Annotated in this window: 55 protein-coding genes (2 of these 55 only partly in view); 29 read left to right on the top strand and 26 right to left on the bottom strand. The window is 63.4% G+C overall.

Annotation, left to right across the window (positions count from 1 at the left end; all coding sequences use genetic code 11):
- The 4 genes in view from AC2ETI_RS09905 to mrf are tightly spaced (at most 18 nt apart) and all read right to left on the bottom strand, a layout consistent with a single transcriptional unit that may run on beyond the window.
- Positions 1 to 158, bottom strand: the 5' portion of a protein-coding gene (locus AC2ETI_RS09905; protein WP_003946409.1) for a trimeric intracellular cation channel family protein. Its footprint begins 454 nt before the window's first position; 158 of the gene's 612 nt are visible here — the first part of the coding sequence; its start codon is at positions 156 to 158; its stop codon lies off the left edge, out of view.
- 18 nt (positions 159 to 176) lie between these two features.
- Positions 177 to 350: a 50S ribosomal protein L32 gene (gene rpmF / locus AC2ETI_RS09900; RefSeq protein WP_007727540.1), complete on the bottom strand. Its 174-nt coding sequence runs from the start codon at positions 348 to 350 to the stop codon at positions 177 to 179.
- Positions 350 to 604: a type B 50S ribosomal protein L31 gene (locus AC2ETI_RS09895; RefSeq protein WP_003946367.1), complete on the bottom strand. Its 255-nt coding sequence runs from the start codon at positions 602 to 604 to the stop codon at positions 350 to 352. Before AC2ETI_RS09895 ends, rpmF begins: the two co-directional genes overlap by 1 nt.
- The gene (gene mrf / locus AC2ETI_RS09890; RefSeq protein WP_483633838.1) at positions 601 to 1854 is read right to left on the bottom strand and encodes a ribosome hibernation factor-recruiting GTPase MRF; all 1254 of its coding nucleotides are present in this window, start codon (positions 1852 to 1854) and stop codon (positions 601 to 603) included. Before mrf ends, AC2ETI_RS09895 begins: the two co-directional genes overlap by 4 nt.
- A 104-nt stretch (positions 1855 to 1958) precedes the next feature.
- On the opposite strand from mrf, the gene rpmB reads away from it, so the two are divergent.
- The 7 genes from rpmB to AC2ETI_RS09855 all read left to right on the top strand — a co-directional run bounded on the left by rpmB (position 1959) and on the right by AC2ETI_RS09855 (position 5985).
- Positions 1959 to 2195 (top strand): 50S ribosomal protein L28, encoded by a 237-nt coding sequence (gene rpmB / locus AC2ETI_RS09885; protein ID WP_020908631.1) that lies wholly within the window; start codon positions 1959 to 1961, stop codon positions 2193 to 2195.
- Positions 2196 to 2199: 4 nt separating this feature from the next.
- Positions 2200 to 2364, top strand: a complete 165-nt coding sequence (rpmG, locus tag AC2ETI_RS09880; protein ID WP_483633837.1) for a 50S ribosomal protein L33 — start codon at positions 2200 to 2202, stop codon at positions 2362 to 2364.
- Between the two features lie 2 nt (positions 2365 to 2366).
- Positions 2367 to 2672 (top strand): 30S ribosomal protein S14, encoded by a 306-nt coding sequence (gene rpsN / locus AC2ETI_RS09875; RefSeq protein ID WP_019744735.1) that lies wholly within the window; start codon positions 2367 to 2369, stop codon positions 2670 to 2672.
- A gap of 9 nt (positions 2673 to 2681) precedes the next feature.
- Positions 2682 to 2939, top strand: a complete 258-nt coding sequence (gene rpsR, locus AC2ETI_RS09870) for a 30S ribosomal protein S18 (RefSeq protein WP_003946414.1) — start codon at positions 2682 to 2684, stop codon at positions 2937 to 2939.
- A 112-nt stretch (positions 2940 to 3051) separates the two neighbouring features.
- Complete coding sequence (locus AC2ETI_RS09865) at positions 3052 to 3987, top strand: AEC family transporter (RefSeq protein WP_019744736.1); 936 nt, start codon at positions 3052 to 3054, stop codon at positions 3985 to 3987.
- A gap of 19 nt (positions 3988 to 4006) precedes the next feature.
- Positions 4007 to 4471: a hypothetical protein gene (locus AC2ETI_RS09860; protein ID WP_007727550.1), complete on the top strand. Its 465-nt coding sequence runs from the start codon at positions 4007 to 4009 to the stop codon at positions 4469 to 4471.
- 152 nt (positions 4472 to 4623) lie between these two features.
- Positions 4624 to 5985 carry a flavin monoamine oxidase family protein gene (locus AC2ETI_RS09855; protein ID WP_007727552.1) on the top strand — a complete coding sequence of 454 codons (1362 nt, stop codon included), beginning with the start codon at positions 4624 to 4626 and terminating at the stop codon, positions 5983 to 5985.
- A 36-nt stretch (positions 5986 to 6021) separates the two neighbouring features.
- Here the strand turns inward: AC2ETI_RS09855 and AC2ETI_RS09850 are convergent, their stop codons facing one another.
- Positions 6022 to 7539 carry a PucR family transcriptional regulator gene (locus AC2ETI_RS09850; protein WP_021332308.1) on the bottom strand — a complete coding sequence of 506 codons (1518 nt, stop codon included), beginning with the start codon at positions 7537 to 7539 and terminating at the stop codon, positions 6022 to 6024.
- A gap of 169 nt (positions 7540 to 7708) precedes the next feature.
- On the opposite strand from AC2ETI_RS09850, the gene AC2ETI_RS09845 reads away from it, so the two are divergent.
- From AC2ETI_RS09845 to AC2ETI_RS09835, 3 genes are all read left to right on the top strand, one after another.
- Complete coding sequence (locus AC2ETI_RS09845; protein ID WP_020970345.1) at positions 7709 to 9139, top strand: gamma-aminobutyraldehyde dehydrogenase; 1431 nt, start codon at positions 7709 to 7711, stop codon at positions 9137 to 9139.
- 91 nt (positions 9140 to 9230) lie between these two features.
- Positions 9231 to 10130 (top strand): universal stress protein, encoded by a 900-nt coding sequence (locus tag AC2ETI_RS09840; protein ID WP_019744740.1) that lies wholly within the window; start codon positions 9231 to 9233, stop codon positions 10128 to 10130.
- Positions 10127 to 11653 carry an APC family permease gene (locus AC2ETI_RS09835; RefSeq protein ID WP_483633836.1) on the top strand — a complete coding sequence of 509 codons (1527 nt, stop codon included), beginning with the start codon at positions 10127 to 10129 and terminating at the stop codon, positions 11651 to 11653. The genes AC2ETI_RS09840 and AC2ETI_RS09835 overlap by 4 nt, the downstream gene beginning before the upstream one ends.
- Here the strand turns inward: AC2ETI_RS09835 and AC2ETI_RS09830 are convergent.
- A complete protein-coding gene (locus AC2ETI_RS09830; protein ID WP_019744741.1) occupies positions 11650 to 12267 on the bottom strand; it encodes a TetR/AcrR family transcriptional regulator C-terminal domain-containing protein in 618 nt (205 codons plus the stop codon). The two genes, AC2ETI_RS09835 and AC2ETI_RS09830, sit on opposite strands and share 4 nt — an antisense overlap.
- A 149-nt stretch (positions 12268 to 12416) precedes the next feature.
- On the opposite strand from AC2ETI_RS09830, the gene AC2ETI_RS09825 reads away from it, so the two are divergent.
- Positions 12417 to 13364: a nitrilase-related carbon-nitrogen hydrolase gene (locus AC2ETI_RS09825; protein WP_029536861.1), complete on the top strand. Its 948-nt coding sequence runs from the start codon at positions 12417 to 12419 to the stop codon at positions 13362 to 13364.
- Complete coding sequence (locus AC2ETI_RS09820) at positions 13361 to 14386, top strand: agmatine deiminase family protein (protein WP_019744743.1); 1026 nt, start codon at positions 13361 to 13363, stop codon at positions 14384 to 14386. Before AC2ETI_RS09825 ends, AC2ETI_RS09820 begins: the two co-directional genes overlap by 4 nt.
- An 11-nt stretch (positions 14387 to 14397) precedes the next feature.
- On the opposite strand, the gene AC2ETI_RS09815 is transcribed toward AC2ETI_RS09820, so the two are convergent.
- From AC2ETI_RS09815 to AC2ETI_RS09805, 3 genes are read right to left on the bottom strand one after another with little or no spacing between them, the layout of a single operon-like run.
- Complete coding sequence (locus AC2ETI_RS09815) at positions 14398 to 16335, bottom strand: vWA domain-containing protein (protein WP_483633835.1); 1938 nt, start codon at positions 16333 to 16335, stop codon at positions 14398 to 14400.
- Between the two features lie 9 nt (positions 16336 to 16344).
- Positions 16345 to 17721, bottom strand: coding sequence for an ATP-binding protein (locus AC2ETI_RS09810; RefSeq protein WP_020908640.1), 1377 nt, complete (start codon positions 17719 to 17721; stop codon positions 16345 to 16347).
- 54 nt (positions 17722 to 17775) lie between these two features.
- Positions 17776 to 18192 (bottom strand): VOC family protein, encoded by a 417-nt coding sequence (locus AC2ETI_RS09805; protein WP_007727590.1) that lies wholly within the window; start codon positions 18190 to 18192, stop codon positions 17776 to 17778.
- 85 nt (positions 18193 to 18277) lie between these two features.
- Here AC2ETI_RS09805 and AC2ETI_RS09800 point away from each other — a divergent pair, with 85 nt between their 5' ends.
- The 3 genes from AC2ETI_RS09800 (at position 18278) to AC2ETI_RS09790 (ending at position 20519) form a co-directional block, all read left to right on the top strand.
- The gene (locus AC2ETI_RS09800; RefSeq protein WP_007727593.1) at positions 18278 to 18850 is read left to right on the top strand and encodes a DUF4126 domain-containing protein; all 573 of its coding nucleotides are present in this window, start codon (positions 18278 to 18280) and stop codon (positions 18848 to 18850) included.
- A gap of 27 nt (positions 18851 to 18877) precedes the next feature.
- The gene (locus tag AC2ETI_RS09795; protein ID WP_080909167.1) at positions 18878 to 19846 is read left to right on the top strand and encodes an alpha/beta hydrolase family protein; all 969 of its coding nucleotides are present in this window, start codon (positions 18878 to 18880) and stop codon (positions 19844 to 19846) included.
- Positions 19847 to 20297: 451 nt separating this feature from the next.
- A complete protein-coding gene (locus tag AC2ETI_RS09790; protein ID WP_003946391.1) occupies positions 20298 to 20519 on the top strand; it encodes a hypothetical protein in 222 nt (73 codons plus the stop codon).
- A gap of 78 nt (positions 20520 to 20597) precedes the next feature.
- On the opposite strand, the gene purH is transcribed toward AC2ETI_RS09790, so the two are convergent.
- The 4 genes from purH to AC2ETI_RS09770 form a co-directional block, all read right to left on the bottom strand.
- Entirely contained in the window at positions 20598 to 22157 is a 1560-nt protein-coding gene (gene purH, locus AC2ETI_RS09785; RefSeq protein ID WP_483633834.1) for a bifunctional phosphoribosylaminoimidazolecarboxamide formyltransferase/IMP cyclohydrolase, read from the bottom strand.
- Positions 22150 to 22869: a phosphoribosylglycinamide formyltransferase gene (gene purN, locus AC2ETI_RS09780; RefSeq protein WP_019744749.1), complete on the bottom strand. Its 720-nt coding sequence runs from the start codon at positions 22867 to 22869 to the stop codon at positions 22150 to 22152. Before purN ends, purH begins: the two co-directional genes overlap by 8 nt.
- Positions 22870 to 22875: 6 nt before the next feature.
- Positions 22876 to 24420 carry a cell division protein PerM gene (locus AC2ETI_RS09775; protein ID WP_172933031.1) on the bottom strand — a complete coding sequence of 515 codons (1545 nt, stop codon included), beginning with the start codon at positions 24418 to 24420 and terminating at the stop codon, positions 22876 to 22878.
- Positions 24421 to 24541: 121 nt separating this feature from the next.
- Entirely contained in the window at positions 24542 to 25594 is a 1053-nt protein-coding gene (locus AC2ETI_RS09770) for a DUF5336 domain-containing protein (RefSeq protein ID WP_021332301.1), read from the bottom strand.
- Positions 25595 to 25680: 86 nt separating this feature from the next.
- On the opposite strand from AC2ETI_RS09770, the gene AC2ETI_RS09765 reads away from it, so the two are divergent.
- Positions 25681 to 26316: an IMPACT family protein gene (locus AC2ETI_RS09765; RefSeq protein WP_047888486.1), complete on the top strand. Its 636-nt coding sequence runs from the start codon at positions 25681 to 25683 to the stop codon at positions 26314 to 26316.
- Positions 26317 to 26358: 42 nt separating this feature from the next.
- Here AC2ETI_RS09765 and sucD read toward each other — a convergent pair whose 3' ends face one another.
- From sucD to AC2ETI_RS09750, 3 genes are all read right to left on the bottom strand, one after another.
- Complete coding sequence (gene sucD / locus AC2ETI_RS09760) at positions 26359 to 27261, bottom strand: succinate--CoA ligase subunit alpha (RefSeq protein WP_003946432.1); 903 nt, start codon at positions 27259 to 27261, stop codon at positions 26359 to 26361.
- 15 nt (positions 27262 to 27276) lie between these two features.
- A complete protein-coding gene (sucC, locus tag AC2ETI_RS09755; protein ID WP_019744753.1) occupies positions 27277 to 28446 on the bottom strand; it encodes an ADP-forming succinate--CoA ligase subunit beta in 1170 nt (389 codons plus the stop codon).
- Between the two features lie 179 nt (positions 28447 to 28625).
- On the bottom strand, positions 28626 to 30467 hold the full coding sequence (locus tag AC2ETI_RS09750; RefSeq protein ID WP_483633833.1) for a hypothetical protein: 1842 nt from the start codon (positions 30465 to 30467) through the stop codon (positions 28626 to 28628).
- A gap of 232 nt (positions 30468 to 30699) precedes the next feature.
- Here AC2ETI_RS09750 and AC2ETI_RS09745 point away from each other — a divergent pair, with 232 nt between their 5' ends.
- Entirely contained in the window at positions 30700 to 31722 is a 1023-nt protein-coding gene (locus AC2ETI_RS09745) for a M23 family metallopeptidase (RefSeq protein ID WP_020970357.1), read from the top strand.
- A 79-nt stretch (positions 31723 to 31801) separates the two neighbouring features.
- On the opposite strand, the gene pcrA is transcribed toward AC2ETI_RS09745, so the two are convergent.
- Positions 31802 to 34294, bottom strand: coding sequence for a DNA helicase PcrA (pcrA, locus tag AC2ETI_RS09740; protein ID WP_084325272.1), 2493 nt, complete (start codon positions 34292 to 34294; stop codon positions 31802 to 31804).
- A gap of 316 nt (positions 34295 to 34610) precedes the next feature.
- Between pcrA and AC2ETI_RS09735 the strand changes: the two genes are divergently transcribed.
- Positions 34611 to 34937, top strand: coding sequence for a chorismate mutase (locus AC2ETI_RS09735; RefSeq protein WP_019744757.1), 327 nt, complete (start codon positions 34611 to 34613; stop codon positions 34935 to 34937).
- A 74-nt stretch (positions 34938 to 35011) separates the two neighbouring features.
- On the opposite strand, the gene AC2ETI_RS09730 is transcribed toward AC2ETI_RS09735, so the two are convergent.
- Positions 35012 to 36466 carry an NAD-dependent succinate-semialdehyde dehydrogenase gene (locus AC2ETI_RS09730; protein ID WP_024487185.1) on the bottom strand — a complete coding sequence of 485 codons (1455 nt, stop codon included), beginning with the start codon at positions 36464 to 36466 and terminating at the stop codon, positions 35012 to 35014.
- 92 nt (positions 36467 to 36558) lie between these two features.
- Between AC2ETI_RS09730 and pgi the strand changes: the two genes are divergently transcribed.
- Complete coding sequence (pgi, locus tag AC2ETI_RS09725) at positions 36559 to 38214, top strand: glucose-6-phosphate isomerase (protein WP_445387123.1); 1656 nt, start codon at positions 36559 to 36561, stop codon at positions 38212 to 38214.
- A 1-nt stretch (position 38215) separates the two neighbouring features.
- On the opposite strand, the gene AC2ETI_RS09720 is transcribed toward pgi, so the two are convergent.
- Positions 38216 to 39028, bottom strand: coding sequence for an FAD:protein FMN transferase (locus tag AC2ETI_RS09720; protein WP_020970361.1), 813 nt, complete (start codon positions 39026 to 39028; stop codon positions 38216 to 38218).
- Positions 39029 to 39920: 892 nt separating this feature from the next.
- Between AC2ETI_RS09720 and AC2ETI_RS09715 the strand changes: the two genes are divergently transcribed.
- On the top strand, positions 39921 to 40364 hold the full coding sequence (locus AC2ETI_RS09715; protein ID WP_019744761.1) for a helix-turn-helix domain-containing protein: 444 nt from the start codon (positions 39921 to 39923) through the stop codon (positions 40362 to 40364).
- A gap of 13 nt (positions 40365 to 40377) precedes the next feature.
- Here AC2ETI_RS09715 and AC2ETI_RS09710 read toward each other — a convergent pair whose 3' ends face one another.
- Genes AC2ETI_RS09710 through AC2ETI_RS09700 form a run of 3 tightly spaced genes read right to left on the bottom strand, consistent with a single transcriptional unit; the run spans position 40378 to position 42485 of the window.
- A complete protein-coding gene (locus AC2ETI_RS09710) occupies positions 40378 to 41196 on the bottom strand; it encodes an ABC transporter permease (RefSeq protein WP_483633832.1) in 819 nt (272 codons plus the stop codon).
- On the bottom strand, positions 41156 to 42007 hold the full coding sequence (locus AC2ETI_RS09705; protein WP_020970362.1) for an ABC transporter ATP-binding protein: 852 nt from the start codon (positions 42005 to 42007) through the stop codon (positions 41156 to 41158). The genes AC2ETI_RS09710 and AC2ETI_RS09705 overlap by 41 nt, the downstream gene beginning before the upstream one ends.
- A 1-nt stretch (position 42008) precedes the next feature.
- Positions 42009 to 42485 (bottom strand): MarR family winged helix-turn-helix transcriptional regulator, encoded by a 477-nt coding sequence (locus AC2ETI_RS09700; RefSeq protein WP_020908655.1) that lies wholly within the window; start codon positions 42483 to 42485, stop codon positions 42009 to 42011.
- Positions 42486 to 42609: 124 nt separating this feature from the next.
- On the opposite strand from AC2ETI_RS09700, the gene AC2ETI_RS09695 reads away from it, so the two are divergent.
- Complete coding sequence (locus AC2ETI_RS09695; RefSeq protein WP_019744765.1) at positions 42610 to 43113, top strand: COG4315 family predicted lipoprotein; 504 nt, start codon at positions 42610 to 42612, stop codon at positions 43111 to 43113.
- 3 nt (positions 43114 to 43116) lie between these two features.
- On the opposite strand, the gene AC2ETI_RS09690 is transcribed toward AC2ETI_RS09695, so the two are convergent.
- Positions 43117 to 44439: an NAD(P)/FAD-dependent oxidoreductase gene (locus tag AC2ETI_RS09690; RefSeq protein WP_003946361.1), complete on the bottom strand. Its 1323-nt coding sequence runs from the start codon at positions 44437 to 44439 to the stop codon at positions 43117 to 43119.
- Positions 44439 to 45191 carry an SDR family oxidoreductase gene (locus AC2ETI_RS09685; RefSeq protein ID WP_046378995.1) on the bottom strand — a complete coding sequence of 251 codons (753 nt, stop codon included), beginning with the start codon at positions 45189 to 45191 and terminating at the stop codon, positions 44439 to 44441. The genes AC2ETI_RS09690 and AC2ETI_RS09685 overlap by 1 nt, the downstream gene beginning before the upstream one ends.
- A gap of 82 nt (positions 45192 to 45273) precedes the next feature.
- Between AC2ETI_RS09685 and AC2ETI_RS09680 the strand changes: the two genes are divergently transcribed.
- The 3 genes from AC2ETI_RS09680 to AC2ETI_RS09670 are packed head-to-tail and all read left to right on the top strand — an operon-like array spanning position 45274 to position 49711.
- On the top strand, positions 45274 to 46683 hold the full coding sequence (locus AC2ETI_RS09680; protein WP_047888516.1) for a dihydrolipoyl dehydrogenase family protein: 1410 nt from the start codon (positions 45274 to 45276) through the stop codon (positions 46681 to 46683).
- A 29-nt stretch (positions 46684 to 46712) separates the two neighbouring features.
- Positions 46713 to 48242, top strand: a complete 1530-nt coding sequence (locus AC2ETI_RS09675) for a carboxylesterase/lipase family protein (RefSeq protein WP_483633831.1) — start codon at positions 46713 to 46715, stop codon at positions 48240 to 48242.
- Positions 48239 to 49711, top strand: coding sequence for a carboxylesterase/lipase family protein (locus tag AC2ETI_RS09670; protein ID WP_020908661.1), 1473 nt, complete (start codon positions 48239 to 48241; stop codon positions 49709 to 49711). Before AC2ETI_RS09675 ends, AC2ETI_RS09670 begins: the two co-directional genes overlap by 4 nt.
- Positions 49712 to 49718: 7 nt before the next feature.
- Here AC2ETI_RS09670 and AC2ETI_RS09665 read toward each other — a convergent pair whose 3' ends face one another.
- Both AC2ETI_RS09665 and AC2ETI_RS09660 read right to left on the bottom strand, forming a co-directional pair.
- Positions 49719 to 50144: a hypothetical protein gene (locus AC2ETI_RS09665; protein WP_003946354.1), complete on the bottom strand. Its 426-nt coding sequence runs from the start codon at positions 50142 to 50144 to the stop codon at positions 49719 to 49721.
- The gene (locus AC2ETI_RS09660) at positions 50141 to 50731 is read right to left on the bottom strand and encodes a helix-turn-helix domain-containing protein (RefSeq protein WP_020908662.1); all 591 of its coding nucleotides are present in this window, start codon (positions 50729 to 50731) and stop codon (positions 50141 to 50143) included. Before AC2ETI_RS09660 ends, AC2ETI_RS09665 begins: the two co-directional genes overlap by 4 nt.
- Positions 50732 to 50896: 165 nt before the next feature.
- Here AC2ETI_RS09660 and AC2ETI_RS09655 point away from each other — a divergent pair, with 165 nt between their 5' ends.
- From AC2ETI_RS09655 to AC2ETI_RS09635, 5 genes are all read left to right on the top strand, one after another.
- Positions 50897 to 51682, top strand: a complete 786-nt coding sequence (locus AC2ETI_RS09655; protein WP_019744772.1) for an aldolase — start codon at positions 50897 to 50899, stop codon at positions 51680 to 51682.
- Positions 51683 to 51715: 33 nt separating this feature from the next.
- On the top strand, positions 51716 to 52618 hold the full coding sequence (locus tag AC2ETI_RS09650; RefSeq protein WP_483633830.1) for a dihydrodipicolinate synthase family protein: 903 nt from the start codon (positions 51716 to 51718) through the stop codon (positions 52616 to 52618).
- A gap of 59 nt (positions 52619 to 52677) precedes the next feature.
- On the top strand, positions 52678 to 53538 hold the full coding sequence (locus AC2ETI_RS09645) for an SDR family oxidoreductase (protein WP_483633829.1): 861 nt from the start codon (positions 52678 to 52680) through the stop codon (positions 53536 to 53538).
- The gene (locus AC2ETI_RS09640) at positions 53538 to 55331 is read left to right on the top strand and encodes a DEAD/DEAH box helicase family protein (protein ID WP_483633828.1); all 1794 of its coding nucleotides are present in this window, start codon (positions 53538 to 53540) and stop codon (positions 55329 to 55331) included. Before AC2ETI_RS09645 ends, AC2ETI_RS09640 begins: the two co-directional genes overlap by 1 nt.
- A gap of 255 nt (positions 55332 to 55586) precedes the next feature.
- Positions 55587 to 55849: the 5' portion of a nitroreductase/quinone reductase family protein gene (locus tag AC2ETI_RS09635; protein ID WP_019744776.1), read on the top strand. 214 nt of this gene lie beyond the right edge of the window; 263 of the gene's 477 nt are visible here — the first part of the coding sequence; its start codon is at positions 55587 to 55589; its stop codon lies beyond the right edge, outside the window.

Genomic DNA, 55849 nt, shown 5'->3' with positions numbered 1-55849 from the left:
ACGCCGAGAAGGACGTCGCGGACGATACCGCCGCCGATGCCGGTGAACACACCCACCGAGCACACCCCGAAGATGTCGAGTCGCTTGGTGACGCCCACCAGGGCACCCGAGGCCGCGAACGCCACGATGCCCACCAGTTCGAGGATCCTCAGCAGCACCGGCCAAGGATCGCACGGTCAGATGCGGCTCGGGTCGATCACCCCGAGTCGAACTGCTTTGACCAGTCGCCGAGGAACCCGGTGGGTCTGGCCGAAGGCCGTGACCTCGACCAGATCGGGCGCCGTCGCCTTCCACTGAGCACGGCGACTGCGGGTGTTGGAACGCGACATCTTCCGCTTGGGAACGGCCATCAGAGTGCCTTGCGCTTTCCGTAGCGACGCTCGAACTTCTCGACGCGTCCGGCGGTGTCCATCACTCGTTGTGCTCCGGTCCAGAACGGGTGCGAGTCGCTCGTGACGTCGACGACCAACAGCGGGTATGTGCCGCCGTCTTCCCATTCGACGGTGCGCTCACTCGTCACGGTCGACCGGGTCAGGAAGCTCTTGCCGGTGCTGGCGTCCTGGAACACCACGGGGTGGTAGTCGGGGTGCATCTGCTTCTTCATTCGTTTCCCTCTCGCGTTGATTCGGTTTCGGCATAGGGTGATTCGGATTCGTCGCACGGGTCTTCGTGGAACTCTCCGAACGGGTCTTCCCAGGTGGTCCACGACGCTTCGTCGGCCAACTCCTCGTCGGTGACCAGGGCGTGCTGCAGTGTTCGGTCGATCTCGAGCGGGTTCGCACCGCACGTCAGAACGACCATCGAGGTGTCACGGTCGCCGAAACGCTCGTCCCATTTCAGGGCCGCGAGCGCACGGCGCTCGGCTGGAACGCGCTCGCGTTGCTGCGCCGTCATCGCGGCCAGCCAGGTGTCCGCGCTGGCAACCCGCAGGCCACCGCCCGCCGATTCGAGCCAGAGCGCTTCGCCCGGTTGCGTCGCCACCCAGACGCGCCCGCGGGAGTACACGACACCTTCGAGCAGGACGTCGATCGCCTCGTGCAGACGCCCGGGGTGGAACGGCCGGTTCGCAGTGAACTCGACGAGCATCACTCCGCCGTCGTCGTCGAGCGGCGGCTGACGACGCAACAGCGGTGAGTGAGCGTCGGCCAGCTCACCGCGTCGCGCATCCGCAGGCACCTCGAGGAGCAGTGCCTCGATGTCGTCTCCCTCATCGAAGACGGGTACCCGCGGAGCAATGCGCGCGAGAACCGCGTTCAAGCGGGACCGCTGCCAGCCGTCGAGTCCATCGGACCCGCGCAGTACGAGAGCGTCGGCGAAGTCGACCTGCCCGACGACGACCTGAGCCAGGGTGCGGTCGTCGTCGAGAGCTTCGTCGCCGGTGGCGTCGGCAAGCCAGGTCTGGGCGTCGATGCATGTCACGACGGCGTCGACGCGGACGTCACGCTGTGCCGGTCCGTCCAATTGGCCGACGACGCCCGTCACGACGACATGCTCGATCGCCCAGCACAGCGCTTCGGGTTCGAGTTGGCGGTCAAGCAGCAAGACGATCCGCTGGACCGAACTGTGCGAGTGAAGGCGACGCAGCAGCGGCAGCAAATCTTCGCGCAGGGTGCAGGAGACGCAGCCGTGCGCGAGCTCGAGGATCGTCTCGCGTTCGGACACCGTGCCGGCAGACCCGGTGCCCCCGGTCATCGAGGTGACCGTCCGCCGGACCACCCCTTCACGGACGTGGCTCAGGTCGTGGTGAACCAGAACAGTTCCGGTTCGCAGCAACGCTCGTGCGGTGTGTGGAGTGGATTCGCTCATGCCGGCGACCAGGACCAGCGGAGTCCTGCCGTCCAAGATCGTGTTCACAGCGGGCCTTTCTGGGAATGATTGTCATTACCGAGGTTGAACGCTACATTGATCTCACCGCATTGTCGAAAACGATTGTCATCTGCAAGTTGAAAGGAACACCCATGTCGGCTCACTGCCAAGTGACCGGACGTGTGCCGGGGTTCGGAAAATCCGTCTCGCACTCCCACAAGCGTTCGAATCGTCGCTGGAACCCGAACATCCAGCGCAAGACATACGTATTGCCCAGCGAGGGTCGTCGAATCACGCTCACCCTCTCGACCAAGGGCATCAAGACGATCGACCGCGACGGCATCGAATCCGTCGTCGCCCGGATCCGCGCGCGCGGCGAGAAGGTCTGAGCAGATGGCACGAAACGAGATCCGCCCGATCGTGAAACTCAAGTCCACGGCAGGCACCGGGTACACGTACGTGACCCGCAAGAACCGTCGCAACGACCCCGATCGACTCGTACTGAAGAAGTACGACCCCGTGGTGCGCATGCACGTCGATTTCCGAGAAGAGAAGTAGGCATGGCCAAGAAGTCCAAGATCGCCAAGAACAACCAGCGACGGGTCATCGTCGAGCGATACGCGGAGCAGCGATCGGCGCTCAAGGAGGCAATCCGCTCTCCGAAAAGCTCACCCGAGGAGCGCGCGAAGGCCCAAGCGACCCTGCAACGTCTACCACGCGACGCCAGTCCGGTACGATTGCGCAATCGAGACGCTGCGGATGGACGTCCGCGTGGCCACCTGCGGAAGTTCGGGCTCTCCCGGATTCGCGTGCGAGAAATGGCGCACCGTGGGGAACTGCCTGGCGTACACAAGTCGAGCTGGTAAGGAAGTCGGATGGCAGTCAAGCGTTCACCGTCGAAGAAGCCACGCCCCGTAGAGGGTCGTAAGCCCAAGAAGAACCCGTTGTTCGCAGCGAAGATCACGCATGTCGATTACAAGGACATCAACTTGCTTCGCACGTTCATCTCGGACCGCGGCAAGATCCGCAGCCGTCGCGTCACGGGCCTGACCCCGCAGCAGCAGCGTCAGGTCGCCGTTGCAGTGAAGAACGCACGCGAAATGGCGTTGCTTCCCTTCACCGCCGCACGGTAGTCACACGTAGAAGTACCGAAGAGGTCGCGCAGTCAATCGGCTGCGCGGCCTTTTTGTTGCCCGGACTAAGATTTCCCGAAGTCGTTCATTCCAGTCGAGAGGTGCCCGCAGCGTGTCGGGAGTTGTTGCGGGTTTCACCGTCATTTTTGTCGTCATCGCGGTCGGGTATCTGCTCGGCCGTCTCGGCACCCTCGGTAGCCAAGGACAGTTCGTTCTCGGTCGACTCGTCTTCTTCGTCGCGACGCCTGCCCTGCTGTTCACCACCCTCGCGTCGTCCGATCTGTCGGTGATCTTCTCGCCGACGCTCGCGGTTGCGTCGGCTACTGCCTTTGCCGTCGGCGCTCTGTACGTCGTCGTTGCAAAGATCTGGCTCAACCGGCCGCTGCCCGAACTGACTATCGGCGCGCTGTCGGCGTCGTACGTGAATTCGGCCAACCTCGGGATCCCGATCGCGGTGTTCGTGCTCGGCGATGCCACGTTCGTCGCGCCGCTCCTGCTCTTCCAGATCGTCGTGTACTCCCCGATCGCCTTGACGATCCTCGATCTCACGGCATTGCGGGGCGAAGCCGAAAAACTGTCACTGATCGACACTGTCACCGCTCCGTTCAAGAATCCGATCGTGCTCGCGGGCGCTGCGGGGTTGATCGTGGCGTTGATCGGTTGGGTACCGCCGAGACCGCTGATGCAGCCTTTCGAATTGATCGGCGCCACGTCGGTCCCCGGCGCACTGCTGGCATTCGGGCTCTCGTTGTACGGCGTACGAGTGCTCGAGAAGGGCTCCAGTCCGCGCCGCGACGTCGCGCTTGCGTCGACCCTCAAGATCGTCGTCCAACCAGTGCTGGCTTACCTGATGGCGCACTTCCTACTCGGCATCGACGGCCATCAGTTGTTCGCCATCGTGGTCGTCTCGACGTTGCCGACGGCACAGAACGTCTTCATCTACGCAAGCCGATATCGGCGCGGGATGGTCCTCGCCCGAGACAGCGCCTTCGTCACCACTTTGGCGTCGATACCGGCGATTGCGCTGGTCACGGCGCTACTCGCTTGAGCAGGGTTACGGTGGATTCATGCGTGTACTAACCCTCGCCGTTCTGGCCTGCCTTGCTGTGGCCGGATGCTCCGTCGGGGCCCAGACAACGGGGCCGGTTGCTGCGCCGAATCCGATGGCGGCCAACGAAGCAAGTCCCGCCGACTGGTCGCTCGGAACCCCCGTTCCCGACGAGGTCGACGACAGCGAGATGGGCACGGAGTTCGACAGCCGCACCGACATCGTGGGTGCGACGGCCACCATGTTCGAATCGTGGTCCGAGGTCGACGATCACACGGTGGCAGTCCACTTCGTGACCGGCACTCCGGAGTGCTACGGCGCGTACGCAACCGTCGAAGAGACCGATACGACGGTGATCGTCACGCTCCGAACCGGAGCATTGCCGGAGGCCGCGGACAAGATGTGCATCTTAGTTGCCGTGTTCGGCAGCCTGGACGTTCCGCTGAGCCGACCGCTCGGCGATCGCCACGTCATCAACGGCTAGCCGCGCCTAAACGGCACAAGATCAACGATCGAACACTCCGTTTCGTCAGGTGTGGTGTGCGTCTCGTCGGGACAGACTGAAAACCGACACCCGTGCACTCGCTCGTCGGCAGCTTTCGACTCGAGCGGTGCTCAACATGAAGGAGCTCGCAAGTGCCTACTCTCCAGAGAGACGTTGCAATCGTCGGCGCCGGCCCCTCTGGCCTGGCAGCTGCAACCGCGCTGCGCAAGGCCGGTTTGACCGTCGCTGTGATCGAAGCGCGCGACCGCGTCGGCGGCCGCACGTGGACCGACACCATCGACGGAGCAGTTCTGGAAATCGGCGGCCAGTGGGTCTCCCCCGACCAGACCGCGCTGATCTCCTTGCTCGACGAACTCGGCCTGAAAACTTTCGAGCGCTACCGCGAGGGCGAGTCCGTCTACATCTCGTCGGCAGGTGAGCGGACGCAGTACACGGGTGATTCCTTCCCCACGAACGACACCACGAAGAAGGAGATGGACCGTCTCATCGACGAGATGGACGATCTCGCAGCACAGATCGGCGCCGAGGAACCGTGGGCACATCCCCTCGCCCGCGATCTCGACACAGTCTCCTTCAAGCAGTGGCTGATCAATCAGTCCGACGACGCCGAGGCACGTGACAACATCGGCCTCTTCATCGCCGGTGGCATGCTCACCAAGCCCGCCCACTCGTTCTCTGCCCTGCAGGCCGTACTCATGGCCGCTTCGGCAGGCTCGTTCTCCCACCTTGTCGACGAGGACTTCATCCTCGACAAGCGAGTGATCGGCGGAATGCAGCAGGTATCGATCCGCATGGCGGAGGCCCTCGGTGACGACGTCTTCCTCAACGCACCCGTGCGAACGGTGAAGTGGAACGAATCCGGTGCAACGGTGTTGGCGGACGGCGATGTTCGCGTCGAGGCAAGCCGAGTGATCCTGGCCGTACCGCCCAACCTCTACTCCCGGATCTCGTACGATCCCCCGCTGCCGCGTCGTCAGCACCAGATGCACCAGCACCAGTCCCTCGGCCTCGTCATCAAGGTGCACGCGGTGTACGAGACGCCTTTCTGGCGCGAAGACGGCCTCTCCGGCACCGGCTTCGGCGCGTCCGAGGTAGTGCAGGAGGTGTACGACAACACCAACCACGAGGACGATCGCGGCACCCTGGTCGCTTTCGTCTCCGACGAGAAGGCCGACGCGATGTTCGAGCTTTCCGTCGAGGAGCGTAAGGCCACGATTCTGGCCTCACTTGCCCGTTACCTGGGCCCGAAGGCCGAAGAACCGGTTGTGTACTACGAATCCGACTGGGGCTCGGAGGAATGGACCCGCGGTGCGTACGCGGCCAGCTTCGACCTCGGTGGCCTGCACCGATACGGCGCGGATTCCCGCACACCCGTCGGCCCGATCCACTTCTCGTGCTCCGACATCGCGGCCGAGGGGTACCAGCACGTCGACGGTGCTGTTCGGATGGGGCAGCGAACCGCCGCCGACATCATCGCCCGCAGCAAGGCCTGACGGCCACTTTGCCAAGTCTCGATCATTGCCCGGCAGTCACGACTGCCGGGCAATGATCGAGAGCAGCAGTTCCGCACGAACTCTCGCTACCTCGAGTCGACAGTCGATCAAGCTCTCCACCTTCGCCATTCGGCTTCGCAGCGTGTGCCGGTGGACGCCCATCGTGATGGCTGCCGCTTCCCAGTGCCCGTTGGCCTCGAGAAATGCCCGCAGCGACGCCAGCAGTTCGGTGCCGTTGTCACGGTCGTAGTCCTCGATCGGTGTGATCATCGTTTCCGCCAGCGTGTTGAGCACTTCACGCGTCGAATCGAAAGACAGCAGCACACTTCCGGTCAGCGCCGCGAATTCCAAAGGCTCGCCACCGATTTCCGCGGCAGACGCACACAGCTGCGACTGTTCGACGGCGACGGCCAGCGCAGCGACCACCCGCCGCGCGCTCAAGCCGACTCGAAGCGCGCGAAGATCCGACCTCGATACCCCGCCCAGTAGCTCTCGGGCAAACTCGACGTCGTCGGTTCCACGCAGCAGCACTGTGACGCGAGTGTCGTTGATCCGCGAGAACAACTGCCGCCCTGCCTTGTTCATGAACTCGGCAATCTCGACTCCGACGCGTCCCGCTACGTCGGACGTGTCGGCAAGAACTGTCAACCCTCGGATCATTCCCTCGCCGTCGGCGGCTTGCCGGATCTGTTGCCACGCCGGCGCCGGGTCACGGTCTTCGGTGAGCAGCAATCCGAGGGCATGCGAATTCAACTGATCCTGAGTGGCGCGCAGGCGCGCAGGTTTCTCGAAGTCCAACGCCAGCAACGAGTTCGCGTGACCGAGCAGTATCTGATCGACGTAACTCAGCGCCGAAGCGCTGATCACCGCCAGGTATCCGTACGGCGTTCGCCCGACGCTGATCTGCTGCACCGCGATCGACGCTCCAGACCTTGCAAGCGTCACGCTGCTGGATGCGCCGCCCCCGAGAGTTGCTCGCAGTTCGTCGATCACGTCGTCCGTCGGCAGTTGAGGTGAGCTCTCGAGAACTCGTCCGGCGACGTCGAGAAGAAGCACCGTCGCCGAGGTTGCGATCGCCAGTTCACGCACGGTTGCGGCAGTTCCGCCGGAAATGACGGCACGCGTCATCCGCGGTTGCGCCCGCGACGCCCGGAGGACAGCTTCATATTCCTGCTCTGCCAACCGGCTCATAACGCGCTTGACGACGGCAGCAAACGGCGTCGGCAGCGGCACCTCGATCAGCGGGAGTCCGATCTCGTCGGCGACGGCCACCAGATCGGCCGGGACCTCGGGGTACGAGAGCCCGGTTCCGAATCCCACCGCCGCTACACCCGCCGCATCGAGCATCCGGAGATAGCGGCCGCGCTTTTGCTGAGTGGACGGCAATCGGATGCCGGTGGTGAGGATGAATTCGCCGCCGGTCAACCATCGAAACGGGTCGAGCAGCTCCGTGGCGTGCGCAAATGTGATTTCGCGACCGACACCCTGCGCCCCACCTTTGAGTTCCAGCGCGAGATCCGGCTGCGCCAACATCCACCGCACAGCGATCGTCATGGGCAGGACTGTACAACTCGGCGCGTCGGGGATCAAAGATTTCACCTTTTTGGCAGCTGCCTTTACTTGTGAGTCAGCGCACACTTGCTCACACACGCCCCACAAAGTGCGAGTTCCGTGCTGATCACCTCGGCCGGAACTCGTTCGACCTCGAGAGGAACCGGTACCGATGTCGATCGTCGTACTCGAGAACTACATCAACGGTGAATTCGTCGCCTCGGCCGCGACGGAAACACTCGACCTGATCAACCCCGTGGACGAGAGTGTGGTCGGGCGTACGCCGGTCTCCACCAAGGAAGACGTCGACGCCGCCGTCGAAGCAGCACAGCGCGCATTCGAGACCTGGGGTAAGACGACACCAAGCGTGCGGCAGGCCGCACTCCTCAAACTCGCCGACGCCATCGAAGCGCACAGCGACGAAATCGTCGCAGCCGAAAGCGCCAACACCGGCCAGGCCCACCAGATGATCGCCGACGAAGAGGTCAAGGTCGGAGCCGATCAGATGCGGTTCTTCGCCGGAGCCGCACGACTTCTCGAGGGCAAGGCGGCCGGAGAGTACATGGAGGGTTTCACCTCCTACGTCCGTCGTGAGCCGATCGGCGTAGTCGGTCAGGTCACTCCCTGGAACTACCCGTTCATGATGGCGCTGTGGAAGATCGGGCCCGCCCTCGCGGCCGGCAACACGATCGTCCTCAAGCCCAGCGACACCACACCGGGCAGCACGCTGGTCCTGGCGAAGCTCTCGAAGGGCATCCTGCCGGACGGCGTGTTCAACGTCGTGCTCGGCAACGGCGGAACCGGCGCGACGTTGGTGGAGAACCCGGCCCTCGGTCTCGTCTCGATCACCGGTTCGGTGCGGGCGGGCATCGCTGTCGCCGTGTCCGCAGCGCAGCAACTCAAGCGCGCGCACCTCGAACTGGGCGGCAAAGCGCCGGCGATCGTCTTCGGCGACGTCGACATCGAGAAGACCGCCACCGGTATTGCCGAGGCAGCGTTCTTCAACGGTGGCCAGGATTGCACCGCGGCCACTCGCGTGATCGTTCACGAGTCCGTCCACGATCAGCTCGTCGAAGCCCTCGTCCGGAACGCCGAGAAACTGCGCCCCGGCGCGCCTTCCGATCCTGATGCTTTCTACGGCCCGCTCAACAACATCAACCACTTCAACGCCGTGAGCGACAAGATCGCGAACCTGCCGGCGTCGGCCAAGATCGTTACCGGCGGAAAGCGTTCGGGCGAAACCGGATTCTTCTTCGAGCCGACGGTCATCACCGGCGTCGCACAATCCGACGACATCGTGCAGGAAGAGACTTTCGGTCCTATCCTCACCGTCCAGAGCTTCTCCGACGAGAAGGAGGCGATCACGCTTGCCAACGACGTTCGCTTCGGCCTCGCCTCGAGCATCTGGACCAAGGATCACGGTGTCACACAACGCGTCTCCGCTGCTCTCGACTTCGGTGCGGTGTGGATCAACTGCCACATCCCGCTCGTTGCCGAGATGCCGCACGGCGGCTTCAAGTACTCCGGCTACGGCAAAGATCTCTCGGCATACGGAGTCGAGGACTACACCCGCCTCAAGCACGTCATGAGTTCGCACGACTGAGTTGCCGCCCCTCCTGCTGTGCGCCTTTATTAACCCCCCGCGGTTAATAAAGGCGCACAGCAAGATTCCTCCAATCCGGAAAAGAGCCACCATGCGCCTTATCGTCGGATACCTCGCCACACCCAGCGGTAAAGACGGGCTGGTCCTCGGGGCCCAGCTCGCGCGCAGTCTCGGCGCGCAACTCGACATCTGCATGGTCCTCCCGCCGGATCGGACACTGCCGGCCAAGGTTCCCTCGGAAGCCGGCTACGACGACATTCTCGCCGCACGTGCACACGACTGGCTCGCCGAGGCGAAAGCATCGGTGCCCGAGGACATCCAGGTGGAAGTACACCTGAGCTTCCACGAGTCGTTTGCTCAGGGCCTGCTCGACGAGGTTGACCGATTGAGCGCGCTGGCGATCGTGGTGGGAGCTTCCGGCGACGGTCTGCTCGGCCGTCACGCGATAGGTTCGGTCTCGACCGAACTGCTGCACTCCGCCCACGTCCCGGTAGCACTGGCTCCTCGCGGAACGCGGCACTCGTCGGCTACCGCAATACGAGAGGTCACCTGCGCGCTCGGCACCCGCGTCGGCGCCGACGTCGTCTTGAACACCGCCGTACGGACCAGCGAACTGATGCAGGTTCCGCTGCGACTGGTCTCGCTCGTGGCACTCGACCCCCAGAACGATCTGCGCGATCACCGCGACACCGCCGAGTCCGCCAGGGAACGTGCACGAAACCACGCTCAGGACACGCTTGACATCGCAAGAGCGGCGCTCCCCGCCGAGTTCCCCATCGAGGTCATCATCGCCGACGGTTCAACGGTGGAATCCGCAGTGCGTCAACTGGACTGGCAGGACGGCGACCTCGTGATGGTCGGTTCCAGCCGTCTCGCGCAGCCCCGCAAACTTTTCCTGGGCTCCACCGCCGCCAAGATGCTGCGCGTGCTGCCCGTTCCCATGGTCGTAGTGCCCAAGCACGAATTCACCCAGCCGGAGGCACTGTCATGACCAGCACCGAACTGAGTTCCAAAGGACTCGCTACCGGCAAGATCGGCATGATCTCAGGCGCCGTACTCGGAATCTCCTCCGTGGCACCGGGTTACACCCTGACTGCCAGTATCGGATTGATCGTCGCCGCGGTCGGCCTCAAGATGCCCGCCATCTTCATCGCCGGCTTCATCCCGATGTTCCTCACCGCGTACGCGTACCGCGAATTGAACTCCGACACACCTGACTGCGGCGCGTCATTCACGTGGTCCACCAAGGCATTCGGGCCGTACGTCGGTTGGATGTGCGGCTGGGGCATGGTCATCGCCACCATCATCGTGCTCTCGAACCTTGCTGCCATTGCCGTCGACTTCTTCTATCTGTTCATCGCGCGAGTGGTCGACAATCCGTCGATCGCCGATCTGCCGGGCAACAAAGTTGTCAATGTCGGCACCACACTCGTCTTCATCGCCCTGGCCACCTGGATAGCGAGTAGAGGAATCACTACCAGCGAGCGGGTACAGTTCGCGCTCGTCGGCTTCCAGATGGTGCTGCTGGTCGTCTTCGCCGTCGTTGCACTGGTTCACGTTGGCGCCGGCGATGCCCCGGCCGGATTGTCCTTCGACCTGAGTTGGTTCAACCCGTTCAGCGGACTCGCCATCGGTGCGTTTGTCATCGGACTCACCGGATCGATCTTCGCGTTCTGGGGCTGGGATACCTGTCTCACGCTGGGCGAGGAGTCGAAGAACCCCAAGAAGACCCCGGGCCGCGCCGGTTTGCTCTGTGTCGCAACCATTCTCCTGACCTACCTGCTGGTCGCCGTTGCCGCGATGATGTACGCCGGCGTCGGCGAGGAAGGCCTCGGTCTCGGCAATCCCGACAACTCCGAGAACGTCTTCGGCGCTCTGGCCGACCCGGTCCTGGGCAACTGGGGCGGAATGCTCCTCTTCCTCGCAGTCTTCGTCTCTTCCGTTGCGAGCCTGCAGACCACGTTCCTGCCCGCCGCACGAACGATGCTCGCCATGGGCGCATACGGAGCTTTCCCCAAGAAGCTCGCCGAGGTCTCGCCTCGATTCCTGGTGCCGTCGTACGCCACTGTCGTGGCCGGCGCGGTGACGGCAGTGTTCTACAGCGTCGTCACGTTCCTCTCCGAAAGTGCGCTGCTCGACACGATCGCCGCACTCGGCATCATGATCTGCTGGTACTACGGCATCACGGCATTCGCGTGCGTGTGGTACTTCCGCAAGACGCTCTTCGAAAGCGTACGAAACTTCGTCTTCCGGCTCGCGTTCCCACTCATCGGTGGTCTCATGCTGCTTGCGGTGTTCGTCATTTCGGTCCAGGAGAGTATGAATCCGGACAACGCCAGCGGAGCATCCATCGGCGGCATCGGCCTGGTCTTCTTCCTCGGCTTCGGAATCCTCATCCTCGGCGCGGTACTGATGATGGTCATGCGAGTGCGCAATCCCGAGTTCTTCGAGGGCAAAACCCTCAACCGCGACACAGAGGCTCTGCGCGACGAGAACGACCTCAGCGTGTCTTAGGAGACAGTAGGTTCGGGGGCCTGAGCGATCAGGCCCGCCATCAATACGCGCAAGCCGAATTCGAAGGCGGCGTCGGCACGTTCGGGATTTTTCCCGGATGTTGCCAACGCCGCCTTCATCGCGTCGTTGGCCTCGGGCCCCGATGCCCACTGGACATCCGGCGCCGCCAGATCCAACGCCGAACCGAGAACAAAACTGTCGACGGTTGTGATTGCGTGCAGCGTTTGAGCCGGGTCGAAGCCACCATCGGCGAATGCCTGCGCCAACGCGTTGTACAGGGTGAACGCCACACCGGCCTGCACCGTCTGGGCGGTGAAGAGCGGAATCAGGCGAGGATGTGCTGCGTAGCTTCGCCGGTACTCGGCTGCCAGCGCAGAGACGGTCTCGCTCCAGGATCCCGAGGCCGACTCCACGTCGATTCCCGCCATCAGCTGAGCCCTCATCAGTTCGACGATCTCGGCCCGTCCGGAAACGTGGTTGTAGAGCGACGACGGTCGCACCTTCAGTCGTGCGGCGAGTCCCGGCATGGTGAAGTCGCCGGATTCGTCCACCGACTCGATCGCTGCCTCGGTGATGATCGCCGGTGAGAGCAGTCGTTGCGATGGCCGCGGCATATGTCCTCCTGTAGTGATCCACACCGTTCGGGGCGCCGCAAAAAACAATTCCTCGAAAGTCCTTGATCAATCAGCGCTCACCCACCATACTTAACGAATCACATTCGTTTTACGTTGAACGTCGAATACCCGAGCACCGAGGAAACCCCATGCTGACGATCACCGCCCTCACCCCACCCGAGTCTCTGGCCGCGACTACGCCGTCCACGTCCACACCTCTGCGTGTAGGTCTCGTGCAACATCGCTGGCACGAGGACCAAGACGACCTCTACACCGAATTGAGCGAGGGCATTGCGTCCGCAGCGAAGCTGGGCGCTTCCGTGGTCTTTCTTCCGGAGCTGACGCTCAGCCGCTACCCCGCCTCCACCCCGGCCGGCGACAATCCCGGACGCGAAGCGGAAGACCTGCTCACCGGACCCACTCTCGCCTTCGCCGCCAAAGCCGCCGCCGAGAACCAGGTCCTCGTCCACGCATCGCTGTACGAGCGCAGTGAGGCCGAGGACGGACTGGGATTCAACACCGCGATCCTCGTCTCGCCCGAAGGTGAGCTTCTCGCCAGAACCCGCAAGCTCCACATTCCGGTGACGGCCGGATACTACGAGGACACGTACTTCCGCGGCGGTCCGGCGCAGGACGCATACCCCGTCCACGAAGCACTCGGCGCGAAGTTCGGCCTCCCGACATGCTGGGACGAGTGGTTCCCGGAGGTCGCACGTGCATACTCCCTCGCCGGCGCCCAGGTTCTGGTCTACCCGACGGCGATCGGCTCCGAGCCCGATCACCCGAACTTCGACACCCAACCGCTGTGGCAGCAGGTGATCGTCGGAAACGGTATCGCCAACGGCACCTTCATGGTTGTTCCCAATCGCCACGGCAGTGAAGGTCTCATCACCTTCTACGGTTCTTCCTTCATCTCGGATCCGTACGGACGCATCCTCGTTCAGGCTCCCCGCGACGAATCAGCAGTGCTGGTCGCCGATCTCGATCTTCGGCAACGTGAAGACTGGCTTGCACTGTTCCCGTTCCTGGCCACTCGCCGACCCGACACCTACTCGGCTCTGACCGCACCGGTGAACACTGTGGGAGCCAACCGATGACCTGGCGAATGCCCGCGGAAAGTGAACCGCACGAACGCACTTGGATGGCGTACCCCAGCGCCGGATACTCCCTCGGCGACACCGCCGAGGAACAGCACGAAGCGCGCTCGACGTGGGCGGCCGTCGCCCACGCCGTCGCCGAATTCGAGCCGGTCACCGTCGTCGTAGATCCCGCCGAAGTCGAAGAAGCACGAAAGTATCTGTCCGAGAAGGTCGACATCGTCGAGGCACCTCTCAACGACGCGTGGATGCGCGACATCGGGCCGACGTTCGTCCTGTCCGACGAAGGCCGTCTCGGCGGAGTCGACTGGGTGTTCAACGGCTGGGGCGCACAGGGGTGGGCGCAGTGGGACAAGGACTCGAAGATCGGCGCATTTGTCGTCGAACAATCCGGTGCCCAGTTGATCGACTCACCAATCATCAACGAGGGCGGCGGTATTCAGGTCGACGGTCTCGGCACCGTCTTGGTCACCGAAACCGTCCAACTCGATCCGGGGCGCAATCCCGACCTGACGAAGGCCGACATCGAGGCCGAACTCGCCCGCACCATCGGCGCCAAGCACGTGATCTGGCTTCCCCGCGGGTTGACTCGCGATCAGGAGACCTACGGAACGCGCGGACACGTCGACATCGTCGCTGCCATCTCTTCGCCCGGAGTGGTACTCGTCCATGACCAACGCAATCCGGTGCACCCCGACTACGCCGTCAGCAAGACGATCATCGAGTTGTTCGAAAGCTCGACGGACGTCGGCGGCCGGCCGTGGAAGGTCATTCGGGTGCCTGCACCCGAAATCCTGCGCGACGACGAGGGATTCGTCGACTACAGCTACATCAACCATCTCGTGGTCAACCGTGGAGTGATCGCCTGCAGCTTCGACGATCCGGCCGACGCCGAAGCGGCCCGGATCCTGTCAGCCGCTTACCCCGGACGCACTGTCGTCACCGTCGACGCCAGACCGCTGTTCGAACGTGGCGGCGGCATCCACTGCATCACCCAGCACCAGCCCGCTGAACAAGACTGACGGCGGCAGAATTAACGGCGACCTCGCATGTAGTCACTCACGACGGCTGCGCCGAGGCCGTCCAGGTCCGGCGCGATGACGCGTCCACCCACCCGGTGCGCCATCCGGTCGACCACCCTGGCCAGACCTGGATCCTCACCGAGACGGAAGAACGTGACCTTGGCGCCCAGCCTGGCCACGGCGTCGAGTGCTCGAACCGTCAAACCGAGGGTTCGCGCACTCGGCGGGTAGTCGAACCTGGCTTCTCCGTCCGCTTCGAGATGAGCCGTCGGCTCACCGTCCGTGACGATCAACACCACCGGCTGCGCATTGGAATGGCGTCGAAGGTGTCTGGCCGCCAACAACAGTGCGTGGTGCAGGTTGGTTCCCTGGTCCCACGCGCCGTCCAAACCGGCGAGCTCCGACGGGCTCAGTACGTGCGCGTGGCGTCCGAAGGCGATCAACTGCAGCTCGTCGCTGCGAAACCGCGTGCTCACCAGATGATTGAGTGCCAGAGCGGTGCGCTTCATCGGCACCCACCGATCCTCCATCACCATCGAGAACGACGTGTCCACCAACAGAGCCACCGCAGCCTGACTACGCTGTTCGGTTTCGGCCACCTCGACATCGACGACGCTCAGCCGCACCGGCATTCGGCCAGGGTCACGTAGGACGGCGTTGGTGATGGTTCTCGTGACGTCCCACGGTTCGGTGTCCCCGAACTCCCATTCGCGGGAAGCTCCGGTCGGTTCGCCCATCGCACCTGCCCGACGCGTATCGCGTTGACCGGTTCGCGACGACAGTTGCCCGGCGACGTCACGCAGAGCGGTCTGTCCGAGCTGTCGCATGGCTTTGGGCGACAAGCGCCATTGACCGTCTGGTGCGCGATCGAAGAAACCCTGTTCCTGCAAAGCCTTTTCGAGATCGGCCAGGGTGCGAGCATCAGCGGCCGCTTCGTCGCCGAGTTGCCGCGCGAGTAGCTCGGGGTCGATGTCGTCGAGCGCTGCGCCTGCATACTGCTGCGACAGTTGATCTGCCAGCGATTCCAGCTCGGCGATATCCTGCAGGGCACCGGTCCCCTCACCCAACCCCATTCCGTTGTCGCCGCGGAACTGTTGCGAACCTTCCCAGTCCTCACCCGGCCGAGCCGCCTGAAGAAACTGGTCGAGTTGACTCAGCTCACTCATCAGACTCGGATCACCGAACGCCTGCTGCGCCAACGCATCCAACTCGTCACGCTGCTCCTGCGAGAGCGAGTTACGCAATCGTTGTGCGGCCGCCGCGCGCTGCGCCAACGAATCCAGAAGTTCGTCGACGTTGCGCGGGTTGTCCGGGAAATACTGCCTGTGCTTGTCCATGAACTCCGCAAACTGCTCCGGAGTGTCGACGCCCCGAGAGTGCGCATCGAGCAGTTGATTCAGATCTGCCAGCATCTGGCGAATCTGCTCACGATCCTCGTCGGTAGCGTCCTCGAGTGCCTGCTTCATTCCCGAGAAGCGTTGATCGAGGACCTCACGTCCGAGCAGATCACGAATCTTCTCGTAATCCGCGCGAGCCTGTTCGCTGCGCCAGTTGTAGTCGGCCAGATCTTGCACGGCCTGAGCTGTGGACGGTGGCAACTCCTCGATCCGCATTTCGTTGAATCGTGCGTCGTCGTCGAGAGCACGTGCCAGTTCTTTGCGCTCTTCGAGCACCGCCTTGTCGAGAAGCTTACGAACCTCGTCGAGCGTTCCGTCGAGATTGTTGCGGCGTAGCAGCTCACGTCGACGCCGGTTCGCCTGGGCAGCAAGGTCGTCGAGCCCGCGCATGTCTCGGTTTCCGCGGCGCAGGAGTTCCCGGAGGGCATGGCGCGGCGACGTGCCTGACAACACGTCGTCGCCGATTGCTGCCAAGGCATCGCGCAGATCTACCGGAGGCGCCAGCGGATCGGGACCACCGTCGTACGGCCCGTACCGCGGATTGTGGATCATCACTGCCCCTTACGAATACACCGAGCGGCCGCCCGGGCCTTGATCTTTGGAGATCCGGCGCGCGAGGTAAAGCCCTTCGAGGGCAAGTTCGGCACCGGCGGCACGCTCGCCGTCGGATTGCGCGCCGAGGCGTTCGGCTACTTCGTCCAGGACCTCGAGGTCCGGAAGCTCGTCGAGAAACGCCTTGGCCGTGACAGATTCACCGGTGACGATCGTATTGCCCGTCTCCACAGCAGCAACCAACATCCCGAGGTCGATTCCGCCGAGTCGTACCCGAACCGTATCGGCGGTCGCGCGACGCAGCAGGTGCTCGAGCACCTCCAGTTCCCGTCCCTCTTCACCGGATTCGAATTCGACCTTGCCGCGAAGAACCTCGACCACGGACTCGAGATCGACGGGCCGTGCAACAGGATCGGCCTCGCCGAGCACCGCCGCGCGTCGTACCGCCGCAGCACTGACGGTTTCCGCGCCGGCGACGGCAAATCGTGCCGACACACCCGATCGCTGATCCACCGAGGTGGATTCGCGTAGCAAGCGCGTGAACCTGGCAAGAATTTCGAGAAGGTAGTCAGGCACCTCCGCGGCCAGGTGCGCCTCCTGCTCGATCACCGCGATCTCGCCCGCCAACTCGACGGGGTAGTGAGTGCGGATCTCGGCGCCGAAGCGGTCCTTGAGCGGTGTGATGATGCGCCCGCGGTTGGTGTAGTCCTCAGGGTTCGCGCTCGCGACCAGAAGGACGTCCAACGGAAGCCGAAGCGTGTACCCGCGGACCTGGATGTCCCGCTCTTCCATCACGTTGAGCAAGGAGACCTGGATGCGCTCGGCGAGGTCGGGAAGCTCGTTGATGGCCACGATTCCGCGATGCGCGCGGGGCACGAGACCGAAGTGAATGGTCTCCGGATCGCCGAGGCTCCTACCCTCGGCCACCTTGACCGGGTCGACATCGCCGATCAGGTCGGCGACCGAGGTGTCCGGCGTTGCCAGTTTCTCGGAGTACCGCTCGCTGCGGTGTCGCCAGGCGATCGGGAGGTCGTCACCCAGTTCCTTGGCTCGACGTATCGAAGCCGGTGTGATCGGCTCGTACGGGTGCTCCCCCAGTTCCGAGCCTTCGATGACGGGCGTCCACTCGTCGAGCAGGAGCCCGAGAGTGCGAAGCAACCTCGTCTTTCCTTGACCTCGTTCGCCGAGCAGAACCACGTCGTGGCCGGCGATCAGCGCCCGCTCGAGTTGCGGGGCGACCGTGTCCTCGAACCCGACTATCCCGGGCCAGGGGTCACGGCCGTCCCGCAACGCGGCGAGAAGGTTCTCTCGTAGTTCTTCCTTGACACTTCGCTGTACGTGTCCGGAGGCGCGTAGCTCTCCGAGGGTTTTTGCGACAGTCACCACTCCACGCTACGAGTGTTTGCGGGGTTTCGCCTCTCGCCGAGGAAGTTCGGTCGCTCAGCCCTCGATGTTCTCGGGATTCATCCAGATGATTTCCCAGATGTGGCCGTCGGGATCCTGGAAGCTGCGGCTGTACATGAAGCCGTGATCCTGCGTCGCGTTACCTTCGGAACCGCCGGTCGCGAGCGCCTTGTCGACGAGGGCGTCGACGGCCTCACGGGTCTCGGCCGAGAGACCGAGCAGCGCTTCCGTCGACGTCGAGGTGTCGGCAATGCCCTTGGTGGTGAAGGTCTTGAAGAAGGGCTCGGCCAACAGCATCACGACGATGGTGTCACTGATGACCATCGACGACGCATTCTCGTCGGAGAACTGCGTGTTCTTGGAGTATCCGAGGCCCTCGTAGAAGGTGGTGGCCTTGCCGAGGTCCTTGACGGGCAGGTTGAGGAAGAACATCGGCTGCGGGTTTGTCGCCATGAAGGGTCCTTTCCGAGACTTTGCTGTGCGCCTTTATTAACCGCCGGCGGTTAATAAAGGCGCACAGTAGACCTAAACTCCACCCATGGATACCTGGGTGTTGCCCGCCATGCTCGGTCTCGGACTCGCCGCAGCGTCCGGAATGCGAACCTTCCTGCCGCTGCTGATGCTCAGCGCTGCCGTCCATTTCGAACTGTTCGGGATCACCGTCGGCGAGTCGATGCGGTGGATCGGATCCACCGGCGCGCTGGTGGCATTGGCAATAGCCGCTGTGGTCGAACTGGGTGCCGACCTCATTCCCTTCGTGGACAACGCACTCTCGGTGATCGGGAACGTCACCGGACCCATCGCCGGAGTGATCGCGGCCTGGGCGGCCTTCAGCCATCTCGACCCTGCGATGGCCGCGTTGGCGGGCATCATCGTCGGAGCGCCGACGGCGCTGACATTCAGCGCCGCCCAGACCGGCACTCGCGCGGTCAGTACGGCCACTACCGGTGGACTGGCGAATCCCGTCGTCTCCGTCATCGAGGATGTGCTGACTTTCTTCACCTCCTTGATCGCGATGATCTTGCCGCTCCTGATCATTCCGCTGCTCGCCGCACTCTTGTGGTTCAGCTGGCGCGGATGGCGACGTGTCCGGAGTCTGCGCACCGCCTGAACCTGTGGACCTGGTAGACAAGTCGTCATGTCCGACACCGAGATCTCGTTCCAATCCGGCGACGTCACCCTGTACGGGAGTCTTCGCCTGGCAGCCTCACCCGACTCCCCGGCGCCGGCCGCGCTGATTCTGGCCGGCAGCGGCCCCACCGACCGAAACGGCGACAGCGCACTCCTCGAAGGCGACATCGGAACTCTGCGGTTCATCGCGGATCTTCTTGAAAATCAAGGCATTTCAAGCCTGCGTTACGACAAGCTCGGCAGCGGCGAAACTGCCCTCGGCGACTACGAGATCGAGGACATCGCCGATCTCGGCTTCAACACATTCGTCGACGCCGCCTCCGACGGACTTGACTACCTCGCCGGACAACCCGGCGTCGATCCCGAGCGCTTGTTCGTCGTCGGACACAGCGACGGCGCCGTCGTCGCGCTGGCACTTGCCACGGCGAAAGAGGGCACAAGAGTCAGCGCCCTCGCACTGCTCGAGCCACTGAGTGTCCGGCTTCTCGATCTACTCACGACGCAGATTCACCGCCAGCTCGACGCCGTCGTCGGCGCCGGACAGTTGCCGGTCGAACTGGCTGACGAACTGCGCGTCGCGCTCGCCGACGCCGTCGAGTCTCTTCGGACCGAGGGCACGGTTCCGGATGATCTACCCGAACCGCTGCAGAACGCGGGACTCGTTCACGCCAATGCCAAGGCACTCGCCGAGGAAGACGCACTGGACCCGGTTGCGCTCGTAGCGGCGCTGCCGGCAGGCATGCCCGTTCTCACCAGCTGCTCGGACAAGGACATCCAAGTAATTCCCTCCGACGTCGCGGCACTCGACGCCGCGCTCTCACATACCGCGCTGACTTCAGTGCGGATGCGCAACGCAAACTTCGTACTCAAGGACATCGGCGAAGAACAGTCCACCGGGGCCGACTACGTCGCTCCGCTTCCGTACTCGGCAGAGTTCGCGGAGCCCTTCACAGCGTGGGTCCGCTCGTTCTCCTGATCACGTACAGACCGAACGTCCTCTTTTCCGGGTAGAAAGTTCCCTCCGCGAACCATCGCGGAGGGACTTCTGCTTTCTACGCCTGACCTGCAACGAAGGCTCTCTCAATCCAGCGAACCCGGGGATAGAAGTCACCCGGAGTTTACGTTCGCGGCGCTTTTTATTGGTGCGAACCCTCGATCCGTGCTGTACGGTCATCCATTAACCAGCAACGCCACACAGAAAGGAACGGACGTCATGTCGCTAGACCCGAACTTTGCATCCGTACCTTCGTGGCGCAGCTGCACCGCAGGCAAGCACATTTTTTCGGCCGCAATGTCGGCCAAGCACATGGGCAACAAGCGCGGTGTACCCCGAGAATGATCCCCAGTTTCACCGGATTCGTTCTCGGGCACCCAGGGCAAACGCCTCGGGTGCCTTTTCTTTTACCTTTCACACGCAGGAGCACCACATGAAACTTCGAGTCAACCAACTGTCCATCGCGCCGCCGTATGTCGATCTGCCCGGTGACCTCACCGGATACGCCGTCACCCTGGATCTTTCGCACTCCGATGCTGCCCACGAAGCCACCCTCGGCGCACTGATCAGCGAAATCCGCAGTCGCGGAGCCTCACGCGTGGTCATCACCGGCTCACCCCGCGAACTCCAGGGCACCCACAGCAGCGCAGCCTGAAAGAACCGGGCCAGCCTGAATGCAGAACGGGCCCCGAACTCCCGTTGAGGAGTCGAGGCCCGCTACCGAAGCAGGGAATCAGTGCGCGAAGTGGCGCGCACCGGTCAGATAAAGAGTGACACCGGCTTCCTTGGCCGCGGCAATCACCTCGTTGTCGCGAACCGAACCACCCGGCTGCACAACAGCCTTGACGCCGGCGTTGAGAAGAACCTGCAGACCGTCAGGGAACGGGAAGAACGCGTCCGAGGCCGCAACCGAACCTACGACGCGGTCACCGGCTCGCTGAACAGCAAGATGCGCTGCATCGACGCGGTTGACCTGGCCCATACCGACGCCGACGGACGCGCCGCCGGAGGCCAGCAGGATCGCGTTTGACTTCACCGATCGGCTGGCGCGCCAAGCAAATTCGAGGTCAGCGAGAGTCTCGGCATCTGCAGCCTCACCGTTGGCGAGAGTCCAGTTGGCCGGGTTGTCGCCGTCAGCGTCCAGAACGTCGCGCTGCTGGAGCAAGGTACCGCCAGAGATCGGACGCAGTTCGATTCCGGTAGCGGTCGGAGCCGCAGCCTTCAGAACACGAATGTTCTTCTTACGCTGCAGAACCTCGACAGCCCCGTCTTCGTACGAGGGCGCGATGACAACCTCGGTGAAGATATCGGCGATCTGCTCTGCCAGTTCGACGGTGACCTCACGGTTGGCTGCGATGACACCACCGAATGCACTGACCGGATCGCAAGCATGCGCCTTGCGGTGGGCGTCGGCAATGTCGGTCCCGATGGCGATGCCACACGGGTTGGCGTGCTTGATGATTGCGACGGCCGGATCAGTGAAGTCGTAAGCTGCACGCCACGCTGCGTCGGAGTCCGTGTAGTTGTTGTACGACATCTCCTTGCCGTGCAACTGCTCCGCCTGAGCCAAACCTGCAGGCGCAGCCGGGTTTTCGTACAGCGCGGCGTCCTGGTGCGGGTTCTCGCCGTAGCGAAGGACAGCGCTGCGGTTCCAGGTAGCACCGAACCAGGCGGGGAACAGCGAACCGTCCTCGTCAGCTGCGATCGTGCTCGTCATCCAGCTTGCAACAGCGACGTCGTACGACGCAGTGTGCTGGAACGCCTGCGCCGCAAGCACAGTGCGCTCACGCAAGGTGAATCCGCCACCGGCAACGGCAGTCAGGACATCGGCGTAACGAGCCGGATCGACCACGACGGCAACCGACGGATGGTTCTTGGCTGCAGCACGCACCATCGACGGGCCACCGATGTCGATCTGCTCGACGCACTCGTCCGGGCTAGCGCCCGAGGCAACCGTCTCGGTGAAGGGGTACAGGTTCACGACGACCAATTCGAAGGTCGCGATGCCGAGTTCCTCGAGCTGAGCGAGGTGATCCGGCTTGCGGGTATCGGCGAGAACGCCGGCATGGACGCGCGGATGCAGCGTCTTCACGCGGCCTTCGAGGCATTCCGGGAATCCGGTCAGAGCCTCGACCGGCGTCACGGGGATTCCGGCGTCGGCAATCTTCGACGCGGTCGAACCGGTCGAGACCAACTCGACACCGGCCTCGTGCAGGCCCGTGGCCAGCTCGATCAGACCACTCTTGTCGTAGACGCTGACAAGTGCACGGCGCACAGCCTTGCGTTCACTCACTGGGGATCACGGCCTTTCGTCCATCGGAAACCACTCCGCGCGTAGCAACAGCGGCGATGACGTCCGCCAACAACCGTCGCTCCACAATTTTGATGCGTTCATGCAACGAAGACTCGGTGTCGTCGTCATGCACCGGCACAGCTTCCTGCGCCAAGATCGGCCCGGTATCAACTCCGCCGTCGACGAGATGCACCGTGGAACCGGTGACCTTCACGCCGTACGCCAGAGCGTCGGGAACCGCGTGCGCGCCGGGAAAGGCAGGCAGCAACGCGGGATGAGTGTTGATGATTCGGCCGCCGAAACGCGCGAGAAAGCTGGGGCCGAGGATTTTCATGAAGCCTGCACTGACCACGAGATCGGGTTCGTGCTCGGCCACCGCTGCTGTCAGCGCCTCGTCCCAGGCGGCACGATTTTCATAAGTCTTGATCGAGACCTTGAAGGACGGGATCTTCGAATCCGCAGCGTGCTCGGCGGCGAGGCAGTCACGATCTACCCCGACGGCAACGATCTCGGCCGGGTATCCCTCGGCGTGCGAAGCCTCGATCAGCGAAGTCAGCAGGGTTCCCGCGCCGGAAGCGAGTACGACTACCCGCGCGATCGAGTCGCGAAATTGGACCCCGTCGGGCATTGTCGGCTGCGGATTGTCGGCCGAGGCAGTCAGCGCACTACTCCTGAGAACTGGAAGATGATGCGGCCGGAGTATCGGCCGCATGACAGCCTAGTCGCTGGACTTCTGCGGCTTCGAGGGCAGGTCGGTCTCCGGCTCGGCCCCGGCTGCGGAGTCGGCTGTGGGGTCCGCCTCGGGTGCCGCGACAACCTCGGCGTCGACTACTTCGATCTCGACGGTTTCCTCTGTCACTACCTGCACGGGTTCGCCTGATTCCTCGACGATTTCCGCTTCGACGACCTTGGTGACAACGACCGCAGATTCCTGGGCCAGCACTTCGCCCGTATTCTCGTCGTCCTCGTCTTCCGGTGTGGCCGCAGCCGTGATCGCAAGTTCGGGCTCGACTGTTCGAGCCGGTTCAGCCGTCGGGGGCGCTACCTCGTCCTTCATGTGTCCGCGGTGTGAGAACCACATCGCGAACAGCGCCGAGACGGTTCCGAACAATCCCAGCCACGCAAAAGTCAGAAGACCGAAGCCCCACCACAGCACCTCGACGGTGCCGAACTGCCCGAGGTCTCCCCCGGCAGCAAGAGCGAGCAGCGCCATGACGACGCCGGCACCAGCAGCTGCCGTCAGCACTGCGAGCACGCTGTCCTGCCCGGCGATGCGTCGAGCGCAATCACGGCCGAGCATCATGCCCACCGCTGCCGGAACGATCAACAACACGGGCCAGATTCCACCGGCGACGCCTTCCGGAATCGCTCCGAGAAGGGGCAAGGGTGGCAGGTCACCGCCGATGTTGCCGAACACACTGATGGAGACATTGCCGAAATCGGCCGTCGATCCCGTCATCACCGCGGCTGCGCCGACCACGAGGTTCGGCAGGTAGAGCAGCGACAACACCGTTAATCCCAGTACGCCGACAAACCCGTTGCCGCGCGCGAGTAGGTCACCGACCGTCGACCACGACACGAGTAGTGACACCACGACGGCCACGGCGCCCGCAGCCAACAGCGCTGCCGACGCAGCCGTTGCCGGTCGAAGAGCGGCAGATGCCCACGGCGGAATCTCGGCGACGACGCGATCCCAGTGCGCAGCAGCAACACCGACGGACGCGGCGATCAGGTGAATCCCGGCGACCCAGCCGAAAGCGGCCAACGTGTTGGGGCTCGACAGCGGAATGGCTGCGGAGGCGTCGGCAACCACGGCGAGAGCGATTGCCGTGATAGTCAACGGTCCGGCCACCGCGGCCCCCACCAGGCGGAGGGTGTCGTCACGGGAGTCGGTGTGCACCGCAGTCGACGCGCATCGGCGTGCAACCACCCACATCATGACGGCCGTCGGAAGCAAAGGCAGTACACCGAGTTGGACGCCGCTGATAGTCGCCGGCACCTGGTGGATGACCAACCATGTGGTGGCAATGGCGCCGAAGGTTCCGGTCAGGTCGCTGCTCGCCGATACCAAGGTGACCACAACGACAGCCGCGATCAGCAGCATCGTCAGACCCGACGGCCGGAAGGCGACCGTCAGCAGCTTGCGCGCCAGGTCCGGGTTCGGTGCCGGGCGACCGCCGCCGACGCGGCCGCCGCCAGTACGACCACGTCCGGGTCGTGAGGACGTGGGACGGGACCGGGTGCCATCAATCAAAGAACTCATCCCCTCGAGGGTTTCACTCGATAGTGCGCCGCGCACTCAGGCGCGCCGTCGGGCTCACGGAATGTGGCCTCCACCCGCAGCGGGTCGGAGGCCACATTCATGTTCGTGAAACGAAGTAGTACTACTGCTGACGCTCGTCGGGGTTCTGCGAGCCGAAGACCTTGGTCTCGGCCGCGGAATCGCTGCTGCCCTGGTCAGGCTCAGCAGACGGCGTCGGCGCTTCGAAAGTGGGCGGCTCGAAGCCCGTCGGCTGCTCGGTCGAGCCAGTCTGCTGCTGGTTGTACGGCTGGCCGTAACCGCGCGGAGCGGTGAACTGATCCGACGAGTAACTCGGGTTCGGCTGACTCGCGGGCTGCGAGGTCAGCGGATAGTAAGACGACGTCGTCGCGGCCGAGTCGGTCTGTGCGGGATTCTGTACCGGGTTCTGACCGTAGGGAGACGCAGTCTGGCCGTAAGGCGGCTGCGAAGCAGTCGGGTCGGCGGGGGCGGCGTGCGCTCCCCCGTATCCCTGCTGCTGCGCCTGCCCGTACTGCGGGTTCTGCTGGTACTGGCCCGGCTGCTGAGCCTGCTGCGGCTGGCCGTACTGAGCCTGTCCGTATCCCTGTGGCTGACCTGGCGCCTGCCCCGGCGCCTGGCCCTGGGGCTGGCCATAGCCCTGCGGCTGACCGTACTGCTGAGCTACCGGACGCGGCGCGGGAGCCTTCAGGATTCCGATCTCGAACAACAACGCGGCGACTGCGACGACCGTCTGCACGAACGAGAGGATCAGCACGATGATCAGACCCCAACCGAGGCTGATGTCGACGTAGTCGCTGGTACCTACGGAGAACGCGGCGAACACCAAAGCGAAGAAACCCGTGAGGGTGAGCGCTGCGGCAATGCCTGCATACGACTGCTTCGGGAGGAGCGATACGCCTGCGACCACACCGCCGGCGAAAACGAATCCGAGGCCGTAGATGCTCGACTCGAAGAAGCTCGAACTGGTGTCCAGACCGCTACCGATGCCGCTGCTGCTTCCACTGATCGACGTGAAAGGCGCAAAACCGAGTAGGAAATTGATCAGGCCGAGTGCCGCGACGGCGATGAGCAGGATGAATCCGAGATTCTTGGTTCCACCGCCCGCTGCCGGCTGATTCGGTGGCCCGAAGCTGGGCCCTTGCGGCGTGAACGTCATGACTTCTCCTCGTAGACGGTCTTCGATGGTTACCAGCGTATGTGTCTCGACTTCGCACGCTAACACCGACAGGAGACAATGGGCAGATGCCCTTCACCCTCGCGCCCGGCGCCGACCATGTCGTCGAAACCGAGGTGAAGCACTCACGATTCATCGCCGCGCTTCGCCGGATCGACGACGCCGAGGCCGCCACGGAGTTCGTCGCGGAGCAGAAGTCGCTGTATCCCGATGCGCGCCATCATTGTTCGGCTTTCGTGATCGGATACGAAGCGAACTCACGCGTCGAGCGTGCACACGACGACGGCGAACCAGGCGGGACAGCTGGGGTGCCGATGCTTCAGGTTCTCAAGTCTCGAGATCTGGTCGATGTGATTGTTGTCGTCACGCGCTACTTCGGCGGAATCAAGCTCGGCGCCGGTGGATTGGTCCGCGCGTATTCGGGAGCCGTCTCGGTTGCTCTCGATTCGGCCGAGCTTGTGGCCAGGGAGAGGAGGATCCTGCGCACTTTGGCGATCCGGCACTCAGAGGCCGGTCGGGTGGAAGCGGAGCTGAGAGCGCGGGGCGTCTCGGTGCTCGGAACTGCGTATGGATCGAAGGCGGTGATGACGCTCGCCGCCGGTGACGCCGACGATCTCGACTCGATCGTCGCATCCATCACATCCGGTGCCGGGCAGTTGGAACCTGCCGGGTCGATGTGGGTCGATACCACTGTGCGTGGTTAAGGAGTCCGGAGACTCCCTAACCACGCACGGGGGCGAAGCCCCTTACAGGGACTGAAGAATCTCGCGAGCGAGAGCAGCAGTGGCGGACGGCGTCTTGCCGACCTTCACGCCTGCAGCTTCGAGAGCTTCCTGCTTTGCCTGAGCCGTTCCCGAGGAACCGGAGACGATGGCGCCTGCGTGGCCCATGGTCTTGCCTTCGGGAGCGGTGAAGCCAGCCACGTAGCCGACGACCGGCTTGGTGACGTTGGCCTTGATGTAATCGGCTGCACGCTCTTCCGCGTCGCCACCGATTTCACCGATCATCACGATGACCTTGGTCTCGGGATCCTTCTCGAACGCCTCGATGGCGTCGATGTGGGTGGTTCCGATGACCGGGTCGCCGCCGATGCCGATGGCGGTGGAGAAGCCGAAGTCACGGAGTTCGTACATCATCTGGTAGGTCAGGGTGCCCGACTTGGAGACCAGGCCGATGGGGCCGGTGCCTGCAATGTTGGCGGGCGTGATGCCGACGAGGGCCTCACCCGGGGTGATGATGCCGGGGCAGTTCGGTCCGATGATGCGCGTCTTCTTGCCCTTGGACTCGTTGTACGCCCAAGCGTAAGCGGAGTCCTGAACCGGGATGCCCTCGGTGATGACCACGAGGAGCGGGATCTCCGCGTCGATGGCCTCGACGATGGCGTCCTTCGAGAAGGCCGGGGGAACGAATGCGATGGAGACGTCTGCGCCGGTCTCCTTGATTGCCTCTTCGACCGTCGCGAAGACGGGGAGCTCGACAGGGGAGCCGTCAGCAGCAACGTGCGAGACCGTGGTGCCGGCCTTGCGAGCGTTGACGCCGCCGACGACCTGGGTGCCGGCCTTGAGCATCAGAGCGGTGTGCTTGGTGCCCTCGCCGCCGGTGATGCCCTGGACGATGACCTTTGAATCCTTGGTGAGGAAGATTGCCATTGTTCTGTGAGTCCCTTACTTCGCTGCGTGAGCGAGTTCGGCGGCCTTGTCGGCGGCCTCGTCCATGGTTGCGACGACCGTGACCAGCGGGTGGTTGGCCTCGGCGAGGATGCGACGACCCTCTTCGACGTTGTTTCCGTCCAGGCGAACGACGAGCGGCTTGTTGGCCTCGTCGCCCAGGGTCTTCAGTGCGCCGACGATGCCGTTGGCAACTGCGTCACACGCGGTGATGCCACCGAAGACGTTGACGAACACGCTCTTGACCTGTGCGTCGTTCAGGATGACGTCGAGGCCGGCAGCCATGACTGCAGCGGAAGCTCCGCCGCCGATGTCGAGGAAGTTGGCGGGCTTGACGCCACCGTGGTTCTCGCCGGCGTATGCGACGACGTCCAGGGTGGACATGACCAGGCCTGCGCCGTTGCCGATGATTCCGACCTCACCGTCGAGCTTGACGTAGTTGAGGTCGTTTTCCTTGGCCTTGAGCTCGAGGGGATCGGTAGCGTCGCGATCCTCGAATGCCTCGTGGCCGGGCTGACGGAACGCCGCGTTCTCATCGAGGGTGACCTTGCCGTCGAGGGCGAGGATCTGATCGTCAGGCGTGCGAACGAGGGGGTTGACCTCGACGAGGAGTGCGTCCTCGTTGATGAAGACCTCCCACAGCTTCTGGATCGTGACGGCCGCTGCGTCGAGCACCTCTGCGGGCAGCTTTCCTGCCTCGGCGATGCTGCGCGCGAACGCGAGGTCGACGCCCTTGACTGCGTCGACGGGGATCTTGGCGAGGGCGTCGGGGTTCTCCTCGGCGGTGACCTCGATCTCGACGCCACCCTCTACCGAGCACATGGCCAGGTAGGTGCGGTTGGTGCGGTCGAGCAGGAAGGAGATGTAGTACTCCTCGGCAATGTCACTTGCCTCTGCGACCAGCAGCTTCTTGACGACATGGCCCTTGATGTCCAGGCCCAGGATTGCCTCGGCGTTTGCCACTGCGGCATCCACGTCGGGCGAGTACTTGACGCCACCGGCCTTGCCGCGGCCGCCTACCTTGACCTGTGCCTTCACCATCACGGGCTTACCGATTTCTTCGGCAATCTCGCGTGCGCCGGCGACTGTGTCTGTAACACGTCCAGCCGAAGTCGGCACTCCGTGCTTGGCGAAGAGTTCCTTCGCCTGGTATTCGAAGAGATCCATCTGCTCACCGTCTCGTCTGCGTTGTCACCCGCTCGAGGGGTAGGAGCGGGTCTGTTCTGGACTTTAACCAGTTGCCGCGTTCGGTTTGCGCCCGCACTGATGCTATGTGGCCCAAGTCACGCGCAAATGCGCAATGAGGCACGCCTCACCGATCGAGCAAGGTGGCCACACCGAATTTGTCAAGCATCAGTCTCACTGATTCTTGCGCTCGAGAACGCTGCAACGAGAAGCAACACTATGCCCGTGGCCGCTGTGATCGCACCCACCCCCACGGTTGCGTCCGATATGCGCGATGACGTGAGCGGCCACTCACTGACGTACACCAGAGCTGCCACGGCAGATCCGATCAGCAATGCCGCGCCTCGAGCCGGCCGCGCAGACGCTGCGATCACAGCGGCGATCACGACGGTGACGCCGACGAGCAGTTGCCCCCAGACGTCAATTCCCCACGGCCACTCCAGAACTGACGCCGCTGTGTAGGCGTCACCCCGATAGAGGGGAAGCGCGGTCCCGATCAGGACTGCGACTGCGCCGATCCCACCGACGAGAAGCACCAGCCCTCTCGAACCGCCGTCTACCGACGTGTCGACGTCTTCACGTTCTGCGCTTCCCGCCAGCCAGACGAGCAGTCCCGTCGCCACAGCGAGGAAAGCCGCGCCGCAGAGCACGAAGGCGCCGGCCCCCAACCCGACGCCCGGCACGTCCGTCGCGATGACCGCCGACTGCATGACAGCGGCGACTCCCATCACGACCGTGGTCCACAACACTCCGACGGCCGGACGCACCACGGCGGCGCGGCCCGGGGCAAACAGGCCCAGCGCGGCGACCAGCAGTACAGCAGCCGCGAGCAGGACAACTCGAGACGACAGCATCGACGGCTCCGGGATTCCGTCCGGCAACGACAGGACAGGCAAAGCCGAGCCGACGCCCGCAACAGCCGCAGTGATGATTGCGGCGGTACCGGCGACGCGGTGAAGTCTGTCGACCCGCGCTTGCGCCGCCCGGGACTGAGCCACCATCGCTGCTTTGAGCGCACCCTTTGTTGTCTTCGCAGGTGCGCGGACCACACTTTCAGCGGGAATCGCATCTGCTTCACGCCTGGATGCGAGGTAAGGCGCTGAAACTCCGATCACGACGATGACCACGGCGGCCAGCGCCCCGACCACGGATCCCGAACCGACGCCGATCCGATCGCCGGCCGCGAACCCAGCCACCACCCTGGTTCCACTGACTGCGAGCGCGCCGAGGCCGACACCGATCAGAGCGCCGCAGCCCACCGGCAGCGAGATGGACGTCAATGCCGCCGCGACCGCAACGAGCACCGCGACGCCGACCAATCCTGTACCGACGGCGGTGGCCGACGCCGAGTCGACGAGCGGTTTGACCAGAAAGATCGGATCCTGCGAACTGAAGGACGGCCCGAACAGGGAGAGCACGAACACCACTGCGGCCAGAATCAGCAGCGCTGTCGGCCACGCGCCGATCCGTCCGCCAACCGATCGCCCGTCGAATTCCGCGGCGCGAGCGCTGCCGTATCCGTCCCGTTCCGATTCACGATGGACGGCGACAAGTCCGAGCACCCCGGACAGGACAAGAATGCAGTGTCCCGCGAGCGCGAGATAAGCGCCAGGACCCGCATCGATCGAACCCGCCGAAATCGGACGGAAAAGGTCCAAGCGGTTTGCATCGATTGCGTCGACGAACAACTGGACGTCGAGAATCGCCGCTCCGAGAGACACCGCTCCGATACCGGCCAGGAGTCCACCGGCCAAGGCAGGCCTGCGGCCCGAGGTGAGCACTGCAACCAACGGCACGATGATCGTGCAGACGGCCGCGAAGAGAGCGGCAGAGGTAAGAGCCCCCGTCGTGTCGACCCCGCGGCCACTCCCGACTCCGACGACGGGGCTGGCCGCCACTCCGACGGCACCGAGCAGTCCGATTACCGCCGCGAGTGGCGCCCCGGACTTCACTCCGGGGTCGTCGAAACGCGCCTGCGACGTAGTTCCAGGTGTTGTGGACACTCGATCGACGGTAGTGCCTGAATGGACCGGTGATCCGGTTGTGACACGCGTGATCACGAAACGAGATGATTCGTCCGTTTTGCCCGTATCGACATATTCCCAGGTCAAGCTGTGAGGCACGTCACATAATCGGACAGGTTTCCGCTACGGCTTGCGCCCATCGCAATCATTTCGTTACCGTCAGTCGGTCTAAGTCACGGGCTGATCACGAACTCGAGGAGAGAACCGGCATATGCATCACCGCAGCCAGTTCACCGCTAGTAGGTTCTCGAACTCAGCTCCAGACGAGGTCACGACCACTTATCCAACGCACTCGGCCAGGCGTTACACCGAGACCAAAAGTTCTGAGATCTCTACCGATATGTTCACTCGAAATTCATCCTCCACGTCGTCAGATTCCGACTCTCACGAGTTCGTCGAGTCCGACGTGATCAGCACCCCCACTTACGCCTCTTCCGCACCGACAGTCGATGTCGAATCTCCGGTTCGCCGCAGCGGTGCTCACCGACTCCCCACCCCTCCCTCTGCTCTCAAGGGCCGCGCCGCCGTTCTGGCAGTTGCAGCCGGCGCAGTTGTCGCCGCGGGCCAGGCAGTTGTCAACGACGGTTCCTCTTCCGCCGCCGACCACTCGGAAGTTGCACTCGCCAACGAGTCCTCCGCGATCGGCACCACCGCAGAACCGCAGGCCGCTCAGTTCGCTCCGGCCACCTCCACGGCAGCCACCACCGAGGCCGACGCTCCCCAGGTCCTCAACGTCGCAGCACCGACCGACCTCTCCCAGTTCAGCAACCTGCTTGCCAAGGGCCAGCGTTTCAGTGACGAGCGCGCAGCACGCGAAGCAGCTGCCCGTCGCCCGCTGTTCGTCCTGCCGGCAGTCGGCACGTTCACGTCCAACTTCGGCACCCGCTGGGGCACCCTGCACGCCGGCGTCGACATCGCCGCCCCGATCGGGACGCCCATCGTCGCAGTCGCCGACGGCAAGGTCATCGATTCAGGTCCGGCTTCCGGATTCGGCATGTGGGTACGCCTACAGCACGCAGACGGAACGATCACCGTCTACGGCCACATCGACACGTCCACCGTCACCGTCGGTCAGCAGGTCATGGCCGGCGACCAGATCGCCACTGTCGGCAACCGCGGCTTCTCCACCGGCCCCCACCTTCACTTCGAGGTTCACCTCGCCGGCGAGAACAAGATCGACCCCCTCCCCTGGCTCGCATCACGCGGCATCAGCCTCGGTATCGAGCAGGACTGACCGCAAGCCCAACGCTTCTGACAAAAAACTTCCGGCCCGCACCTTTCCAGGTACGGGCCGGAAGTTTTTTGTCTGTCTTCTACAGCTTGACCATCGGCACACCGCCGATGAGCATCAACCGCACCTTGCCCGCGCTACCGAAGTCGATGGTGACCGTCGCGGTGGGTCCGGTGCCCTTGGTTTCCAACACGGTGCCGAGACCGTACTTGTCGTGACTGACGCGGTCACCCGTGGCAAGGACCAGAACGTTGTTGCGGCCACGCGCGGCACCGAAACTGGGACTCGACGCAGCCTTGCCGGACCCTCCCCCGTAGTTCTGCCCGCCACCGTATCCCTGGCCGCCCTGGCTGCCGTATCGGCTTCCGCTGCCGTAACCCGGCCTGCCGCTTCCGAATCCACCACCGGTGCCCGGATCCTCACGGCGCCAATTGATCAGGTCCTCCGGGATCTCCTGGATGAACCGCGACGCCGGGTTCTGGATCGGTTGTCCCCAAGCCGAACGCATGATCGCGCGCGTCAGGTACAGGCGCTGCCTGGCACGGGTGATGCCGACGTAAGCGAGTCGACGCTCTTCGGACAGCTCTGCCGGATCACCGAGGGCGCGCATGTGCGGGAACTGCCCGTCCTCCCAACCGGTGACGAAGACGACCGGGAACTCGAGGCCCTTGGCGGTGTGAAGCGTCATCATCGTCACGACGCCGTCGTCGGAGTCCGGCAGTTGATCGGCGTCGGCGACAAGCGATACCCGTTCGAGGAAGGCGGCGAGCGAACCCGGATCGGGTTCGCCTTCACGCATTGCTGCGGTTTCCTCGTCGTCCGGATCGATCAGCCCGGCCGCGTTTCGTGCGTCGGAGCTGAATTCTCTTGCCACGCTGACGAGTTCGTTCAAGTTGTCGAGTCGCGCGCCGTCCTGTGGATCGCTGCTGGCCGCAAGCTCGGCGCGGTAGCCGGTTCGCTCGAGCACTGCCTCGGCGACCTCACCGATGTCACCGAGTTCGAAGGGTTCGTCCTCGTCGGCGGCTGCTGTCGGCAGCAGGGCCCGCAGCCCGTCCATCATCTCGAGGAACGACGCGATGGCCTTCTGTGACCGCGTATTGAGCAGCGCCACTTTGCCTTCCGCGCCGTCACGGAGAGCGGCGGCGAAGCTGATGTTGCGATGCTCGGAGTGCACGGCGACACAGGCTTCGGCTCGATCACCGATACCGCGTCGTGGCGTGTTGAGAATGCGTCGCAGGCTCACGGTGTCGTCTTCGTTGGCGAGGACGCGCAGATACGCGACGATGTCCCGAACTTCCTTGCGCTCGTAGAAGCGAACGCCGCCGACCACCTTGTACGGCACACCGAGTCGAATGAAGATCTCCTCGAGCGCGCGTGAGGAGTTGTTGGTCCGGTAGAACACCGCGATGTCGGCGAACTTGGTCTCGCCCTGGTCCACCAGCCGATCGATCTCCGAGGCGACAAACGATGCTTCGTCGTGCTCGTTGTCTGCAACGTAGCCGACGATCAGTTCGCCTTCACCCGAATCGGTCCACAGACGCTTTTCACGTCGGCCGGTGTTCTTGGAAATCACGGAGTTGGCCGCAGACAGAATGTTCTGCGTCGAACGGTAGTTCTGTTCGAGAAGGATGGTCCGAGCGTCCGGGTAGTCGCGTTCGAACTCTTCGATGTTGCGGATAGTGGCTCCGCGAAATGCGTAGATCGACTGATCGGCGTCACCGACGACGCACAATTCGGCCGGGGCAACGGCATGGTCGGACTCTCCGGCACCGCCGACCAGTTCACGCACCAGCATGTACTGCGCGTGGTTGGTGTCCTGGTACTCGTCGACGAGCACGTGACGGAAGCGGCGGCGGTAGTACTCGGCGATCTGGGGAAACGCCTGGAGAAGCGCAACGGTCTCACCGATGAGATCGTCGAAGTCGAGTGCGTTCGCCGCACGCAACCGCTGTTGGTAGTGGCCGTAGACCTTGGCGATCAGTCGCGGCAGTTCGGCCGGATCCTGATCGGCTGCGACAACCGCCTCCTCCGGTCCGACGAGTTCGTTCTTCAGATTGGAGATGTGAGTGGCGAGAAGCCGCGCGGAGAATCGTTTGGTGTCGAGCTCGAGGTCCTTCGAGATCATCGTCAGCAGTCGACGCGAATCGTCGGAATCGTAGATCGAGAAATTCGAGTTCAAACCGGGCAGGAGCGCCGCCTGTGCTCGCAGGATGCGCACGCAACTGGAGTGGAACGTCGATACCCACATGGCGTTGGCACGCGGTCCGACAAGAGCTGCCACACGCTCGCGCATCTCGGCCGCAGCCTTGTTGGTGAACGTGATGGCCAGGATCTGACCGGGGGTGACACCCCGTTCGGCCAGCAGATAGGCGATGCGACGCGTCAGCACTGCCGTCTTGCCCGAGCCGGCGCCCGCGACGATCAGCAACGGCGAACCGGCATGGACCACGGCCTCGCGCTGTTGCGGGTTGAGACCCTCGAGGAGGGCGTCCGAACCCGCGCCATGTCCCCGCGCGCCGCCCCCGTCGTGCTGGGAATGTCCGTCGTGCTCACCGAGTGCTGGGTACGTGTTCATCGCCTGTCCACGCTACCGGCGTCCACCGACACGGTCGTCAGTGCGTCCACCTGCTGGTAGAGGCACTTGGATTACCTGTGTCGAGCATGGCAAACTGGACGCTATGTTCAGCATTTCCGTTCGCGACAACACGGCCGACCCCGTCGGCCCGCTGTGGCGTTACTTTACGTGCCCCGGACCTCGGTGCACGTGATCTGAACAGCTCACCCGCCCCTGGTCCGAATCGGATCCGGGGCATTTTCGTCAGTGTGCCTGGATCGGTAACGACCCGAGCCGAGACCACGATCCACGCAGTAGGAAGAGGAGACGAATAGCAATGAGCACCCAGGCTGCAGCCCCCAATGGAAATACTGTAAATACTGTAAACACTGCTCCGACAGACGTCGAGATCCCCCAGAGTGAGGCGGAGATCGACGAACTACGGAAAGAAATCGACCGTCTCGACGCCGAGATCCTCGCGGCCATCAAACGCCGCTCCGAGGTCTCCCAGATCATCGGCCGTACCCGGATGGCATCGGGTGGTCCGCGTCTTGTCCACAGCCGAGAGATGAAGGTCCTCGAACGGTTCAACGAGCTGGGCCAGGAAGGCCACACCCTCGCGATGCTGCTCCTGCGCCTGGGCCGCGGACGCCTGGGCCACTAGCGCACACCCAGATCACTTGCGAACGGCTACATCGGATGCCTCTGGCAGTCCCGATGTAGCCGTTCGTGTGTGTATCAGTTCTCGAGCGCGATGTACTTCGTGTTCAGGTATTCCTCGATCCCCTCGGTCCCGCCCTCGCGGCCGAATCCGGATTCCTTCACACCGCCGAACGGCGCTGCCGCGTCCGAGATCACTCCTCGGTTGACGCCGATCATTCCTGATTCCAGTGCGTCGGAGACCCGAAGCGCACGGTCGAGATCCCTCGTGAAGATGTACGCAGCCAATCCGAACTCGGTGTCGTTGGCGGCCGCGATGCCTTCGGCTTCGGTGTCGAAGCCGGTGATCGCGGCAACGGGTCCGAACACCTCTTCCTTCAGTATCCGCGCGCTCGCCGGAACGTCGGCCAACACCGTGGCCGGATAGAAGTAACCCTCACCACCTGGCGCTTTACCGCCCAGTCGAACCTTCGCCCCGGCATCCACCGCATCTGCAACCAACTCTGCGACCGTGTCGAGCTGGTTCTGGTTGATCAGCGGGCCGAGCTTCGTCTCCGGGTCGGTACCCGGTCCCATCGTGAACGCCGCCATCTTCTCGGTCAGCTTGGTCGTGAACTCCTCACGCACGGCGTTGGCGACATGGAACCGGTTGGCGGCGGTGCAGGCTTCGCCTCCGTTGCGAAGCTTGGCCAGTACCGCACCCTCGACTGCCTTGTCTACGTCCGCGTCGTCGAACACGACGAAGGGCGCATTGCCACCCAATTCCATCGACGTGCGGAGCAATCGCTTCGCGGACTTCTCCACCAGCATCTTGCCGACGCCGGTGGACCCGGTGAAGGTGAGCTTGCGCAGTCGAGGGTCGTCGATGAGAGGGCCGGTCACTTCACCGGATTTCGATGTCGGCAACACCGAGAGGACTCCGTCGGGCAGCCCTGCTTCGGCCATGAGCTGAGCGAGCAGCAGCATCGTCAACGGGGTCTCCGAGGCGGGCTTGACGATGATCGTGCAGCCGGCGGCCAACGCCGGTCCGATCTTGCGGGTGCCCATCGCCAACGGAAAATTCCAGGGAGTGATGGCCAGACACGGTCCGACCGGCGCCTTGGTGACAAGGATCCGGCCGTTGCCCGCCGGCGCCGGCGTGTAGCGCCCGCCGATGCGAACGGCCTCCTCGCTGAACCACCGGAAGAACTCGGCGCCGTATTTGACCTCGGCACGGCTCTCGGCGAGTGCCTTGCCCATTTCGAGGGTCATCAGCAGCGCCACGTCCTCGGCGCGCTCGGTGATCTTCTCGAAGACGGCTCGCAGAATTTCACCACGCTCGCGCGCAGGTGTGCTCGCCCACTTCGACGAGACGGCCACGGCTTCGTCGAGAGCGCGCAGCGCGTCCGCGGGGCTCGCATCGGCGACGTCGGTCAACGATTTTCCGGTCGCCGGATCCGCCACCGGGAAGGTCGCGTTGTTCTCCGCGGGCACGAACCGGCCGCCGACGAACAACTGGGTGGGAACTGATCGAATGAATTCGAATGTGTCCATGGGTTCCATGATGCTCGTCGGAGCCGCGTCCGTCTGCCCGCCAGCGAGACTCACGCGGAAGTTTCCAGCTTGTGCCACTAAAGTCGATGATCGTGAGCACTGACATCACCGGAACCTCAGCCTGGCAGAAACTGCGCGCTCATTACGCCGACATCGAAGGCGTTCACCTGCGAGAACTCTTCCAGGACGATCCAGCCCGCGGGCGAGAGCTGACGATCGACGCCGGTGATCTTCACATCGACTACAGCAAGCATCGCGTCAGCCGCGAGACTCTCGCGCTACTCGTCGAGCTGGCCCGCGAGGCCGGCGTCGAGGCACGACGCGACGCGATGTTCGCGGGCGATCACATCAACAGCTCGGAAGACCGAGCCGTGCTGCACACAGCACTGCGTCTGCCGAAGGATTCTGCTCTGACCGTCGACGGTCAGGACGTCGTCGCGGACGTTCACGAAGTTCTGGACGCGATGGGCGCTTTCGCGGATCGGGTGCGCAGTGGCGAGTGGACGGGCGCCACCGGCAAGCGCATCCGCACCATCGTCAACATCGGCATCGGCGGTTCCGATCTCGGGCCCGTGATGGTCTATCGCGCGCTACGGCACTACGCGGACGCCGGGATCAGCGTTCGGTTCGTCTCCAACATCGACCCGGTCGACCTGGTCGGGCAGCTCGACGACCTCGATCCGGAGACGACGCTCTTCATCGTCGCGTCCAAGACGTTTTCCACCCTCGAGACGCTCACCAACGCGACGGCGGCAAAGCGTTGGCTGTTCGCCGGTCTGGGCAGCGAAGACGTCTCGGCCGTAGCCAAGCATTTCGTCGCAGTCTCCACCCATGGTGATCGCGTGGCGGAGTTCGGCATCGACACCGCGAACATGTTCGGATTCTGGGATTGGGTCGGCGGGCGCTACTCAGTCGACTCGGCGATCGGACTGTCGGTCATGTGCGCCGTCGGACCCGTTCGTTTTGCCGAATTCCTCGACGGTTTCCACCAGATCGACACGCACTTCCGAAACCAACCGCTCGAGCAGAACGCGCCGGTTCTCCTCGGGCTCATCGGGCTCTGGTACTCCAACTTCTTCGGCGCTCAGTCCCGCGCAGTGCTGCCCTACTCCAACGACCTGTTGCGCTTTCCCGCGTACCTGCAGCAGCTGACCATGGAGTCCAACGGCAAGTCGGTGCGCGCCGACGGCTCACCGGTGACCACGTCCACCGGTGAAATCTTCTGGGGCGAGCCGGGAACCAACGGCCAACACGCGTTCTATCAGCTCCTGCATCAGGGCACGTGGCTCGTGCCCGCCGATTTCATCGGCTTCGCGGAATCCACCGACGATCTGCCGACGGCGGACGGCACCGGATCCATGCACGATCTGCTCATGAGTAACTTCTTCGCTCAGACAAAGGTTCTCGCGTTCGGCAAGACGGCCGAAGAGATCGCTTCAGAGGGCACGGCACCGGAGTTGGTGCCGCACAAGGTGATGCCAGGCAACCGGCCTTCGAGCACCATCCTGGCCAAGGAATTGACGCCCTCGGTCGTCGGTCAGTTGATCGCACTCTACGAGCACCAGGTATTTGTCGAAGGTGCTGTGTGGGGTGTCAATCCGTTCGATCAGTGGGGCGTCGAACTCGGCAAGACGCAGGCACTGGAACTGGGACCTGCACTCTCCTCCGAAGAGGCACCCGACGACCTCGGCGACACGTCCACCGATGCACTCGTGCACTGGTACCGCAAGGAACGCGGACGGGCCTGATTCACGCGGCAGCAGGGCCGAACCAACTCTCCGTCGCGTACACACGTCCGGATCGGTCGACGAGCCGAGCGCGAAGCTCTTGCTGTTCAACCCATTTGATGGCGCTGATACCCCGGATCAACGCTGCTTCGCTCGCGGCGTACGCCCACACCGCGTCGTCCGCGATCACCGAGACTTGCGCCCATTCCGTGGAGGGCCGCTCCTGGTTCGGCTCCCAGGAGGGCAGCTCTACCGCCCGCGCCGTCGCCATCGCGGTTCCGTTGATCAGTTCGACTTCTTCGCTGCCCGGCACCGGAATCTGCCAGCCACCGGCCGGTGCATGGCCGGCCGTGGCGATCACGTCGCCGATCCGTACGGCAACACCACATTGCAGTTCGGCAGCCACGATCTGCGCGGCGCGATCGACGGTGTCTGCCTTGGCAACTCCGGTGATGTCGAACGACGCACCCCAGGGCGCGTACACCACGTCGCCGTCGAGCTGTACGTCCTCGAACGTCGGGGTCGGGTGGACCGGAGGGATGGACTCGTCCTCGGAGTAGTTGTCGGCAAGCGGATTGACTGCGCCGCCGGTCATACGGGCCGCCCACAGCGCCGACCGCAAGAGAGCAGACATACGCCGAGTCACTTTGACCGGAGTTCCCTGAGCGAGGTTGACGGCGTGAATCTCGGCGTCGCCCCGGCGAAGGTCGCACACCGCCTCGGTCTCGTCGATGGCAGCTGCGATCAACGCGTGCGCAGTGGGCAGCGCAGCGCCTTCGGTGACATCCACCTCCACGGCGGAATCCCACATCGCCCACTTCTCGACACTGACCATGTCAGTCCTGCCCTTCGAACACACCGCGTTGTAACCAGTATGCGCCGGTCAGCAAGCCCCGTGCCATAAGCCGCTTCCGAGGCCGAGGCACGCATCCTGCAGGAGGAGCAGCGCACGGCAGGGGCTGATGGTAGATCTGTGCGACAGAATTGCCGCCCTCCCTGTGCAAGCCGCGTAGTCCTTCGAAGGGTCCTGACACGCACCCGATGTCGACGGACGTCGACTACTACCGGCGCAGCGGGCTATTCCGATCCGAAAGACGCAGAGGCGACGCTCGACATGTCGTGCCGGGACGCTGCGCCTCGATCTCGGTCTGCCGCAAAACACGTCCGGGCGACGCTGATATCACCGCAGGAGATAGCGGCGACTGACGAGAAGCACTGTGTTCCAACGTCGATGACATACCAATCGGCCGCTTTCGACGCGCGCCACTTTCGACAGGTCGACACACCTGCCCGCTCACTCTCGACTGCCGAGAAAAATACGCGCCCATCACTACGCGCGAGCGTCGAGCAGAGCACCGAGAAAGAGTTCCGAACACGCGGCGCGCCAACCGCCGGAGAGAGTGACGCCCGGCGCCCGGCGGCAGCGCTCGCACGTTACAGACAGGGCCACAATGCATCGACGCAGCTACATAGGACCGGCCGAAAGAACCTGCAGCGCAACGGCGTAACCACTGACATTTTGCTTATACGCCACCCGCACGCCCGTTGGCAAAACGAACGGTCAGTACGCGGCGTAAATCACATACTTTACAAAGTCTTTGGAATCTCTCCGCGCCAAATATCCGCAGGTGAAAGGACTTTCGACCGGAGTCCAGAATAACCGTGTCGTCTACTATGTGAAAACTGCGAAGTAGCTGTGACGCTGGGTCACGCTCGAGGGAGGAATTGTGACCGATTCATTCAAGGACCGCTTGAACGCCTTGTACCCGGCCACAGCACCGAGACTCACCAACGCACAAGTTGTGGAAGCCCTTTCACAACGCGGATGCAAGATTTCGACACCGTACCTCTCTCAGCTCCGGAGCGGTGTGCGCACAAATCCGTCAGAGCAAGTCGTTTTGGCATTGGCCGATTACTTCGGCGTAGCAGCAGAGTACTTCTTCGGCCCGACGCCTCGCCAAGATCCCGAACTGATTCCGGAAGAAGACCGTTCGGTTGTCGAAGAGTTCCACGACAGCGAATTGCGTTCTCTGGCTATGAAAGCGGTCGACCTCTCCCCTGAATCGCAGGACCTACTCTCGTCGATTGCGGAGAAACTTCGCTCGTCCGAAGGACTCCCGGCCGTACCTCCGGATTGCAGCACGTACGCCCCACCGTTCACTCGTGACTGATCCAGCGCGAAGATCAGCGAGTCAAGCGGCCCAATAGTGCCGAGGCGGTGACGATTCCGAGCAGCGCTGCCCCGATCAGCACGCCGAAGTCGACGACATAGTTGGTCGGCATTCCGATGAGTAGACCGCGCAGTGCTGACACCTCGTAGCTCAGCGGGTTGATGCGGCTGAGCCACTGAACCCACGTCGGCATGAGTTCGACCGGGTACAGCGCGTTGGACGCAAAGAACAATGGCATGGTGATTGCCTGCCCGATGCCCATCAATCGATCTCGTTTGAGCACGATTCCCGCGATCGCAACCGACAAGCAGGCAAAGAACGCGGAACCCAGGACAACGACCGATACGACCCCGAGCAGTTTGAGCGGGTTCCACGTCATACTCACGCCCAACAGCGCCGCCACGATGACGACCACCATTGCCTGGGCGACTGCGCGGATCCCGGCGGCGAATGCCTTACCTGTCACCAATGCTGCGCGCGGCGTCGGCGTGACCATCAATTTGGTGAGGACTCCCGCGTCACGCTCCCAGATGATCTGGATTCCGTAGAAGATCGCAACAAAAAGAGCGGACTGCGCAATGATGCCGGGCGCGAGAAAGTCGAGATACGGTACGTCGCCAGTGGGGATCGCTCGGATATGACTGAACGTCTGGCCGAAGATCACCAACCAGAGGATCGGCTGGATTGCGCGCGTGACCAATTCAGATCGGTCGTGCCGCAACTTCTGAACTTCCACGAGGCAGAATGTGTAAATTCTCGAGAGCAATCGAGCGAAACCGTTGGTAGTGGGATCAGCCCAAGCGGCGCGCTGTGCGACGGGCACTGCGGACATCGCGGAGACCTCCTGACTTGTCGCCGGTGAGATCGTCGCCGGTGTAGTGACGGAACACGTCTTCGAGAGTGGCCTCCGGCCCCAGTTCGGCGGCCAACTCGCTCGGCTCGCCCACCGCTCGAAGTTCACCGTGATGCATCAACGCAACACGATCACACAGCTCCTCGGCTTCTTCCATGTAGTGCGTCGTGAGCAGCACAGTCATGCCGTACTGCTTCTGCATCTCCGCCACTCGCTGCCAGACGGATTCGCGGGCAATGGGATCCAGCCCCACCGTCGGTTCGTCGAGTACCAGCAACGACGGTCGGTTCACCAGCGCCTGCGCAAGTTCGAGACGTCGCACCATACCGCCGGAGAAACTCGACGCCAGACGATCACCTGAATCGAGCAGGTCCACCATCTCGAGCGCCTGGTCGACGCGCTCGCGTCGTTCGGACCGCGGAACGTCGTACAGTCTCGCGAACCAGGTCACGTTCTCGCGTGCGGTCAATGCGCTTTCGATCGAGAGCTGTTGTGGCACGTACCCGAGGTAGCGCCGAATGGTCATCGCCTCGGTACGAACTGAGCGACCGAGAATCCGAATATCACCGTCTTGCAGAGGAAGTAACGTGTTGAGCAATCTGATCGTCGTAGTCTTTCCTGCACCGTTGGGACCGAGCAGGCCGAAGCACTCCCCCGCGTTGATGACCAGACTCAGGCTGTCCACCGCGCGGTGGTCGCCGAACTTGTATGTAACCGAGTCGATCTCGACCGCGTGTGCGCCGGGGTCGGGTGAACCTGCCGCTCGGCTCTTCCACCACTGTGTCAGCATCTCACTGCCCCTCACCTTCTGATCCGGCTGCTGCCAGAGCGCTCGCCAATCGCGACAGGGCTGGTAGCGCAGCCTCGATCCTCGCCCTGTCTTCTCCGGTCAGACTCGACAATGCCTGACCGACAATCACACTCCGGCGATCACGCCACACTTCGACGCGGGCGCGCGCCTCGTCCGAGAGGACCAATCGCGCGACGCGTCGATCAGCCTCGTCGGCAACCCGTTCGATCACTCCATCGTCGACGAGCTGCCGAACCAGGGTGGACACCGTGTTTGCCGCGACACCCAATCGCCCGGCAGCCTCAGCCACCGACAGACCCGGGTTGCGCCGTAGCAGCCTGACGAGTTCGATTTGGGCGCCGCCGAGCGGTCGTTCTGCAAACGGTCGCCCCGATGCCTTCCTCGTGCCCCGGCGCAATTGCCCGAGCGTCTCCAGGACATCATCCGAAAGCCTGTGATCTGCTCCGATTTCATCCACACCTCACAATAGCTCTGCAACAGAGCTATTGTCGAGGAATCCGGACGCCCGGCGTTTTCAGCTCGTCCGCAACGGGTATCCCCGATTGCTTGTCCCGAGCACTCCCGCCCAGAACGGAGACGTCATGCGCAGACAGTGGTTGTTCGCGACGGTTGCGAGTAGCGCCCTGATCCTCACCGGTTGCTCGCCCGACGCCCTCGATTCCGGGGACAGCGCAGACAACGTCACTGCCATTGCGACGTCGCTGTCGCCACCCGCCGCCGCTGATGCACCCCTGCTGAAGACCGCCGACTCCCCACTCGGGACGATCGCCGTCGACGGCGAAGGCATGACCGTCTACGTCTACAACCCGGACGAGGAGAACTCACAAGCCGGGTCGTGCGACGAAGCGTGCCTGCGTTACTGGCCGGCGGTCACCTCGGTCACGGATTCGCCGATCGTCGAAGGAATCGACGCCGTCATCGACACTGTCGACGGGCCTGAAGGATCTTTCCAGATCACCGTCAACGGCAAGCCCGTCTATCGGTACCTCGACGACAAGGTTCCCGGAGACATGCTCGGACAGAGCGTCGGCAGCCTGTGGTGGATGATCGACGCCGCCGGAAACCCCGTGTTCAAGACTGAGTAACCCTCAGTTGTACGGCTGCCGCGCGGTTTCGGGGTCGCCGTACGTGATTGCCCGTTCCCGACGCGTTTTCGACGCCAGGGTTGCGCCCCAGTTCAGCACCGTGCTGGCGCGATTGCGGAACCCCGCGAGGAACGCGATGTGGATGATTCCCCATGACACCCATCCGATGAACCCGGACAACTGGACCGGCCCTGCCTGAAGCAACGCGTGGCGTCGCGAAATGTAGGCCGCGGTTCCAAGATCGCGGTACTTGAACGGTTTTCGGCTGGGCACGCCGTTTTCCACGGTTGCAGCGATCCGGGCACCGGCGTGCCGACCACCCTGCATCGCGACCTCGGCCACCCCGGCAAGTTTGTCCCGCGACATGAGGTCGCCCACCACGTAGACGTTCGGGTGGCCGGGAACGGTCAGATCGGCTTCCACCTCGATGCGGCCTCCGCCGACCTGCTTCACACCCAGCGCCGTGGCCAGTGCCTCGGCGAACGGCACTGCTTCGACGCCCGCGGTCCACAGAATCGTGCGGGTCTCGTACTGCCGCTTCTCTTTTGTCTTCTTGTCCGTCGTCTCGATGCTGGTCTCGCACACGTCGGTGACGTGCACGCCGAGGTGAGTCTCGACGCCGATCCCGTCGAGAGTACGTTTGGCGGCGGCCGAGAGCTTGCGACTGAACGAAGGGAGCACCCGATCGTCGCCGTGGAAGAGCAGTACCCTTGCCTCGTCCGGGTCGATGGACCGGAACTCGTTTGTGAGCGCGTGCATCGCCAATTCGCGGATCTGTCCGGCCAATTCGACGCCGGTGGGTCCGCCGCCCGCCACGGCGAATGTCAGCCACGGTCGACGTTCTTCCGCTGTCGGGAGCGATTCGGCCATCTCGAACGCAGCAATGAGACTGCGTCTGATCGCCAAAGCGTCGTCGAGGGTTTTCATGCCGGGCGCCCATTTGATGAACTCGTCCTGGCCGTGGTACGACTGGCGCATTCCAGCCGCCACGATCAGGTAGTCGTACGGCAATTCGAAGGTCGACCCGTCGAAGCGACTGGCAGTCAGTATCCCGGCGTCGGCGTCCACCGACTTGGCCTCGCCCAGAACGACGTTCGTGTTCTTGTTGTCCTCGAGCAGATGTCGCAGCGGACTTGCGATCTGCCCTTCGGAGAGCAGACCCGTGGCGCACTGGTAGAGCAGGGGCTGGAAGACGTGGCTGGTCCCTCGGTCGATCAGAACCACCTCGACGTCGGCCTTCTTGAGTCGTCTCGCTGCGTACAGTCCACCGAAGCCGCCACCGACGATCACTACGCGGGGCTTACCGTTCGAGATGTGGATGCTCATCAGACAAACCTCGCTGTCACGGAGTTGGGCAGGAATCGTAGGGCCACATCTATCCCTTGCCACTTGAGGCCGGGTAGCGCCGCTCGGGTGGTTTCCTTCTCGATGGCGTCGACCATGGCACTGACGCCTTCGTCCAAACTGGCCATGAGCGCTGCGTCGTCGCCGGCGCCGGCGGACATGTCGGTCTTGATGAAGCCCGGCAGCAGGGTGGTGACGCGAATAGGTGTGCGCGCCAACTCGATACTGAGCGCCTCACCCAGAGCCGCTACCCCGGCCTTGCTTGCCGAATAGGCCGCTTTTGGCCCTGGTAGCCCCCGATCCGCGCTGATCGAGGACACGAGAACCAGGTGTCCGGCGTCCTGCGCGCGGAAGATCTCGAGCGCAGCTTCACACTGCGACAGCGCGCCGACAAAATTCGTCTGCGCTGTTGCAAGATTCGCGTGCGCTTTTCCGGTGCCGATCTTGGCGCCCTTGCCGAGCCCGGCGTTCACGATCACCCGGTCCAGGCCACCCAACTCGTCGCGCAGCTCACCGAAAACCCGGACGACGGAATCGTGTTCGGTCACATCGAGTTCGCGCACTGCGACGCTGATCGACGGGTACTGCGCCACCAGCTCCCCACGCAGCGTGTCGAGACGATCCGTCCGCCGGGCACACAACGCGAGGTCGCGACCGGCCGCGGCGAATCTCCTGGCCATCTCCTCACCCAGACCCGAACTGGCACCGGTGATCAAAATCTTCTGCCGCGTCATGGGTGCAACTGTAACCATCTTCGAGTTCTCGTACCCGGCGGTAACCGAGCGAACTCGGACCGATCCGACATACCGTGGAAGCATGACCGACGAATTCGATGTCATCGTGATCGGCGGTGGGCCCGCCGGCGAGAACGCCGCCGCGTACGCCATCGCCGGAAGTAATCGCACCGCCGCAATCGTGGAACACGAACTGGTCGGCGGTGAATGCTCGTATTGGGCCTGTATGCCCAGCAAGGCGCTACTGCGCCCGGGGCAGGTCCTCGAGGCGGCCGACGCCTTGCCCGGGATCCCGGCCGGACCGCTGGACGTCGAGGCCGTCCTTAAACGCCGCGACTCGTTCACCCACAACCACGACGATTCGTCCCAGGTCGACTGGGCCACCTCCGCGGGAATCACAGTGATCAAAGGCCACGGGGTGATCGACGGCGAGCGCGCTGTGACCGTCGACGGGACCCGTAAGCTCCGCGCCCGCCAAGCCGTCGTACTCGCCACGGGCACAACTGCCACTGTCCCGAAGACGCCGGGGTTGCGTGAAGCACTCCCGTGGACGTCGCGCGATGCGACCAATCTCCACGAGGTTCCGTCGCGGGTGGCGGTCATCGGCGGCGGAGTCGTCGCAACGGAGTGCGCAACGTGGTTGTCGTCGTTCGGCGCTCACGTGACACTGCTCGTGAGAGGCGATGCTCTGTTGAAATCGGCAGAACCGTTTGCCGGAACGATGGTTGCCGAAGCACTCGGCGCCCGCGGCGTCGACGTTCGACTGAGCACCGCCGTCAACTCGGTGTCGCGACCCGACGCCAAGGACACCGGTGAGGGCCACATCCACGGTGGACCCGTCAGCATCGAGACCTCTTCCGGTGTGATCGAGGTCGACGAGGTCATCGTCGCGGCGGGCCGCGGGCCGACATCGGCCGATCTCGGCTTGTCCGTCATCGGCCTCGAGGACGGCAAGTACGTCACCACTGACGATCACCTCTGTGCCCAAGGTGAGTGGCTCTACGCCGTCGGCGACATCAACGGTCGCTCTCCCCTCACCCACATGGGCAAGTATCAGGCGAGAGTCTGCGGAGACGTCATCGCCGCGCGGGCCGAGAGCCGCGGACTCAGGGGACCTCGGTACACGGCGTCGGCGGACAACGGACAGGTCCCCCAGGTGGTGTTCACCTCACCCGAAATCGCGTGGGTGGGACGCACCGAGAAGAAAGCTCGCGACGACGGCTACGACGTCGAAGTCGTGGAGATCGAACTGGCCGTCGCAGGATCCTCACTGTTGCGCGACGACTACTCCGGGCGCGCGAAGTTGGTCATCGACAAGGCCACCGAGGTGATCCTCGGCGCTACTTTTGCCGGGCCCGAAGTGTCCGATCTGGTGCACGCGGCGACAATCGCGGTCGTCGGCGCCGTCCCACTCGAAACTCTCTGGCATGCGGTGCCCTCGTATCCGACGGTCAGTGAGGTCTGGCTTCGATTGCTGGAGGCTCGCCGCTGACGCGATCCCGAAGTACGTATAGTCGCGACATGGCGTCCGACATACTTGTGACCACGGCCGACGGCACCCTGCGCGGCCGCCGGGTGGGAAAACTTCGTGCCTGGCGCGGAATTCCCTACGCCCGGCCGCCGGTCGGAACACTGCGTCTGACGCGGCCACAGCCGGTCACACCATGGACCGGAGAACGAGACGCGACCAGGTTCGGCGACGCCTCGGTCCAGCACAAGAAGGGGCTGCTGCTTTCGCCCGGGAAGTACCAGCCGAGCAGCGAGGACTGTCTGACACTCAACGTGCTCGCTCCAGCGAACGCCGGTAACACCCCGCTTCCGGTCATGGTCTTCATCCACGGTGGGGCAAACACCATCGGGACCTCGGCTACCGGCTTGTACTCCGGTGTGTCCCTCGTCGAACGCGGCGACATCGTCTACGTCTCGATCAACTACCGCCTCGGTGCTCTGGGGTACCTCGATTTCACACCCTTCTCCACGGCCGAGCGGGCATTCGATTCCAACCTCGGACTGCGCGATCAGGTCGCGGCCCTGCAATGGGTGCAGCGCAATATCGCTGCCTTCGGTGGGGATCCTGAAAAAGTCACGATCTTCGGTGAATCCGCCGGAGCCACTGCCGTCACCACCTTGATGGCTACTCCGGCTGCCAAAGGACTGTTCGCTCGTGCGATCGCCGAGAGTTCGGCTCCTGATCTGGTCTCGAGCACGCAGCGATCGCACGCCTGGGGTGCGCGTTTCGTCGAGATCCTCAATTCCGGTCTACCGCCCGCGAAGGCTTTGACCTCGGCGACTGCCGTCGAATTGGGCCGAGCAGGCAGCAGACTCGGTGCCGAGGTACTGGCGAACACGCCTGGACTACATCCCTTCGGTCCAGTCGTCGACGGCGACTTCCTGCCGCGCTCCCCCTTGGACGCATTCAATGAAGGATCGGCACACCAGGTTCCGATGATCATCGGCACCAACAGACGGGAGGGAACGCTGTTCCCGAAGGTGCTCGACGCACTCCCGACCAACCCGTCGCGCATCGACACCATGTTCGCTCTCACCGATCCCGAGGCCGGAAAGCGCATCCTCGCAACCTATCCCGGCTATCCCGACGAGCAGTCCGCGATCGATGTCGGTGGAGACGTCACGTTCTGGCACCCTTCAGTGGAGTTGATGCAGGCTCACGCACAATCGGCGCCGACGTACGCCTACCGATTCGACTTTGCGCCGACGATGATGCGTTGGCTCGGCCTCGACGCCACTCACGGTTTCGAGATGTTCGCGGTCTTCGGTATCGGCGACACCCTTGTCGGGCGCGGCCTCACCCTTCCCGGCGGTCGGCGCGGACTGCGCGCAGTCACCGAATCTGTTCAGGGACACTGGCTTCACTTCGCCAAGCACGGCTCGCCGCGTGGGTCGTGGCCGCGTTACGACGCGCAGGAGCGTCGGACCATGATCTTCGACGAGATCGTCCGCGTCGAGAACGATCCCAGACGTGAACAACGCTTGGCCTGGTCGGGATACAGCGGTTACCGTAGCCACGGCACCGACATCTCCCTACCGTGACGAGCCCCCTCGAGATCACTCTCGATTCCGGGGTCGTACGCGGGCGCCTCGATCGAGGACTGCGCACCTGGCGAGCAATCCCCTACGCAGCGGCCCCGACCGGCCGCTGGAGATTTCGCGCACCACAGCCGGTCGAGGCTTGGAATGGTGTCCGCCCGGCGGAAGCATTCGGCTCTCCGTCTCCGCAGCGCAAGAGCAACTTCGACGAGAACTCACTCTTCGTCAATGTCGTGGCCCCGCAGGTACCGTCGGATTCGTTGCGACCGGTCATGGTCTTCATTCACGGCGGCGCGTACAACGGCGGGAATCCGTCGACGCCCATGTACCGCGGAACGAGCCTGGTCGAACGTGGCGACATCGTCTACGTCTCGATCCAATATCGTCTCGGCGCGTTGGGCTACCTCGATTTCAGTGAGTATTCCACTGCTGAACAATCATTCGACACGAACCTCGGATTGCGCGATCAGATCGCCGCGCTGACGTGGGTCCAGCGCAACATCGCCTCCTTCGGTGGCGACCCGAACGCCGTCACCGTCTTCGGTGAATCGTCCGGCGCCAACGCTGTCACCACTCTGATGGCAACGCCCGCGGCCCGAGGGTTGTTCGCTCGGGCCATTGCTCAAAGTCCGCCGGCTGCTTCGGCATACGGAAAGGATCGAGCGCAGCGATGGGCGCGCGAGTTCCTCGAGATCGCAGACGCACCGGAAACCGATCCTGCCTCGTGGCTGCGCTCCGCTTCGGTGAAGGAACTGGTCGACGCCGGCGAAGAACTTGCGCGACGCGGCGCGGACGAAGAACCCGGAACACGGGCATTCGCCCCTGTAGTGGGTGACGACATTCTTCCCGAACACCCGCTCGACGTGTTCGCCGCCGGACGGGCCCACCCCGTTCCGCTGCTCGTCGGTTCGAATCTCCATGAGGGGCGGATCTTTCCGCGCGTTCTCGACATCTTGCCTACCAACCCGGTTCGGATCGAGAAGATGTTCTCCCACACCACCCCTGAAGTGAAAGCACGTGCGCTCGCGGCGTATCCCACGTATCCGCATCGTTTCGCTGCCGCCGATCTCGGCGGCGACATCACCTTCTGGGAACCGGCAATACTGTGCGCACAGGGCCATTGCCAGGTAGCTCCTACCTACAGTTACCGCTACGATTTTGCGCCTCGCCTGCTCAGACTCATCGGCATGGGCGCTACCCATGCCACCGAATTGCTTGCGGTCTTCGGCCGTTCGGATGCACTCACCGCGGCCTTGACCGCGGTCGGTGGACGTCGCGGACTGGCCGCGGTGACCTCCACCGTGCAGCGCCACTGGATCCATTTCGCCCGACACGGAGTGCCGGACCAGGATTGGCCCGCCTACTCCGTCCCGGAGCGGCAAACGATGATCTTCGACGAGACGTCCAGAGTGGAGAACGACCCGATGGGTGAGCGTCGACGCGCCTGGATCGGCTACGAGCACCGACGCTGAAGCCCGGTCAGAAGAACTGGCCTTTCACGAAACCTGCGAGCAGGACCGCGAATCCGCCCACCTCACCGAGAATCAGCAGGAACATTCCGAGGTGCAGGGGCGGACCGGCGGACTCGAACTGATTGTCGGTGTCCTTCATCGCACCGTGAGCGATGTAGCTGAAAATCGCTGCGAGAAAGAAGAACACGACCACTGCGGCACTGGTCAGGTTGATCCACGTCGGCCACGCACTGAGTTCGACGAACACCGCGATCAGCAGCGTCGCAAACGAGTACATCAGGGCTGCGCGGTGGGCGATGTCGACATACGGATGGGCGAGGTGATTATCCGAGGTGGCCATCTGTCGGTACTTCCAGATTCCCAGGCACAGGGAGAGAAGGAAGATCAGACCGGCCGCGAGCAGCGTCAGTGTCGTGTCGATCCCCAGGGTCATCTGCTCACCCCGCAGTGCGCTTCCAGTGAGTCACCGCTGGGTGATCCAGTCGAAGGATTGTCGTAGACGACAACCAGCACCACCGCACGATCTGCCGACACCGATCGCATCCGGTGTGGCGTATTCGCGTCGAAATACAGGCTGTCGCCGGCGTCGAGGTGCATCGTCTGTCCGGGGATTTCGAATTCTACGGATCCGGAGTGCACGAACACGAACTCCTCTCCCGTGTGGTCCATGAACTTGGGACCCATCACCGACGCCGGATGAACCACGAACGGCTGCATGGCCTTTCCGACCATGGAGGGCGCGATCGGATCGTAGACGGAAGACTGCACGGAGGAAGCCGGGTCGATCACGCGGTCCTTGGCGCGCACGATCGTCATGGCATTGCCCTCCATACTGTCCGAGAACAGTTGTCCCACATCGGCATCGAGCACCCGTGCAATTTTGAGCGCCACCGCGATCGACGGGGTACTGATACCCCGCTCGACCTTCGAGAGATAGCTCTTCGTCAGACCGGTCTGCTCGGCCAGGCCCTCGAGCGTCAGACCGGCGCGACGCCGATGTGTTCGCAAAAACGCTGCCATTCGATTCCCCTCACGAGACTTTGTGTCATCACCCTACCAACACATTGACCTGCGACGATCACCGACGCTCGTCCTGAGGGTTGCACATTTCCGTCCTATATGACACTTTGTGTCCTATAGGTGACTGAATGTCATTGATTCCGGGCCCCGAGAAAGGCACACCCCATGACCGACACGATGCATGCGAGCAAGCAAGAACTCATGGCCACCGCCGAGACGAAAATGCTCACCGAAGTAACCACAGGCAGTTGGACACTTCGACAGAAGATCGCACTGACCTGCCGCGCGCTGTCGGACGCCGGCCACGATTCCGGTCTCGCCGGCCAGATCTCCGCCCGCGGTGAGCAGCCTGGCACGTTTGTCACCCAGCGACTCGGCCTCGGGTTCGACGAGATCACCGAGGACAACCTCCTGCTCGTCAACGAGGACCTCGAAGTCCTCGACGGGGAGGGCATGCCGAACCCCGCCAACAGGTTCCACAGTTGGATCTACCGCGCCCGACCCGACGTCAACTGCATCGTCCACACACACCCACTGCACGCGACGGCGTTGTCGATGCTCGAGATTCCCCTCGTCGTCTCCCAAATGGACATCGCGCCCCTCTACGACGACTGCGCATTTCTCGCCGACTGGCCCGGAGTTCCCGTGGGAAACGAAGAGGGCGAGATCATTTCGGCTGCGCTCGGCGACAAGCGGGCAATTCTGCTCGCCCACCACGGCCAACTCGTCGTCGGCAACACGGTCGAAGAAGCATGCTCCCTCGGGCATCTGATCGAGCGGGCCGCGCGGCTGCAGTTGCTGGCAATGGCTGCCGGCGACATCAAGCCGCTACCGCCTCGCCTGGCGAAGGAGGCTCACGATTGGACACTGACCCCTCGGCGCAGCGAGGCGAACTTCGCGTACTACGCCCGTCGGGCTCTCCGCAATCATCCCGACGCACTGACCAACTGAATTTCGTTTCCCACCAACAGAACAGAGAACCCCATGAGCAGCACAATCAAGGGAATCGTCGCCTACCCCATCACCCCGTTCGACCGGGACACCGGAGCATTCGATCCCAAGCCGCTACACACGCTCCTCGACAGCATGATCAGCAGTGGTGTCGACGCGATAGCCCCACTCGGCAGCACCGGCGAGAGCGCCTATCTCGACGACGCCGAATGGGAGTCGGTCGCCCGGGAAACTGTCGACTTCGTCGACCGACGAGTCCCCACCGTCGTCGGAGTGTCGGATCTGACGACGGCGGGAGCACTCCGCCGAGCATCGATCGCGGCAGACGCCGGTGCCGACGCAATGATGATCCTCCCCACGTCGTACTGGCATCTGGGTGAGCAGGAGATTCGTGAACACGTCAGTGCGGTCGCCGATTCCGTCGACATTCCCACGATGATCTACAACAATCCCGCGACCACAGGGATCGACATGTCGCCGGAGTTTCTCGTCGACCTCGTCTCCACCGTCGACGGCATCACGATGATCAAGGAATCCACCGGCGACATCACCCGGATGAACCGCATCAACGAACTGAGCGGTGGCACGATTCCCTTCTTCAACGGCAGCAATCCTCTTGCACTGCAATCTTTCTCTGCCGGTGCAAGCGGATGGTGCACGGCAGCCCCGTGTCTGGTCCCCGAACAGGTGGTGCACTTCTGGCGTCTACTCGAATCCGGTGATCGGTCGGGTGCCGGCGCTGTATTCGACAAGATCGAGCCACTACTGAAGGTCCTCGTCAGTCGCGGACTGCCGTCGACGGTCAAAGCCGGGATGGAATTTCTCGGCGTCGACGCCGGCCTTCCCCGCCGGCCCCTGCTGCCCCTCGACGACAACACCAGGACAGCTTTGTCCGACGCTCTGTCGGTGGCTCGCGGTGTAATCGTCGCGTCGTGACCTGACGTGGGAGTGGGTTCCGGCAAGATGGGATGCACACCGACCGAAGGAGGGGCACCATGTCCGTAGATTCACGGTCAGCGAGGATCGCCGTCACCGGCGCTACCGGTCATATCGGCGGACTGGTGGCCCGGTCGTTGGCCGACGCCGGTGTCCCGCAGCGACTGATCGCACGGTCGGTCAACCGATTACCGCAGCTCCCCGGTGCCGATTCGGCCGAGACCACGTACGGGGATCAGGAGAGCGCTCTCGCGGCTCTGGCCGGAATCGACACCCTCTTCATGGTCTCGGCGGCCGAAAGCGCAGATCGCCTGGATCAGCACCGCACCTTCATCGACGCCGCAGCGGAGGCCGGGGTCAGGCACATCGTCTACACGTCTTTCCTCGGTGCCGCTCCGGACGCGACGTTCACGCTCGCTCGCGATCACTGGATCACCGAGGAACATATCCGCGCTTCCGGACTCGCATTCACCTTCCTGCGCGACAGCTTCTACCTCGATTTCCTACCCGCTCTCGCCGGTGAAGACGGTGTGATCCGCGGACCCGCAGGTGACGGTCTTGTCGGCGCGGTAGCGCGGTCCGACATTGCTGCCGTCGCCGTGTCGGTTCTGCAGGATCTGGATTCTCATGTCGGACAGACGTACAACCTGACCGGACGCGAGGCACTGACGCTCTCCGAGGCCGCGAGCATCATCACCGAGGTCACCGGCAAGCGGACCACGTACGTCGAGGAAATGCTCGAGGAAGCCTACGAGTCGCGGGCGTCGTACAACGCACCCGATTGGGAGCTCGATGCTTGGGTGTCGACGTACACCGCAATCGCGCAGGGTGAATTGGCGATGATCACGAGCACCGTGGAGGACCTTGTCGGCCGGCCTGCGCTCACGCTGCGTGAATTCCTCACAGCAGAAACCGCCTGATGCCACCACGCAAAGCAACCACGGCACGCAAGGCTGCCGCAAAGAAGGCTGCACCGAAGAAGGCTGCACCCAAGAAGAGTGCAACCAAAAAGACCGCCGCAAAGAAGACTGTCGCAAAGAAACGATCACGCGCTGTGATGCCCGACGTTCCGACAGCCGCTCCGGGCGAACGAGTCTGGCTTCTCGACGTACCCTTTCGGACGCCGGCGCCTGGTGCGCAGTTCGTCAAGAGATGGAAGAGCTACGCGTGGGTCGGCACTGAGTTGCCTGTAGAACTCGCTCCGTTCAAGGCACTCCCCTTCTCATATCAGCAGTGGGTCGAGGACGACATCAATGACAGCACCGGCGAACGCCCGGTTGCTGCACCCAAAATTCCTCGGCCCGAGCAGGTTTCGGGGGCTGCGGCCGTCGTCGACGCTGCTCGGGCCGGCAAACGCGGATTTCTGTTGGCAGACAATGCCGGCCTGGGTAAGACGCTGATCGCAGTGATGTCGGCCAAGACGATTGCCGAGGAACGCGGCGAAACCAACATCCTCGTCCTCGTCGATCGACCCGCACAGATCACCATTCCGCATTGGCGCTATTCCATCGCCTCGGTGGGCGACGGCGGATTCCGCTGGCTGATCATGTCGCCTGACCAATTGAAGAAGCTGATCGCGCGGAACGGCCGTCCCAAGTACACCTTCGGTGTGGTGATCGCGGACGAGGCCCAGCTGTACAGCAACGACACACAGCGCACAGCTGCCTTCGAGAAGGTTGCGCGCTTTTCCAATTCACACGAGCAAGCGCCGTTCGTCCTGTCCGTGACAGCAACACCGGGACATACGCCGGCAGATCAGCGTTACCTGGCGCCGCTTTTTGCGCAGCTGCATTCAGAACCTTCGGAGTACTGGTCCGACCTGGGTGCCAGGCTTGTCGAGTCCGGCATTCCGCTGGACAAGTCCTACGGGAAGTGGACGTGGAGCGCAGAGGCGAAGGAATCAGCGACCCTGCAATCCCAGGCGCTCGAGACCGTGCGTGGATGGATGTCGAACAGCAAACCGCCCTTGATGATTCATCGACCGACTCCGTGGGGACCCGTTCCGCTCGACGGTATGCCGATCGACCTCACGCATGCCCAGCGCGCCGAGTACGAGACCGAGTGGGCCGAGTACGCCTACGAAATGGGATTGGCCCGCAAGAGCCGCAACATCGCGCGGGGCCGTGCGCTTGTTCTGCGCTATCGACAGAAGGCGGGCATGATCCGCGCCGAATCGACGGCCCAGTGGGCGCAGGCGCAGGTCAAGGCAGGCAAACAGGTGTTGGTGGCCGTCGAATTCGTCTCCACGGCAGGCGATCCACTGGTCGAGATGATCGAAGACGCCGGGATCTCGGTGGCAAAACTGTTCGGCGCGGTGCCGGACAAGGAGGGTCAACGTCTGCGGTTTCAACGCGGGGATGCACCGGTCATCGTCTTCAATGTCACGACCTCGATCTCGCTCCACGCCAACGAAGCACTCCCCGACGGCACTCACGCGTCCTCGTTGCCACGGACGGGAATCTTTCATCAACCGCGATACTCAGGGATCGCGGCAGAACAGACATTCGGTCGGTCACACCGCGACTACCAGACGTGTCCATGGGTCATACCCTTCGGCGTGGGCACCAAGGAAGAGGACGTCGCCACGGTCATGTTGCGCAATCTCAATTCGGTCACAGGTCTGAAAGGCGGTGATCGATCCGGTCTGCGGTCGCTGTCCGAACTGCTCGGCGTCGAATGGCTAGAGCCCGATGTCTTGACCACAGAGACTTGACCTCGGAGGCTTGACCTCGGGGGCTTGACCACGGAGGCTTGACCTCGGAGGCTTGACCTTCCAATGGCCATCCAACGCGCGCACACGAACGGTTTCGGAGGTATGCCCCAATTCCACTCCACCATAACCGAATTCGGCTGACCGCTTCATTCCTTTCGGGACCTTGGGACTCAGGTATCTGTGACCTGACGTGGCAGACTCTTTCGAGTCGAGGTGCACCAGCCTCGAAACAGTGCCGAGAAACCGAGGGGTCCTATGCGCAATATCTACCGGTCATTGATGCGCAATGTCGGCCATACACAATGGTTCTCGGATCTCGGCAAGGATCTGGTTCCGCTCGATCGAGCAGTGCAGAGAGTGTCGGGCGGCAAGCTCTCACTCGTCGGCGAGAACACGGTGACCCAGCTACTGCTCACCACCACTGGCCGCAAGACCGGCCGTTCTCGCACCACACCACTCCTGTACGCACCCGACGGCGATGCGTTTGTCGTCGTCGGATCCAACTGGGGGCAGGATAC

The sequence above is a fragment of the Rhodococcus sp. MurmanLake-1 genome, assembly GCF_056945715.1.
This window is presented reverse-complemented; position numbering and strand designations above follow the sequence as displayed.

What these genes read in the sequence shown, in the direction of transcription:
- AC2ETI_RS09690 (WP_003946361.1), bottom strand. Translation starts at nt 44,439, where the DNA reads ATGAGCATCCACATCTCGAACGGTAAGCCCCGCGTAGTGATCGTCGGT.
- AC2ETI_RS09645 (WP_483633829.1), top strand. Translation starts at nt 52,678, where the DNA reads ATGTCCGTAGATTCACGGTCAGCGAGGATCGCCGTCACCGGCGCTACC.
- pcrA (WP_084325272.1), bottom strand. Translation starts at nt 34,294, where the DNA reads ATGAACACGTACCCAGCACTCGGTGAGCACGACGGACATTCCCAGCAC.
- AC2ETI_RS09655 (WP_019744772.1), top strand. Translation starts at nt 50,897, where the DNA reads ATGACCGACACGATGCATGCGAGCAAGCAAGAACTCATGGCCACCGCC.
- AC2ETI_RS09800 (WP_007727593.1), top strand. Translation starts at nt 18,278, where the DNA reads ATGGATACCTGGGTGTTGCCCGCCATGCTCGGTCTCGGACTCGCCGCA.
- AC2ETI_RS09675 (WP_483633831.1), top strand. Translation starts at nt 46,713, where the DNA reads ATGGCGTCCGACATACTTGTGACCACGGCCGACGGCACCCTGCGCGGC.
- AC2ETI_RS09730 (WP_024487185.1), bottom strand. Translation starts at nt 36,466, where the DNA reads ATGGACACATTCGAATTCATTCGATCAGTTCCCACCCAGTTGTTCGTC.
- AC2ETI_RS09825 (WP_029536861.1), top strand. Translation starts at nt 12,417, where the DNA reads ATGCTGACGATCACCGCCCTCACCCCACCCGAGTCTCTGGCCGCGACT.
- AC2ETI_RS09770 (WP_021332301.1), bottom strand. Translation starts at nt 25,594, where the DNA reads ATGACGTTCACGCCGCAAGGGCCCAGCTTCGGGCCACCGAATCAGCCG.
- AC2ETI_RS09685 (WP_046378995.1), bottom strand. Translation starts at nt 45,191, where the DNA reads ATGACGCGGCAGAAGATTTTGATCACCGGTGCCAGTTCGGGTCTGGGT.
- sucC (WP_019744753.1), bottom strand. Translation starts at nt 28,446, where the DNA reads ATGGATCTCTTCGAATACCAGGCGAAGGAACTCTTCGCCAAGCACGGA.
- AC2ETI_RS09775 (WP_172933031.1), bottom strand. Translation starts at nt 24,420, where the DNA reads ATGAGTTCTTTGATTGATGGCACCCGGTCCCGTCCCACGTCCTCACGA.
- sucD (WP_003946432.1), bottom strand. Translation starts at nt 27,261, where the DNA reads ATGGCAATCTTCCTCACCAAGGATTCAAAGGTCATCGTCCAGGGCATC.
- AC2ETI_RS09790 (WP_003946391.1), top strand. Translation starts at nt 20,298, where the DNA reads ATGAAACTTCGAGTCAACCAACTGTCCATCGCGCCGCCGTATGTCGAT.
- purN (WP_019744749.1), bottom strand. Translation starts at nt 22,869, where the DNA reads ATGCGGCCGATACTCCGGCCGCATCATCTTCCAGTTCTCAGGAGTAGT.
- AC2ETI_RS09735 (WP_019744757.1), top strand. Translation starts at nt 34,611, where the DNA reads ATGAGCACCCAGGCTGCAGCCCCCAATGGAAATACTGTAAATACTGTA.
- AC2ETI_RS09710 (WP_483633832.1), bottom strand. Translation starts at nt 41,196, where the DNA reads ATGTCCGCAGTGCCCGTCGCACAGCGCGCCGCTTGGGCTGATCCCACT.
- AC2ETI_RS09660 (WP_020908662.1), bottom strand. Translation starts at nt 50,731, where the DNA reads ATGGCAGCGTTTTTGCGAACACATCGGCGTCGCGCCGGTCTGACGCTC.
- AC2ETI_RS09830 (WP_019744741.1), bottom strand. Translation starts at nt 12,267, where the DNA reads ATGCCGCGGCCATCGCAACGACTGCTCTCACCGGCGATCATCACCGAG.
- AC2ETI_RS09820 (WP_019744743.1), top strand. Translation starts at nt 13,361, where the DNA reads ATGACCTGGCGAATGCCCGCGGAAAGTGAACCGCACGAACGCACTTGG.
- AC2ETI_RS09640 (WP_483633828.1), top strand. Translation starts at nt 53,538, where the DNA reads ATGCCACCACGCAAAGCAACCACGGCACGCAAGGCTGCCGCAAAGAAG.
- AC2ETI_RS09705 (WP_020970362.1), bottom strand. Translation starts at nt 42,007, where the DNA reads ATGCTGACACAGTGGTGGAAGAGCCGAGCGGCAGGTTCACCCGACCCC.
- rpmB (WP_020908631.1), top strand. Translation starts at nt 1,959, where the DNA reads ATGTCGGCTCACTGCCAAGTGACCGGACGTGTGCCGGGGTTCGGAAAA.
- AC2ETI_RS09695 (WP_019744765.1), top strand. Translation starts at nt 42,610, where the DNA reads ATGCGCAGACAGTGGTTGTTCGCGACGGTTGCGAGTAGCGCCCTGATC.
- rpmG (WP_483633837.1), top strand. Translation starts at nt 2,200, where the DNA reads ATGGCACGAAACGAGATCCGCCCGATCGTGAAACTCAAGTCCACGGCA.
- AC2ETI_RS09720 (WP_020970361.1), bottom strand. Translation starts at nt 39,028, where the DNA reads ATGGTCAGTGTCGAGAAGTGGGCGATGTGGGATTCCGCCGTGGAGGTG.
- rpsR (WP_003946414.1), top strand. Translation starts at nt 2,682, where the DNA reads ATGGCAGTCAAGCGTTCACCGTCGAAGAAGCCACGCCCCGTAGAGGGT.
- rpmF (WP_007727540.1), bottom strand. Translation starts at nt 350, where the DNA reads ATGGCCGTTCCCAAGCGGAAGATGTCGCGTTCCAACACCCGCAGTCGC.
- AC2ETI_RS09895 (WP_003946367.1), bottom strand. Translation starts at nt 604, where the DNA reads ATGAAGAAGCAGATGCACCCCGACTACCACCCCGTGGTGTTCCAGGAC.
- AC2ETI_RS09805 (WP_007727590.1), bottom strand. Translation starts at nt 18,192, where the DNA reads ATGGCGACAAACCCGCAGCCGATGTTCTTCCTCAACCTGCCCGTCAAG.
- AC2ETI_RS09650 (WP_483633830.1), top strand. Translation starts at nt 51,716, where the DNA reads ATGAGCAGCACAATCAAGGGAATCGTCGCCTACCCCATCACCCCGTTC.
- AC2ETI_RS09850 (WP_021332308.1), bottom strand. Translation starts at nt 7,539, where the DNA reads ATGACGATCGCTGTGCGGTGGATGTTGGCGCAGCCGGATCTCGCGCTG.
- AC2ETI_RS09680 (WP_047888516.1), top strand. Translation starts at nt 45,274, where the DNA reads ATGACCGACGAATTCGATGTCATCGTGATCGGCGGTGGGCCCGCCGGC.
- AC2ETI_RS09765 (WP_047888486.1), top strand. Translation starts at nt 25,681, where the DNA reads ATGCCCTTCACCCTCGCGCCCGGCGCCGACCATGTCGTCGAAACCGAG.
- rpsN (WP_019744735.1), top strand. Translation starts at nt 2,367, where the DNA reads ATGGCCAAGAAGTCCAAGATCGCCAAGAACAACCAGCGACGGGTCATC.
- AC2ETI_RS09665 (WP_003946354.1), bottom strand. Translation starts at nt 50,144, where the DNA reads ATGACCCTGGGGATCGACACGACACTGACGCTGCTCGCGGCCGGTCTG.
- AC2ETI_RS09845 (WP_020970345.1), top strand. Translation starts at nt 7,709, where the DNA reads ATGTCGATCGTCGTACTCGAGAACTACATCAACGGTGAATTCGTCGCC.
- AC2ETI_RS09835 (WP_483633836.1), top strand. Translation starts at nt 10,127, where the DNA reads ATGACCAGCACCGAACTGAGTTCCAAAGGACTCGCTACCGGCAAGATC.
- AC2ETI_RS09860 (WP_007727550.1), top strand. Translation starts at nt 4,007, where the DNA reads ATGCGTGTACTAACCCTCGCCGTTCTGGCCTGCCTTGCTGTGGCCGGA.
- AC2ETI_RS09815 (WP_483633835.1), bottom strand. Translation starts at nt 16,335, where the DNA reads ATGATCCACAATCCGCGGTACGGGCCGTACGACGGTGGTCCCGATCCG.
- AC2ETI_RS09840 (WP_019744740.1), top strand. Translation starts at nt 9,231, where the DNA reads ATGCGCCTTATCGTCGGATACCTCGCCACACCCAGCGGTAAAGACGGG.
- AC2ETI_RS09795 (WP_080909167.1), top strand. Translation starts at nt 18,878, where the DNA reads ATGTCCGACACCGAGATCTCGTTCCAATCCGGCGACGTCACCCTGTAC.
- AC2ETI_RS09745 (WP_020970357.1), top strand. Translation starts at nt 30,700, where the DNA reads ATGCATCACCGCAGCCAGTTCACCGCTAGTAGGTTCTCGAACTCAGCT.